Genomic DNA, 57,067 nt, shown 5'->3' on the forward strand with positions numbered 1-57,067 from the left:
GCAGCTATTTTATGGTTTATCCAGTCAAAAGTAAAATCCAATGGAGCGAATATTGCTCTGGGAGTAGTTTTATTAGGAGTTCCTTTTATGATGGGCTTTCAGAACTACAATGTACACGACAGAAGCAACAGGTATACAGCTTATGATTATGCCTACTCAGTATTAAAATCACTTCCTAAAAATGATATCTTATTTGTTTATGGAGATAATGATACTTACCCTGTGTGGGCTATCCAGGAAACGGAAAGATTCAGAGATGATGTAAAGGTGGTTAACTTTACCCTTGCTTCGACTCCATGGAATTTAGATCAGATTAAAAGAAAAACATATAACGCAGCAGGAATTCCTAGTGAGCTGACTCACGAAGATTACAGAGACGGTGTTAATGACCAGATCTATATGATGAAAAAAGAAGACTGGGAAGGAGTTTTCTCTATGCTGAAAGAACAAGGTGTTCCTGATACTCAATTTGGAGCCTTTAGAAAATATCTGACACAGGATTCACTGACATTGAAAGAAGCTATTGATTTTATCAAATTCAAATCTCCTGAAAAAGATGAGCTTTTAAAAATGTACTTCGGAGAAGAGAAGTATGAGAAATACAACATTCTTCCGGTAAATAAGTTCATTCTTCCTGTTAACAAAGAAAATGCTTTAAAAGCTGGAATCATCAACCAGGCAGACCTTCCGAATGTAGTAAACCAGATCATGATTACTTACAAAGGAAACACCCTTTATAAAAATAATCTGATCCTAATGGATATGCTGGCTAATTTCGACTGGAAACGTCCGGTTAACTTCTCATCAGGAGGAATTTACGACAGCGAAAATATCTTTTATCTTGACGAATACCTTCAGTTTGACGGATTCAGCTACAGACTGGTTCCTATCCACACCACCCAGAATGCAGACGGAGATATGGGTAGAGTAGATACCAATTCTTTATATAATGTAGTGAAAAACTTCAGATGGGGGAACTTTAAAGATCTGAACGCTCACTTTGATGAAACTGCCACTTCCAATATCATGAGCTACAGAATGTCAGCAAGCAGAGCAGCTTCAGCATTGGCATTAAGCGGACAGAAAGCTAAAGCCATAGAATTGCTGGATCTTGCATCAAAAGAAATTCCTGCTGAAAAATACAATGATCCGCGTTCATTAAGTGCTATGGTAACCGGATATATTATTGCAGGCCAGGAGAAAAAAGGACTTCAGCTGGCAGAAATTCTTAAAAAAGGTATTTTTGATGAATATGATTATTATTTGAGCCTTGCTCCGGCTGATCAGAGTTTTGCCAGAAGGCAGATGAGATCGAAGCCAATGGAATATTCTCTGGTAGTAAGTGCCGTTACAGACGCTTACAAGAAACTGGGTCAGAATGAAAAAGCCTATGCTTATCTTGTAAAATCCATAGAGCCGATTGATAAAAAGTTCAATGCTTTCATCAAGGATCTTCAGCAGATGGGTAAAGAAAAAGCAAGGAACGAATCTGAAAAAGTACAGAAGATTACTCCTTTCTACCAATACCTGTTTGATGTGATGGAACCTTACGATTCTACTTATTCCAAAGAGAAAGAGGATCAGATTACCACAGCAATTATCAAAGCAACACAATAATAGCTCACAAAAACGGAACTTCGGTTCCGTTTTTTTGTTATTGGGTTTCATCAATTTTAAGATTATATTTGTGGAACTAAAAATGCGTGATGGCAAAAAATAAAAATAACAGGCTCCCAATCTATGCTGTAATTTTTACGGTAACTTTTAAACTTCTCTTTTTACTGACCCATTATATCCAGGAAGATGCATTTATTACCTGGAGAGTAGCTCAGAATCTGCTGGATTATGGAGTGATAGGATTCAATGGTGAGACCAAAATTTCGGCTTCTACCACCCATCTTTATGTTTTTGTATCTTATTTTTTTAACCTTATTTTCGGGAAAGAACATTTTGTTGAACCACTACTGATTTTTAATTCCATTCTTTTTACAATAGGAACATTGTTTCTTGCCCATCTTACCCTTAAAAATCCGTGGCATAAAGCTGTTTTTATATTTTTAGTAGGCATATTGCCGCCCTCAATCAAGATTTCCATACTGGGAATGGAATACGGAATTCTTTTCTTCCTTGAAATGGCCCTGCTGTATTACGGTTTCAGCAAAGGCAAAAAGTGGGCGCTTATTCTTCTGCCTGTTTTGATTATGTTTACAAGGATCGATACCATTATTTTCCTGGGAATTGTATTTCTTGTCGATGCTTTTTGGAACAGAAAAATCAGATGGAATTATGTTTTCGGAGGAATTCTGGGTCTTATATGGACGCTTTCCTTCAACTGGCTCTATTTCGGAGAATTGGTCAATAATACCATCGTTGCTAAAAAGCTTCTTTACGAACACCATTTTACCTTTGCTCAAAATCTCAAATATTTCTTTATAAGCTTCGGAAATTTCTGGGGAATGCTGAAACTTCCCGGAAACTTCAATCCGGTGACAATCATTATCCTTATTTTTGAGTTGCTGTGTTTTATTTATCTTATAAGACAGAGAGATAAGAGAAATTATTTTTTATGGATGATCTTTATTTTCGGATGGGCAAAACAGATTATTTTTATCTCTCAAAAAAGCTTATTTGATTGGTATTACTGGGTTCCACAGCTTTTACTTTTCGTTCCGGTCCTTATTTTTGTTTTGGAGCAGAAAGAGAAAAGGAATGTGTGGCTGTCTCTTCTTGTGGTGTTTTATATTCTTCCAATGACTCTTTTCCAGACCATACATTCTATTGCGACAGGGAACGGGGAGTGGAATTACCGCAGAAAGATCGGATTGTTTCTTAATACTTACGAAAAAGACAAAAATCAATGGATACTTCTCGAACCCGCTGGTTACGTACCCTATTTTTCAGGGTTAAAAGCGATTGATGAAGTAGGATTGGTTGACAAACAGATCCAAACCGAAATAAAGAAAGATAAGCCTCATTACTGGATCAATACTGTGAAAAACAGAAAACCGAAATACCTTCTTTCCTATAAAAACCTCTTTGAAGGAGACGATACAGAATACTATCAGACTCATTACCAGCTTCTGAAAGAATTCAGAATAAAAGACCACCTGAAAAGTGACAGTAAAATCTTAGAAAAAATCTACCATTTTAAGCCTTCAGGAACAGATTATAATTTATATGTCAGGATAAAATAATTTTTTATTAATTAAAAAGGTTTTAATAATGTTTAGTAGTATTGATTATAAAATTAGAAGAATAAACGAAAGTGATTTAGAAGAAATCGCAAATCTTTATATGCTTTTTTGGAATGATAGAATGAATCTTCCTAAGATGAAACAGAAATTGGCCGAGCTCTCGAAAAACTCAAATTACATTTTTCTTTGTGCCGAAAAAGAGGGAGAAGTAATTGGAACCATACAGGGAATTATTTGCGAAGAACTTTATGGAGAATGTGTACCATTTTTAGTGATGGAAAATTTTATAGTTCACGAAGATTATAGGGCAAGAGGAGTTGGGCGAAACTTATTGAACGAGCTTGAGAAAATTGGAAAAGAAAATAATTGTTCGCAAATAATTTTTATAACAGAAACTGATAGAGAGGAAACCGTAAAATTTTATGAAAAAGTCGGATTTAACTCTGAATCACATAAAGGATTTAAAAAATCGCTAAAATAATAATTGAAGACTATGAAATACTGTGCTTTTCTCCGCGGCGTAAACGTAAAAGGAACCAATATGAAAATGGCCGATGTGTGCCAGGTTTTTAAAGAAGCAGGAATGCAGGACGTAAGCTCAGTACTGGCTTCAGGAAATATTGTTTTTTCTTCTGATAAAAATGCCGGTGAACTCAGGATAATTTTAGAGAAGGCGATGTCTGATCATTTTTCTTATGAAGCATTTTTATTTATTAAGTCTCAGGAAGAAACTCAGGTCTTCTGGGACAGCATTCCCTTTGAAAAAAATAATGATCTGCATATATATGCTTTTGTAGGAAATCCCGGAGTGGAAAATGTCCTGATGACAGAATTTGAAGCTGCTTCCAAAGCTGAAAACGAAAAAGCATTGATTATCAAAGACATATTTTACTGGCAGGTTCCAAAAGGAAATACACTGGATTCCTCTTTTGGAAAGGTTTTAGGTAAAAAGAGTCTTAAAGATCAGTTCACCAGCCGGAATATCAATACTTTTGAGAAGATTTTGAAGAAAATGAATTAAAAAAACAGGTTTCATTATAGTAAAACCTGCTTTTCAATATTTACAATCTATTTTGGACTATTTTCCCTGTTCCAGAAGCTCAAGGGATTCATTATTTTTTGTTTCAAATTGAAAATTCCGGAAATCTTTATCTTTTGGTGTTTCCAGTCTGAAGCTTTCTAGGGGTGCTATTTCTGTTTTCAAATTTTCACCTTCAAAATCCAGCACATGTCCACCATTTTTTTTGTCTGATGAAATAAAATGGAAGTGAAACCCTTTGATATTGATTCCGTTTAAATATTCAGGAAGATAAAAACCAACCAGCGTACCTTCAGTATTTGAAAAATCAAAGGTCTTTTGCCTGTCAGCAATAGAAGTGAGGATAGGAAAGGGTTCTTTTTCCACGGGAGGAAAAGCCCTGGTCTTCATATGAGTAAACTTTCTTGTTATTTTAATGGCAAACATTGTATTTGTACCTGGCAGAACTTCACTTATTTCCTGAAGAGCTTTCTGATAATTTACTTTATTTTTAAGGGTGAAAATATGATCCGGCTGGAAGAACGTTACAAAAGCCAGAGATGACTTAAACTGATCATCAGGGGTAACGGTTTGCCCGGTAGCCTTTGTCTGGTATACTTGTCCGTCCAGTATGGTAAGCTCTCCGTCCAGCATATCAGGTGCTCCCAGACCGAAGTCACCTTTTAACTTTAAATTCCTGAGCGAAAGAGTTCCCTTATAAAGCCCGCCTATAAATGCATCAGCAATTCCATGTTGATAGAGTTCGTTGTATTTCATTGGATGATCCGTTGTGGTATTTTTAAGTGAAGAATTACTATTATCCGTCTGTTGGGCATTGAAGTGACTACTTGCTGCCCATAAAATGAAATAAAAGATATTTTTCATTTTATCGCTGTCCTGCTATTGCCAAACCTCCGTCTACCAGGATACTTTCGCCCATCACAAAAGAGGCTGCAGGGCTGCTTAGCCATACAACCAGCTCCGCTACTTCTTCAGGAGCGGCAAAACGTCCTACCGGAGCATGCTTTTTAAACGGTTCTATGGCTTCTTCAGCATTTTCTCCCGGAAAAAATCTGTCAAACATTGGAGTACGGATATATCCCGGCTGAATATTATTGATACGGATGCCTTCGGATGCTGTTTCAACGGTCAGGGCCTTTGTAAGCCCGTCTACTGCAGCTTTACTTGCTGAATAAACTGACGATCCGTAAGATGCTCCTCTGGCCAGCCACGAAGAGGTGTTGACAATTGCTCCGCCGGTTCCCTGCTTTTTAAACTGTTCAATTTCGTATTTACAGGACAGCCAGATACCTTTGGTATTGATATTCATGACCCTGTCAAATTCTTCCTCAGAGGTATTGTCAATACTTGAAAACTGTCCTTCAATGCCTGCATTATTGAATGCGATATCCAGTTTTCCGAAATGCCTCATGGTTTCATTGATCAGATGCTGAACCTGATCACTTTTTGAGACATCAGTCTGTACAAAATGTACTGTCTGATCTATAGTACGCAGTGTTTCCAAAGCATCATTTCCCTGTTGCTCCCTGCGGCCGGCAATAACCACCTGTGCGCCGTTTGTTAAAAATGATTTTGCAGCGGCAAGCCCGATACCTGTCGTACCTCCCGTAATGAGTACTGTTTTTCCTTGAAAAGTAGGATGTGTCATAATTCGTTATTTAGAATGACACAAAGTTCGCCTGTACTGCTATAGAATAATTATGCAGAACAAATCAAAGATTATGATTTGGAAAGAATTCTTTTTCTGAACTGATTGGGAGAATCTCCGGTCTTTTTCTTGAAAGAAATAATGAAATTGGAAGAATGTTCGAATCCCAGGGAATAAGCAATCTCACTCACACTCCGGTTGCTGAACTGTAATAATGATTTTGCTTCTTTGATGATCCGTCCGTTAATCCATTCTGAGGTTGTTTTTCCTGTTGTTTCTTTGAGTGCTTTATTCAGGTGGTTGGTGTGTATATTCAGCTGTGTGGCAAATTCATTTGCATTTTTCAATAGTATAATATTATTCTGGCTAACCGGAAACTGATGCTCCAGCAGCTCTAAAAACAAAGTGCTGATGCGTTCGGCAGCGTTCGAATGCTGACCATACGTTTGAGGCGGCTGCATTTTCATTGCCTCATGCATAATGATTTGTATGTAATTTCTGAGAAGGCTGTACTTATTGTCATAATCCGAATGGACTTCTTTCAGCATATTTTCATAGAGGTTTTTCAACAGCCGTACACTGTTTTCATCCGGAAAAAAGACATGATCTCCGCCTGCTTTAAACAAAGGAGATTGAGATAAACTTTCATTTTTAAGTTCCTGGCTTACAAATTCCTCTGTAAAAAGGCAGAAATAGCCCGTCTGTACTGAAGATTCAGGTTCCCAGGAATAGGGAATCAGCGGATTGAGAAATACAATAGAAGGCCTGTCGATCCTGATGAACTTATCAGCATAGCTTAATATTCCCGTTCCTTCGCACATCATTGATATTTTATAAAAATCTCTGCGGTAAACAGGTTTTAAACTTTTGCTGCACTCAAAATCCTCTCTGCGGTAGACATTGCATTGAGCATACTGATCATGCTCTCTTCCGTGCAGATCATAAAATTCTTCCAAAGTTTCTCTCGCTTTCATAGTATAAAGTTATAAAATAATAAAATACAGCCGGTGATCAGGAATGGTTAAAGCCCTCAAATAATTTTCGATTATGAAACTTTATAAGTATTTTTACTGAACTTTTTAATTGAAATAAAAATGATCCAGTATTTAGATAATATCCAACACAAAGATTCAAAAAACTTTTTCCTTATTGCCGGCCCATGCATCATTGAAGGTGAAGACATGGCCCTTAGAATTGCAGAAAAAGTAATCAGCTTAACAGACAAATACAATATTCCATATATTTTCAAAGGAAGCTTTAAAAAAGCCAACAGAAGCCGTGTGGATTCTTTTACAACCATCGGTGAAGAAAAATCCCTTGAAATTCTTAAAAAAGTAGGAGAGACCTTTAATATTCCTACGACCACGGATATTCATGAAAATGAGCATGCAGCTTTAGCTGCGCAATATGTTGATGTGCTTCAGATTCCTGCTTTTTTGGTTCGTCAGACCGATCTTTTGGTCGCTGCAGCGGAAACCGGAAAATGCGTAACCCTGAAAAAAGGACAGTTCCTTTCTCCTGAATCCATGAAATTTGCCGTTCAGAAAATTACGGATTCCAATAACCAGAAAGTAGCTATTATTGAAAGAGGAAATTCTTTCGGATATACGGATCTTATTGTAGATTACAGAGGTATTCCTACGATGAGGGAATATGCACCGGTGATTTTAGACGTTACCCATTCATTACAGCAGCCTAACCAAAGCTCCGGCGTTACAGGTGGAAGACCTGATCTTATAGAAACCATAGCCAAAGCAGGAATTGCTGTAGGAGCAGACGGAATTTTCATCGAAACCCATCCTACACCGGAAACTGCTTTGTCCGACGGAGCCAACATGCTAAGATTGGATTTACTGGAAGATTTGTTGCAAAAATTAACAAGAGTTAGAGAATCAATTTTATAATTTATTAAAGCTTATTTAAATTCAAAAATTACTTTCCGGATGTAATATTGAAAAGAAAATCATAAAAATACTGTATTTTTATGATTTTAACTTTTTAGATTCGAAATGTTAAATAAAGTTTAAATAAGTTAAAATAAAATTTATATATTCACGTTTGAAATTTTAAAGCATTTCTTTTGAAAAAACTAGTTTTACCGTTGAGCCTTATGGTTCCCATGCTTATTTTCTCTCAAAACAGAAAAAGAGATACGGCAGATAAAGTAACCGATATTGAGGAAGTCGTTTTCCAGAAAAAAGTTGTCGGAAAAACGAACGACATTACCAATGTCAAAATTTCAGCAAAGGACGCTAAAGGAGCTGCTACCATAAGCGGAGGAATTGAAGGTCTTCTTAAAACACTTCCTTCCGTAAACTCCAATACCGAGCTGTCTTCACAATATATGGTACGTGGCGGAAACTATGACGAAAACCTTATCTACATTAACGATATTGAGATCTACAGACCTTTCCTGATCAGAAATTCACAGCAGGAAGGGATGAGTATTATTAATCCTGATATGGTTTCGACGGTCAACTTCTCTGCCGGAGGATTTGAACCGAAATATGGCGATAAAATGTCTTCTGCATTGAATATTTATTACCGCGAACCTGAAAAATTTGAACTTTCAGGAGAGGCCAGTTTAATCGGTGGAAGATTGACAGCAGGTTTAGCATCAAAAAATAAAAAGCTGACCGCTTTGTTTTCAGGTAGATACAGAAATACCAACCTTGTTCTGAATACCCTGAATGAGGATACAGATTTCAACCCGACTTACTGGGATTTCCAGTCGTACATCAATTATCATCTCAGCGATAAATTCTCCATGTCATTCATCGGGTATTATTCCAAGAATGATTATGAAATGGTTCCGAAGGCTAAGAGTGTAACTTTCGGGAGCCTTCAGCAGCCGATTACGGTCAATATTGGCTATGGCGGAAAGGAACAGGATATGTACAAAAACATGATGGGAACTTTCTCCCTGAACTTTAAGCCTTCAGATCAGTGGAAATTTACATTGGATAGTTTTGCCTACCAGAACAGGGAAAAAGAATATTATTCTATCGCTTCAAGCTATGAGATCCAGACTTTTGATCCCATAACAGGAGATCCGGTCCCTTCTTTTGATGGAGGAGGACAGATAGAGCATGCCAGAAACGACCTGTTTGTAAGAACTTACGGAACGCAGTTCAGAGCAAAATTTTCTCCCAATATCAATACGGACATAGAAGTAGGAGTTAAATATGAAAAAGAAAACCTGAGTGATAATACCAACGAATGGAAACTGGTAGACTCCTCAGGATACAGTATTCCGCGTCCTATTGACGATCCGAGAACCGGAGAATCAGGAGACCTGGAACTGTTCTATCAGATTGCCGGGAAAAATAAAATAGAACCTTCAAGACTTTCCGCATATGCCCAGTATTCCCAGAAATTCTACTGGGGAGCCAGTAAAGTATTTGTTAATGCAGGAGCCAGGGTTTCCAACTGGAGCTTTAATAAGGAAACGATTTTTTCGCCAAGATTCCAGTTTGCCATAAAGCCTGATTGGGATTCCGATATGCTCTTCAAGCTTTCGGGAGGAATCTATTACCAGGCGCCTTTCTATAAAGAAATCAAAGATCTTGACGGAAACTTTAATTCCAATATAAAATCTCAGCGGTCCATGCAGCTGATCCTTGGTCACGACTATGAATTCTATATGTACGACAGACCGTTTAAGCTGACTACGGAAGCCTATTACAAGAAAATGGATGATTTGATTCCTTACTATATGGATAACGTAAGAATCCGCTATTCAGGGCAAAATAATGCTTCAGGATATGCGTATGGAATTGATACCAGATTATTCGGGGAATTTGTTCCGGGGGTAGATTCATGGCTATCTGCAAGTTATGCCAGAGTCTATGAAAATATTGACGGGAGAGGAAATATTCCGAGACCTACCGACCAGAGATTCAGGTTTGCCATGTTCTATCAGGATTATATGCCGAAATTCCCTTCTATGCGTGTCAACCTTACTTTGGTATATGCCATGGGACTTCCGAACGGAGCGCCTGTTTTTACTGATCCTTATCAGTATCAGAGAACTTTACCTGCTTATAAAAGAGTGGATTTAGGGCTTTCAAAAGTGTTTATTGATTCCAAAGACAAGAAAAAACGTTACGGTTTCTGGGGTAATTTTGAGGAGTTAACCCTGGGAGTTCAGGTTTTCAATGCATTTAATATTAATAATACAGTGGCTAATCAGTGGATCACCGATTATAATTCAAGTGTAATGTACCCGGTTCCGGTACGTCTTACAGGACGTTTCTTCAATGTAAAACTTGAATTCAAACTTTAGAATAGAAATTAGTTGATAACTCAAAAATAAAATCTGCTCAATCTGCAAAATCAGTGAGAGAATAGAAAAAAAAGCTTCTGAAATTTTCAGAAGCTTTTATTTTGCTGAATTTTATAACAAGTATACAGAATTTTATAACACAGGTTTCAGGGATATTTTTAACTTTGTCCTATCAATGAAAAAGATTCTTGCCATATTATTCTCTGTTTTCTACTTCGGATTCTCTTCCGGAGCAGCTTTCAGTGTACATTTCTGTATGGAGGAATTTGTTTCCGTAAGTCAGAAAACCACTGATATATGTGGGAAATGTGGTGTTAAAGAAAAAAAAGGATGCTGTAAAACCGAGATTAAAGTTGTAAAAGTAGATGATTCCCAGAAATCGGATTTGCTTAAGATCGACTTTTCAAACCAGATTGCCCCAACATTTATACAGCACGAATTTTTCTTTATAGACAAGTCTTTTTCAGCTTCAAAATTTACCCAGATAAAAATCAACGGTCCGCCCGAATACAGGCCGGTTCCTATTTATATCAATCATTGTAATTTTAGAATTTAAAAACCGTCCGTTGTCTGGTGTAATCAGATGATTGCGCTTTTGCTGGCAACAGGTTTCCACGCATTATGCGTTTCTATTATTCTTTATTAAAAAATTAATTCTAAAATTTAAAACAATGAAAAAGTATATCATTACAGCAGCATTCTCTTTATTCTCTATTATTTCACTTTCTGCACAGTCTAAAAAAGATGCGCAGGTTTCAAAACTGTACCAGAATTATATTGCCATTAAAGCTGCTTTGGCTTCCGATGATGCAGATACAACTTCAAAAGCGGCAGCAGAATTCATTAAAACAGCCTCAACTATTGATTACAAATCCGTTTCGGAAGGAAATCTGAATATTTTAAGAAAAGATGCCACAGTAATTTCTGATGCAAGAGACATTACAGCGCAAAGAGAAACATTTTCCAACCTTTCCGAGAACATGATTGCTCTGACAAAAGAGTTTAAACTTTCGGAAAAGCCGGTTTATGTACAGTATTGCCCAATGGCAGATTCAAGCTGGTTAAGCGACGAAAAACAAATCCTGAATCCATACTACGGAAAATCTATGCTTTCTTGCGGAAGTGTAAAGTCTGAAATAAAATAATTATTGTATTTCATTTTAAAACAATGGATTGTATAGCTTAATCTATAATTTTATTTAAGCTGTACATCTTTTAAAAGTTCAGAGTATTATGAAAAAAATAATCATGTTTCTGATGCTTTTGTTTACTGTTTTTTCTTTCGCCCAAGCAACGAAAACTTATTATACCTGTCCAATGCATCCTGAGGTAGTTTCTTCAAAACCCGGAGACTGTCCCAAATGCAAAATGACTCTGGTAAAGAAAACTGTTGTGGTAAAACCGAAAGTCACGGCACAGCCACAGCCGAAAGCTGAACCTAAAACAGTACAGAAAGCAACAGAGGTTAAGCCTAAAATAAAGAAAACAAAAATTCAGACTAAAGTTAATCCAAGTCCCAAAGCAACAGAAGTTAAAAGAGATAAAGCTGAAATAAAATCTCCGAAAACAACTTTGCCTCAGGCACAGCCTGTTTACACTTGTCCCATGCATCCGGAAGTCACCTCTGGAAAACCCGGGAAATGCCCGAAATGTGGAATGGAACTGATAGAAAAGGAAAGCAAACAGTCCGTCCTGGCAGAAAAGCCGGAAACAGGTCATACTGCATTCAAAAGAAATTCTGAAAACGGGAAAGTTACTTTTGGAGGCAAAACTGTAAGGTATGATCTGTATGTAAAAGATACCATCGTTAATTTTACAGGAAAAAACCGCAGAGCCATTGCCATTAACGGGAAATTGCAGGCACCGACTTTATATTTTACGGAAGGGGATACTGCTGAGATTTATCTTCACAATATGCTTAAGGAGAATACAGGGCTTCACTGGCATGGTGTGATTCTTCCCAATGAACATGATGGCGTTCCTTACCTTACCACAAAACCTGTAACACCCGGAGAAACACATTTATATAAGTTCAGGGTATCCCAGAATGGGACTTATTGGTACCATTCCCACGAGGCTCTGCAGGAACAGATTGGGATGAATGGTATTTTGGTGTTCAACAAAAGAGAAGGTGAGCCCAAACCCGTTTATACGAAAGAAATCCCTGTATTACTGGGTGATTGGAGCGATGAAGACCCTATGCAGATCGCAAGAAGGCTTCATATGGCCAATACAGACTGGTATGCCATCAAAAAAAATGCAGTACAAAGTTACTGGGAGGCGATCAAATCCGGAAATTTCGGGACAAAAGCCCTGAATGAATGGAAAAGAATGGAAGCCATGGATGTAAGTGATGTTTACTATGACAAATTCCTGATCAACGGACTTCCAAGCTCTGATTATTCCAATCTGAAAGCGGGAGATAAGGTAAGGCTAAGAGTGGCCAACGGCGGTTCATCCACGTATTTTTGGCTGAATTACGGAGGCGGAAAAATAAAAGTGGTTGGAAATGACGGAAATGATGTAGTTCCGGTAGAAGTTGACCGTCTTATCATCGGAGTTTCCGAAACTTATGATATCGAGGTAACAATTCCCGAAAATAAAAGCTTTGAATTCCGTTCCACATCAGAAGACAGGGTAGGACATGCCTCATTATGGCTGGGTTCCGGTGAAAAAGTAGAAGCGCCAACCTTGCCTCGGCTTATGCTGTTTGAGGGAATGAAAATGATGAACGGAATGATGGAAATGAGCGGGAATATGAAGCCTATGAACATGACAATGGGGAACCAGATGATGGATATGAATGAAGTAATGTACCCCGAACTTCCTGAAAGCCAGAGAAAAATGACCATGAAGCATATGAATGAGATGATGGGAGTTAAAACCAAGGAAGAAGATCATTCAAAAATGACTTCGGGAGCTTCAACAACAGGGCATGAAAATCATGCAGGAATGGGTATGAAGGAAGAAAAGCCGATCAAAAGGCTATCGTACAATCTTTTAAAATCTCCTGAAAAGACCATTCTGCCCGGAGAAAATGTAAGAGAACTCAAATTTACCCTTGAAGGAAACATGAACCATTATCTGTGGACACTGGACAATAAAACAGTAACTGAAACAGATAAAATTCTTGTAAAGAAAGGGGAGATCCTGAGAATTACCATGTACAATAACTCAATGATGCGCCATCCGATGCACCTTCACGGTCATGATTTCAGGCTGATCAATTCAAAAGGAGAATACTCCCCGCTGAAAAATGTAGTGGATATCATGCCGATGGAAACCAACACAATTGAATTTGCTGCCAACCAGGACGGTGACTGGTTTTTTCACTGTCATATTTTATACCATATGATGGCCGGAATGGGAAGAATATTCAGCTATGAAAATTCAAAACCCAACCCGCAGCTGCCGGACAGGAAACTGGCCTGGAAAAACTTCCTGAAAGACAATCGAATGATCAGCTCAATGGCTATGCTGGATGTTGCCAGCAATAAGCTGCATGCTGAAACGATGACGATGTTCGGACCGAGATGGGCCAACCTGAACGAGTTTCATTCCAACTGGGATTTTGATCATTTTGAAGGAAATGTAAAAGTGGGAAGATTTCTGGGCAAATTCCAATGGGCGCTTCCATATGCCGGTTTCAGGATTCAGAAAAATCATGAGATCATGGAGCGCCAGATGACAGAAGATATGGGAATGAAATTCCGTGGTAAAAAGACCTGGTTCGGACAGCAGAAAGCTTCAAAAGATCAATATGCTTTCATGGTTGGGGTACAGTATCTTTTGCCGATGCTGATAACGGCTGATGCCAGTGTGGATCAGAATGGAAAAGTGCTCCTTGAGTTAAGCAGGGAAGATATTCCGATTTCCAGAAGAATAAGAGGAAATTTTAGCCTCAATTCTGACGGGGAATTTTCAACCGGTTTAAGGTATATTTTACAAAAATGGTTATCCGTTTCAGGAAATTATGATAATGAAATGGGCTGGGGAGCCGGACTTACTTTTACCTATTAATAAGAAGGTTGCCATTTTTTTGGCAACCTTTTATTTTATCCAGAATTCTATAAGCAGTACTATTTTAGAAAATATTTATAAAACTTCAACACTTTTTTTATTTTACGCTTAGTCTTTTGCCTGTTTGTAGCTTTAATAATTTGTTTCAGACATTGTTCCTGGGATATTCCCGATAACAGTGAGTACTCCTTACATATAATTTGCAGGATTTCCGGATCATTGGTTAATCGCGAAAAATTTTTGAACCTGTCAGGAATTTCGAATCTGTCGTGAAAATTCATTCTGTTTAAGTCTACCAGAAAAAAGCGGTATTCATTGTCGACTTTCTTTATTAAAAAATTACCGGGAGAGTTATCAATGAATTCAATTCCCTGTTCATGTAACTGATAGATTAATAAAGTATATCCTTTAACAATTTCCTGCCAGTCTTCAAAGGAACTTCTGTTGAGAAATACATCCTCCAATGTAAACCCGTCTTCCAGCTGCTCGCTTATATAGTAACTGTTTGTTAACCCAATGCAGTCGTGAAATTCCACATAAGCGATAGGCTTCGGAGTATAGAAATTTTTAGAGATCAATAAATTAGCATACTCGAAAGAGCGTTTTGCTTTGGATTTCCGGTAAAATTTGTAAACATGTCTGTTAATTATATTATGCTGTTTAAATGATTTAAAATTAAGTGTCATATTGTTGATAATGATCCACTTTACAATATTTCTGGTTCCGGGCCCTATTAAGTTCCCTTCATTTTGAAAATTCTTTATAATACGGAGCACATCAGCTGCGTAATGGGCGTAATCTGTTGCAACGATAAGGTTCATAGTAACATTTGGGCAGTATTAATATATTCAAATTTCATTAAGTTCATGCGGCTTTATATTGGCCTGTAGTCATCATTGAAGTGCTTTTTTTATCAGATCTGATATTTCATTTTTATTGAGCTGGTTGGTATTTACGCTAAAGCTTTTATCATTGTAAGGCTTGTACATATTTTCATTGGTGACGGAAAATAAACCTAGCGTTGGCGTTCCTGATGCGCTTGCTAAATGCATCACTCCGTTATCAGCAGCGATAAAAATGCAGGTATTGGCAATAAATCCGCCCATTTCCCGGATATCGGTGCTGTAGAAAGTAGGTATTTTAAAATTTAATTTGGAAATATTTTCTACGGGCAGAAGCTCTACAAAGTTATAGTCAGGAAATTCAGATTGCAGATGATCATAAAAAGAGCCCCACCAGTTTTCGGAATAACATTTATCACCTGTAGCATTGGTAAACAGACAGATTGTTTTGTTGTTGTTATTGAAGATTTGAAATAGCTTTTTTTTACCATCCTCTATTTCATCCTGATCTAATTTTATATTTAAATAGGGTATTTTGCTTGTGTTTTCTTCAAATCCCAATTGCGTCAGGAATTTCCTCAGATTATATATCACATTTTTCGCTGAGTGCTCATAATCAGGATGTTTTAGATGAAGTTCCTCATCCCATTCGCTGTAAAATTTATATTTGGCATTGGCCAGCTTGGTGGATAGCTTTCCTGATGACGAGCCGTTTGTAGAATTAATCACCAGATCGTATTTTTTCCAACGCAGAGTAAACCAGCCACCTATATATTTAAACAAATTCTTAAATGGTTTTTTGGGAAGCTGGATAATCTGATCAACATTCCCATAGTTTTTGAAAACAGTGGGAGAGATACCTCCTTTTACAAACAGATCAATCCTGGCATTCGGAAACGAATTGGTAACCTCCTGAACAATGGGTGTAAGCAATAAAAGGTTTCCTAGTCTGTGATTTGGACGGGAAATTAATATTCTTTTTATCGTTGTGTTTTGGGCATGTACGGTAGAAGAGCTTGATTTGCCTATATTTTTTGTAATGCTGTGCATGAATTTTCTTCTGACGGCATTAAGTTTTTTCGGTACTTTCATATAAGACCAGGATATTTTATTTTGTTTTTGTCAGGATTAACGATTTTAAATAAAAAATATCAAATAGATTTTAATATATCTTTATTATTGATTTTTTATTAAATCTATTTAAAATATAAATCTATATTAACTGATGTTCATGTTAAAGTGATTTATTATATCTAATTTATAGACTAAACGTAAAAAATCCATATTTCAGTGATTGATAACGACTATATTTGAATTTTAAATTGTCAATGAGTTTTATTTTAATAGTATTCAATTGTTTGTGATATTTATTTTCAGCTATATTATTTAATTTTACTATTTATAAGAATTTGATTAAAATTTTATCAAAATAATTGCATAAAATCCAGTGCTACTGAAACGGATGCTGTAAAAAAAGTTTTACAGGGTTTCATAGTTCTATCCTAAGTATATAAAATCAATTATGGAAGAAAATCAAAACTTTGGTACGGAAGGGCTCAATTCTATGGAGCTAATGGATCAACTCAAGATCAAAACGGAATCTTTGTACAAAGAATTTCAAAGTCTGAGCTCCGGAGTATCCATTATGGATGAAAAGCTAAAACGAACAGAATATTTCGTAGAGCAAAATCTGAAAGAGCTTAAGGAAAAAGTTGGAAATGTAAAGGTTGGAATTTCTCCGGAAGATCTTCGGCAGCTTGAAACGTACAAAGATTATTTCAACCATTACAAGCCTCTTTTATATGTTTCCCTATTTGTTATTTTATCCGGGTGGGGACTTGGAATTTTCAGTGCTCTTTCAGGAGTGAAATGGTATAAGGAGAGTGTCCGGACGAAACAGGAAATAAGAACTGATGTGCTGCAGGAAATAAAGACACAGGGAAATATGATCATAGATACTCAAACATTCCTTAACTATAGGGAGCAGAGCGAGGCATTAAAGGCCTGGCAGAAATCAAATCCTAAGGAAAGTGAATCATTCACCAACTATTTCAAACAATATCAGAAATTGAATAAAGAAAAAAAATAATATTTTTGAGAAAATTGCCAACAAAAAAGCTGTCCAAAAAATGGACAGCTTTTTTATGAAACTACTGAACCTGTTACTTCTTTCGTATCTAGCAATTTGGTGGTGAAATCCATTACTTTATATTTTTCAGCTCACTCAGTAATTGATCCTGTTTCTTAATGAAGCTTTCCAGGTTGTCCGTTTTCATCGGGTGAGCATTCTGGTATTTTTCAATTTCGGGAAGCGCTTTCCTGATTTTGAACGCAGTGTACAGATTGGTGATGTGATCATTGTTTGTATTCACTTTGTTGATCAGCTCTTTTACTTTGCTTATTTTCTGGTTGTAATTGTCGGAGCTTATTTTGATTTCTTTTTCAAGCTGTTGTTTTAAAAGGGAATCTTTAACATTGGTAGCCTGAAAATGAGCATCCTGATAAAAGGACTCAGATTTATAGAGTATGTCCTCATAGGTTGCAAGAACCTTTCTGTTTTCTTCGTTAAGATTGACAAGCTTTTCGTCCAGTTCTTTAAGGTTTTTATCCTTTTTGATAAGTTCAGAATAAATTTTATCAATCATATTTTCATTACGGCCGCTTTCAAAAGAGCCTTTTAAAGAGGAATCTGTATCATCGACCGCATTCTCAGCAACGGTGGCATTTCCGGATTCGTTTTGTTTACAGGAAAGTATTGATAGGGCTAACGCAGAAGCAAAAAGGATTTTTTTCATAATGTTTAGATTGGTTTTGTTGGATTAGTTGAAGATAGTCTAAAGATTGTTACAGCTTTATTTTAAGTTTCCTCTTTTAGAAGTTTGAGAATGATTGATTCCGGATTTGGGCAGGCAAAAAAAAAACGGAGCCTGAAACCAGACTCCGCCTACATTGTTTTGCAATAAATTTTATTTACCTAAATAAGATTTCAGAATCTTACTTCTGGTATTATGTTTCAATCTCTTGATCGCTTTTTCTTTGATCTGACGAACTCTCTCTCTGGTAAGATCGAAAGTTTCACCGATTTCTTCTAAAGTCATCGGGTGTTTTCCGTTCAGTCCGAAGTATAATCTCACCAAATCCGCCTCTCTTGGAGTCAAAGTATTCAATGCTCTTTCAATCTCAATCTGAAGAGATTCAAGCATCAGATCTTTATCCGGACTTGGAGATTCACCTGAACGCAATACATCATAAAGATTAGAATCTTCACCTTCTACTAAAGGCGCATCCATAGACAGGTGTCTTCCGGAGTTTTTCATAGATTCTTTAATATCTTCCTCGCTCATATCAAGAACTTCAGCCAGTTCTTCCGGGGAAGGTGGTCTTTCGTTTTCCTGTTCCAGGTGAGCGTATGCTTTATTGATTTTGTTGATGGAACCAATCTTGTTCAAAGGAAGCCTTACAATTCTTGACTGCTCAGCTAAAGCCTGTAAAATTGACTGACGGATCCACCATACCGCGTAAGAGATAAATTTGAAACCTCTAGTTTCATCGTACCTTTTTGCTGCTTTCATCAGTCCTAAGTTACCTTCATTGATCAAATCGGGTAAAGAAAGACCTTGATTTTGGTATTGCTTGGATACGGAAACTACGAAACGAAGGTTGGCTTTGATTAATTTCTCCAGTGCTGCTCTGTCGCCTGCACGTATTCTTTGTGCCAATTCTACTTCTTCGTCCGCAGTGATCAGTTCCACTTTACCAATTTCCTGCAAATACTTGTCTAATGAAGCAGTTTCCCTGTTGGTTACCTGCTTAGTGATTTTTAATTGTCTCATCTATTTTTATCCTCAAAAAAGAGTTACTATATATTATACGTATGAAGTGGTAAAAAGGTTACACCAGTTTTAATTATTTTTTAAATTTAGGGGAGAACCCCAAAAATCAGTATAAAGAAACAGATTAAAACTTACAGAGTAATTTTAAACATTAAACATTAAACATTAAAAATGAAACGTCAAACAAAAAGCGAAACCGAAGTCCCGCTTTATTATTTCCGACAGGCTATCAACTGATAACCGGCAACCATTAACTATTAAAACAAATCATTCAACAGTTTGGCCAGTCTCAGGCCTCCGTAAAGAAGCTGTCTTTCCAGCGTATCATTGAATTTATACTGATAATCGAAAGATAATTTTGAATCGTTTGGCGTCTGGGCATAGATTTTATTGGCAATCTTATGGGAATCGTACAGCCAGTCTTCAACAGTTCCGGCCTGGATCTGCTTTACTTCGTCTTTGGATTTAATGTCTAAAAGTGTTGCATATTCCGTGTAGCTGTATTTCTGTGAATCTACCAGTTTTCCATCCCATACAGAATGAAGGTTGGTTTTATCCCCGAAATAAGTGACATTGATTTTGTTTCCGCCAAGATCTTCTGCACGGCCTACATGCAGAGGCTGTGCAAGGTCTCCCATGATATGAATAAGGAAAATCAGTGCAATTTTTCTGTCCTTTTCAGAGGTTTTTTCATCTTTAATCTGGCTGGACAAAGTATTAACCTGGGTATAAAGACTAGGACCCGCCTGCATTTTCAGCTTCTGGTCAAATGCTTTAAAGTCTGCCTGTGGGTCTACATTTACATAATGCCATGATGAAGCTTCCTTCCAGACACCGGTAGTATCAGATTTGATGAAATCCGGCCAGTTTGCCCAGTAGGCAAGGCGTTCTTTCCCCATTATTTTTCTTATTTCCCTTCTTGCCTTACCAGACAGGTGATTTTCTGCAATTTCTGCAATAATGCGGTGTCCCGTCAATCCCCATGCATAAGAATAAAGTGAAGATGAAATGAATGCTAAAATCAGAATTTTAGAATAAATACTTTTCATTATAAATAACATTTTACAAGCTGCAAAGATACGGACCGGTTTCCGAACCTGTACCAATTATGATCAATTTCTTCCGCGGGATGTGTTAATAAAACTTAATCTAAATAAAGAAGCGACCGGAAAAAATTTTCAGATAGTACTTAAAATAAGTGAAAAAGTATCGTAATACTCTCCATATCAGATAATAAAATTCATTTGGTTTCAGGAATAAAACATCAGGGATGTAGCTGTTCACCGTATTTTTACGGAATTTGTCTCGGAATATTCCTTTTAATGTCAATAAATTAGTATTTTTAGAATAAAATTATAGCCAAATTATTTTTTCAAACTTATGAGATATATTATCTTTACAAGTCATAATCACAGCAAACACTATGTATGAGAATAATATTGTAGACATGCATTACAATAAACTGCAGACCGACTTCAAAGCTGAAGCCGTAGCGGTGAATCTTTTGAAATATCAGCGTGCGGTAAGCAATATATTTATAGAACGGATCGGCATCAATGACCGTGCTTATCTTAAGGACATCAAAAGTATTTCGAGCAGTTATTTGGGATTTGATGAGGAAGTATTCACTATAGAAACCTACAGAGAAGGAATCTACGATTACCTTCCCGAAGGGCTGTTTCATCCGCCGTCTCTTGGAGCTTCCAGAAAGAATGTAGATACGGTGGTCCGTGAGATCCGTAAGCAGAAAAGGATAGAGGAGGATGCAAGGAAATTTTTCCGTCCTTTTGAGCTGGAAGTATTTTTCACCGAAATCAGTTCCCTGCTTAAAGAATCTGAATTTGATATTTCAAGCGATACCGATACGCTTTTGGAGACTGTAAGCGAGCTCTGGCCTCTTATAAAAATGCTTGATAAGCAGAATGCTTATATTTTTATCTATATTTTGCCTTTTTTTCATCAGATCAGAGGTGATAAGAGATGGTTTGAAAGGTGTATGACAGCTTTTCTTCAGGTACCGGTAGAAGTTACTTTTGCCCCGAATATTATTGACAGGATAGAACGGAATGACGATTCCATGCTGTTGGGAAATTCAAAATTAGGCGTTACCTACATTCCCAGCGGAAAACATATGGATGGGCAGCGCAACTGGGTAGTGAACATAGGCCCGATTCCATATCAGGATATGAAAAAATACATTTCCGGAAGCCCTTTCAGAAAGGTGCTGCAGGCTTTATATGATTATTTTCTCCCGGTAACGGTAGACGTGGAAGAAAATTTTATTACGGAAAAAGAAGAATACTCGTTCAGCCTGGAGGACGATGAAAGAAATGCCAGCCGTCTCGGATACTCGACATTTCTCTAAAATAATTTATTATATTTACAACTACCAACAAAGTATAAATTTGAAAAGAAACTAATGGAAATTTCTTCAGTAAAAGGTATTTTTTTAAGGTATATTTTAATGCCTTTAATCGCAGTGATCATGATGTTTATTCTGGGGATTATCAGAAGAAACAAACCTGCTATAAAAATTAAAGTAATTATTATATACGTTCTTCTTTGCAGTTTATGTCTGGCTTTACCGGGGATCTTTGGTTTTTCAAAAAACCTTTTTAATCCTTACTGGTATCTTATTGCACAGGTGATTTATCTTATTTTTGGTATTATTCATGTGAATCTCCTGCACAGGTATTTCAGAAAGCATATTGATTCTGTGGGAATGAGCATCTTGTTCGAATCTATTCTTTCATTAACGTGTATTGCTTTTGGAGGATATTTATTTACCCTGATCTTTAACTGGATCAGCAAAGGGCAGGGATACGCGGTAATGGCTGCTACAAGCATGGTTATCTTCCTAGTTCCGATGGTTTTTTATTATTGCTATGTTCAGTTTATCAGCATTCCTTTTGATATTTACAAAACCTGGAGATATTCCCCGGACCAGAAGCTTCCGGATTTTGAAGGGGCAGATTTTGACAGATTGATGGTATTGAATGTAGAATTAAGCAAGAACCTTGAAGATGCCAACAGATTCAGGATCAAAGCCAAAACACTTCCGACCGGGGTTACCTTTGGAGACTGGTTTTACAGAGTAGTAGACGATTACAACCACAAAAACCCGAACTCTATCATTCACCTTTCGGATGTAGAAAAAGAACCTTATTACTGGATTTTTTACACCAAAAAATCGTTTTTCAGTTTTAGAAAGTATATTGATTTCGACCAGGATATCTCTTCAAACAATATTTCAGAAAATGAAGTGGTGATCTGCAAAAGAGTTATCCAGCATGAGGAAGAAGGAGTATTGAAAAAATCATAATCACAGAAAATTTAAAAAGTATTAACTATGATACAGCCTATTAAGCATTTCGCGATCAACTGGGTAGACGGGATGAAAGTTTCCCAAAGACACCTTAATGATCAGGATAATTTTTTAATTGACACAATCAGAGATTCCAGTTCACTGGGGATCACTACATATAATTACGGGCTTTTGCCTATTTCCAACGAGTTTACGGACAAAACAATCTTTGATGTTCATAATACCGCTACGAATGATGTACAGCTTGTCATCAAAAGATGCAGCGCCATTACCATGGCGGGTTACCGTATAGATTTAAGCGACAGGAGAGTCAGTGTAAAATCCCTGGCAAAATCTATGAACGAAGAACAGGCAGACGGTGAATACTATATCCTGATCTCTGTAAATCCTTTTGATAAAGTACCTTTTGGGGATATAGACCCTGAAGAAATCCCACCGCGCCATCCCAATACACAGCCTAACCACCATATTGAGCTTCTTCCGGTGACTTCCCTGAACAGCAGCTATTCCGGAGGAAACTATCTTATTATAGGGAAAGTGGATTTGAAAGCAAATATTGCCCAGGTGGATTCCAATTTTATTCCGCCGTGTACCTCTATCCAAAGCCATCCTGCTTTACTGGATTACTACAGCAGTTATGCAAAGTCTATTGGAAATCTGCAGCAGTATGCATTTAAAATCATTCAGAAAGCGTCCCATAAAAACCAGAATACGGCATTGGCACAAAACGTTAAGTTTTTGTGTACTACTATGGTAAATACATTCGGGGACATGTATTTCCAGTTCAGAAATATCATTCCATGGCAGCCGCCGGTATTTTTAATCGAGTCATTTGCCAAGCTGGCTCTTCATCTTTACAATTCCACTCAACTCCTGGTCCCTGCAGAGCTGGAAGAAATGCTGAATTATAGCCTGGAATGGAGTGAAATTGCTCCACACACTTTATTGAATCAGCTTTCTATTGTAGCGGAAACCAATTATGACCACCATAACTGTGGAGAACCGTTATTGTATATCCAACAAATGCTGCGTAGCTTAGAAATTATTTTCTCTAAACTAAGCGAGCTGGATTATATTGGTCAGAGAAAAGAAAACATTATTGTTAACGAGCAGGAAGTATCTTCCAATACCAATCCGAAAAGAGGTTGGAGCGTTTTAGATTAATAAAATTTAAAAAAGATATAATCCCGGATTTAAAATTTCGGGATTTTTTATGCATAAATATCAATTCCATATGTATAAAATAGACTTAGATACAATCAGAAAGGAGACAGACGGCTGTACGGATAAAATATTTTTAAACAGTGCAGGAGGATCATTAATACCAAAGATCGTTGCTGAAACAATGAAAGAACATATCGTGCTGGAACAACAGCATGGTGCTTATGAATCTGCTGGCAGGAAGTCGGAGCATCTCAATCAGTTTTACGCTGAAGCAGCTCAACTGATTAATACCCAACCGGATAACATTGCTTTTACAGTAAGTTCTACCGATGCTTATGCAAAGGCTTTATCCAGTATTGAATTCAGAGAGGGAGATGTAATCATTACTACCAATGATGATTATGTTTCGAATCAGATGGCTTTCTTTTCACTACAGAAAAAGAGAGGAGTGAAGCTGATCAGGGTAAAAAATCTTTCCGATCATGAATTGGATTTGGAAGATCTTGAAAATCTGATTAAAAAATATAATCCGAAACTTGTGGCAGTTACCCATATTCCAACCAATTCAGGACTGATCCAGAATGTGGAAGGAGTGGGGAAAATCTGCCGTCAATATGATGTTTTGTACCTTGTTGATGCCTGTCAGTCTGTGGGGCAGCTTGTTGTAGATGTTGAAAAAATAGGGTGTGATTTCCTTACTGCTACAGGCCGGAAATTTGTACGCGGGCCAAGGGGAACAGGTTTTTTATATGTTTCAGACAGGGTTTTGGAACAAAATATGGCGCCTGTGTTTCTGGATATGAATGGGGCACAGTGGACAGATTTTGATGATTACACTCTCCTTAAGACTGCAAAAAGGTTTGAGCTTTGGGAAACTTCCGTCAGTTCATTTTTAGGATTGACAGAGGCTTTGCATTATGCCAATGGAATCGGGTTGCAGAATATTGAGAATTATAATAAAAAACTGGCGGAAACCTTAAGAACCGGTCTGCAAAATAATGGTTTAAGGATACTGGACCAAGGAAAGAATTTGGGCAGTATTGTAACTTTTGTTGCTCAGGACGGAAGTATTGAAAATATTTACAGAATACTGAAAAAGAATGAGGTATATTTTTCAGTAAGTAATAAAAGTAATGCCTTGATTGACTTTAGTCTGAAAGGTCTGGACAGGGCTATCCGTTTGTCACCACATTATTTCAATACTCCTCAGGAAATTGAGAAGGTTGTAAAAATGCTGAAATATTAGGTTCTGGTGGCTTCGGGAGCCTCAGCCACCAGCTGTGATTCTGTTGCAGGAGCTATTTCTTTTCAGTTTTAAATAACACTTTATATTCCTGCTCAGGAAAATGATAACCATCTTCAGATTTTGTTCCTCTGTCTGTAACGTAAAAGTCGTATTCAGTGTCGGGTTTTAAATCAACGGTTTCAAGGGTCAGGATTGTTTTTGTGTTGTCTAAACCTGCAATTTTTTTTAATGGAAAATGTTCTTTGCCGAATTTTGAAAAATTAATAGAAACGTTTTCATTCATTGGCTTTGAAAATACAATTTGGATCTGTTTTATTTTCGGATCTACGTTTTGGCTGTTATTTTCAAATTCGATAATCCGGACAATTTTTGGCTGATTGTTTTTATAGGCAGATTTTAATTCCCTGATATTAGTGTTGTCTTCAAAGAATTTTGATTTTTCCAAGAATTGAAAAACAGCCTCTTCACTGTTAAAATCCAATTCGATGATGTCTTTAATTGCCTCCTTCTTATTTTTTGCATTGTCGTAGTATTTTTTAGAAATGACATACCCTGCAAAATAGCCTAAATCAGGATTTTTACTTGTATTGCTGTTGTAAAACCAATTTCCGAAGTTACGGCTGAACATTTCATTTTTAAATGCAGCTTTTACCGTATCGTAATTTTTAAACCCATAATCGATATATTGTGAAGAGAACTTTTTGTTCATCGTTAATTCTGCAATAAGATCACAGGAACCTTCTTTTATGGCTTTGGACAATACGTTAATTTCACCGTCTTTTTGAAAGGTATGAGCAAATTCGTGAATAGTGATGTGCTCTAGTTGTGAACTATTGATATACAAAAACATTTTCTGAAGGTTTTCATTATCAAATTCCGAAACTATGGTATTTTTATCGCCTACAATTTTTTCAATTCCCAAAAACAGATCTTCATTATGGGTGGTTCCTCCTGATTTTAAAGCTCCGATAGTATAATAAATATTCCCATTTGAATTATTGGGATAAAGCACTTTCAGCTTTTTCAGAGCTTTGTTAATTGAACTGATTTTTTTACTGTCAATCGAAGTGTTTTTACGAATGGAATTCCAGAATTGAGGATATTTTTCAATGACGTTCAGATAATCGTCTTCATTAAACTGTTTGATTTCCATAAAATCCTTTAGTCCTTCCGTTTTTTTATTCAGAAAATAGGCTTCCAGAATTTCTTTTTTATTGTTTTCCGCTTTCCGGATATGGTCATAAGCGGTCCAAAAATTATCGATATCAGAAGTAAATATTTTTTGAGCTTTTGTAGTGTTGAAAAATGCCAGAATAATTACTGTTGGCAGAATATTTCTCATCATTAGTTATTAGTGTATATCAGGATTTTAATTTATGTATTGCAGCCATACATCATATGACTGAGGCGTCCGGAGAATTTTTAGTTTACTTATTTTTTCACCAAAATAATTTCCGTAGCTTTTCTGCTGAGAACTTCTTTGGTATTTCCGATTTCGATGGTCATGGATTTGTCGAATTCTTCAATTTTAATGACTTTGATCTTGGTATTCAGAAGCAGGTTTCTTTCATTCAAGTAGCTTAAAAAGCCATCATCTGAGAGGGTAACCGAAGCAAAAGTAACCGTTTCTCCCACTAGGCAGGCACTCAGTTTTTGCAGGTCCTGTGCAATGATGTTTCCATCTTTATCCGGGATAGGTTCTCCGTGTGGATCAAATTTAGGATGATCAAGGATTTCATCCATTTTGTCGAAAAATATCTGGGAATGAACGTGTTCCAGCTGTTCTGCAATTTCATGAACATTTTCCCAGCCGAAATTCATCTTTTTTACCAGGAACATCTCTGTCAGCCTGTGCTTACGAACTACCAGAGCAGCTTCGCGTTTCCCGGTTTCTGTAACCACCAGAGGTTTGTAGGTTTCATAGACCACCCATTTCTTTTCAGCGAATTTCTTCATCATGTTATTGACACTCGGCATTTTTACGTTCAGAAATTTGCTGAGTTCATTGATCGTCACTTTCCCTTCATTGTCAACTAAATGAAACAAAGCCTTCAGATAATTTTCTTCTGTTAATGTTGTTCTCAAAATGTTAGATGATTTTCATTACAAATCTAACAAAATATTATGTAAAACGGGGTCTTGTTAGTTTAACTTTTTTTAATTTTACTCTATGAAATTTTCTTTTAAAAACGATTATTCCGAGGGATGCCACCCGAATATTCTACAAGCACTTTTAAGCACAAATTTTGAACAGCAGGCCGGATATGGTGAAGACGATTATTCTCTTGAAGCAAAGAAGCTGATCAAAGAAAAAATAAAAAGTCCGGATTCTGAAGTTTTTCTGGTTTCCGGAGGTACGCAGGCTAACCTTATTGTGATTTCAGCCATTTTAAGGCCTTATCAATGTGTGATATCCGCCACACCGGGCCACATTCTGAACAATGAAACAGGAGCTATTGAAGCTACCGGGCATAAAGTTTTAAGCATTGAAACGGCAGACGGTAAGCTTAGGCCGGAAGATATTGTCCCGGTACTGGAAAACCACAGCAATATTCCGCATCAGGTAATGCCGAAGCTGGTGTATATATCAAATTCTACGGAGTTGGGTACGGTTTACCTGGCCAAAGAACTGGAAGAGCTTTCCAATTTCTGTCGTGAGAAAGGATTGTACCTGTTTATGGACGGAGCCAGATTAGGACATGGATTAACCTCCGAAATCAGTGATCTTACACTGGAAAAAGTAGCAGAGCTAACGGATGTTTTTTACCTGGGCGGAACGAAGAACGGAGCATTGATAGGAGAGGCCATTGTCATCAATAACGAGGATTTGCAGCAGGATTTTGCCTTTAATATCAAACAAAAAGGGGCATTACTGGCAAAAGGCCGTCTTTTGGGTATTCAGTTTATGGAGCTGATGAGGGATGACCTGTATTTTGACCTGGCAAAACATGCCAATATCCAGGCTATGAAGATTAAAAATGCCATGAAAGAAAGGGGAGTACAGTTTCTGGCTGATACTTATACCAACCAGATATTTCCTATTATATCCAACGAGCTTATTAAAATTCTATCTGAAAATTTTGAATTTTTTGTCTGGAAAAAGATTGATGAAAAATCATCAGCTATCCGTCTCATTACTTCCTGGAATACAGGGGATGAGCCGGTACAACGGTTTATAGAGATTATCGGGAGAGAACTTTAACAGAAAGTAATAAAAAAGGTGGCTGAGAATTTCGAAGCCACCTTTAAATTATTTTAAAGCCTTTGAAACTACTTTGCAGTCGGCAGGCTCCAGTTTTTGTCCGTCTTTATAGCTGATCTTTTTCTCATCAGCATATTTGGACTGTCCGTCTTCTTCCTTATGTTCCCCGATTCCTTCGGTCAAAATATTATCTTTCTGAATGAAATAAATATCTCTTTTACTTTTCGTTCCTTCGGATTGGAATTCATAGGTCAGTTTAAGGGTATCGCCGGATTTAAAACCTGTAAGATCTCCTTTAGAACTGTCTTTTTCACTGTTTTTATAAGCTAATTTTCCGGTAATGGTTCCCAGATTGTCATCAATAGATGCAAAAACGCTGTCTTTTCCGGTAACGCCCAGGTAGCAGAATGATTTTGGACCCAAAGTATCTACCACAGGCTCTGCTGCAGCTATTGTGTCGCTTTCTGTTTTCGGAGCCGGGGTTTCCGTTTTTTTATTACAGTTCATAAGAAAAACGGATAGCGAGCCCAGTAAGATTAATTTTTTCATACCCAAAGTTGTTAGATTAAATTCAAATTTCTGTGTACTAAATTAACAATAGTATTTCAATATGAAAGAATATGGAATATAAATAATCCGTTATATAAAAATATTGAAAAATTTTAATCCATTAGGGTTTTGATGAGTATTGCTTTTTTATCTCTCGCAGATGGGGTAGATTGAGCAGATGTTTGGGCTTAATTTTGGTGCTTTTTAACCGTTCATGTGAAAGAATTTATAGTGATTAAATGCTCAACTCAAAACCCGTACCTCGGAACCCGAACCATATTAACTGCTTAAACTTTCAGCATTCCCCGGAATCCTCTGGCCGCATAATAAGAATCTGCACCGTTATGATAGGTGAAAACCGTGTTGTAGCGGCGGTCGCAGAATAGGGCACCGCCCAGCTCTCTAATGTTTTCAGGTGTTTTGATCCAGCTTGACGTTTTCAGGTCAAATTTACCAAGTTCTTGAAGGTAGCGGTATTGTTCTTCCGATACTATTTCAATACCCATTTCGGCGGCCTTGTCAATAGCGTTGCTTTCAGGTTTATTGGCTTTCCGGGATTCCCAGGCCTGATAATCGTAGCAAAGGCTTCTGCGTTTCGGGCTTTCCGGGGAGCAGTCGACAAAGATATATTCGTCTGTTTTTTTATCATAGTTTACCACATCCGGTTCGCCTTCGGTTTCTTCCATTTCATTCAGTGACCATAGTTTTTCCGGATTGGCTTCCAGTTTCGCCTGAATCTTTTTCCAGTCTAAGCCTTTATGGCGGTTCATATTTTTCTCGAAACGGGTTTTTAAAACTTTTAAAAGTTCTGTACTTTGTTCTGCTGAAAGTTTCCTTTTGCTCATATCAGTTATTTTTAGGTGTTTCTGTCTTTTAAAGTTAAAGTTTCTGCAACTATTAATGGCTGTTAACAGAAATTTTCCTGTCAGCAGGCCTGAAATACCATGAAATTATTACCAGAACCAATAATAGAAGGGCCGGAAAGGTTCTTCCAAAAGTGTCGCCAATGATAAGGTGAGATATTAATGCGCCGGACATGACAAAGAAAAATCCTGCATAGGCCCATTCTTTCAGTAATGGAAATTTTGGAATAAGAACTGCTACAACGCCAAGGATTTTCCATACTCCGATAATGGTCATCAGGTAAGCAGGGTAGCCTAAATTGGTGAAATTGGCGAGTTCGTCCTTATTTTTCATGAGCTGTACAATGGCTGTAGATACCATTCCGAGGGCCATCCATAAGGTGAAGATCCAGTAAATAATCCTGTTTCTTTTCTGTGATTTGTTTTGTGTTTCCATATTGTATCGTTTTTAGTTGTTAGTCGTTTAATCCTTTTCCTTCAAAAATCTGCGGAATGCATTTATCGATGCGGGCTTCCCGCGTTTTAGACTGTTTGGCAGATGAAAAATGGAGCAGGTAAGCTCTTTGCCTTCCGGGAGTGAGTGCTTCAAAAGCTTCTTTTAATACCGGATCGTGATCGAGCCTGGTTTGAAATTCTTCAACCATTTCAAATTCTTTTGTTTTCTTCATTTCAACCTTAGCTCCTGATTCCTCAATTTCAACGGCTTCAAACATATAAGACCGGAGAATGTCTTCCAGATCATTAATTTGCTGTATATCTGTAAAGCGGACCTGCCTCGCTGCCTGTACGTTTTTGGACTGCTGAATGAGGATATGATCCGGGTCTTTCATCAGAGCACCTTTAAAGAACAGAAGGGCACAATATTCTTTAAAACCGTGGATCAGGAAAATGTTTTTTCCTTCGTAGGTATAGCAAGGGCATCCCCATTTCAGGTCTTCTGTAAGCTCTGTACTCAGGGCAATTGCTCTTAGTTTTTCAAATGCTGCCTGCCATTGGCCGGGTTCGTTGAAGAAGAAATCTGTTTTTGGATTCATGGTGGTGATTGTTTGGTTATCGTGATGCGTGGTGCGGGATTCGGGTTTGAGAGTATTAGAGTATTAGAGTATTAGAGTGGGAGAGTTGCGGGATAAATTAGATTTATGACCAAATTACCTACTACCTGCAACCTGTAATCTGCTACCTTTTACTACCTAATAGCTCCTGTAAACGGTTATGCGCCATATTGATTCCCTGTGCGAATGGCATTTTCAGGTGCTGGTCTCTGAAGTCTACCGATTTGTAAATGGTCTGGATGGTAATTTTGCTGGTGCTGTCCGTAAGCTTTTCAAATTCCAGAAACTCGATCTGAACGGGGAAAGGTGTGTTTTCCATCTGGAAGGTCCGTATAATTTTCTCATCCTGAACAATGTCATGAATGGTTCCATTGGCACTGAAAACCACATCACCCTGCGGGTTTAAGGTTTCGAAACGGTAACTTCCGTGTTGTTTGTTTTCAAATTTTGTTACCTTGGTTCCCATCCATTGTTCGAAAAGTTCAGCTTCTGTGTAAGCCTTGAAAAGCAAATCTACCGGAAGATCAAATTCCCGGGTGATGAATATTTCCTGTTTGCCGTCTTCGGCGTGAATTTTTGTTTTGAGTTCCATGTTTTGGTGTTTTAGAGTGTTAGAGTGGGAGAGTTTGAGGGTTTGATGCGTGATGCGTGTTACGCGTTTCGGGGTAAGAGGTTCGGGTTATTTTGTGGGTGAGGATTTTGAGATTTTAAACTGCCATTCATTGAGCATCCCTGAACCCCACCACGAATCTCGATAACCCGTATCCCGGATCACGAATTTTTGTTCTGATAGGCTTTCATTACACTTTCCAGCTTATTGAATTTTTCGTCCCACATTTGGCGGAAAGGTTCTATAAAATCGGCTATTTCTTTCATTTTATTGGGATTGAGGTGGTAAATAATTTCACGGCCGTTTTGTTCAGATCTCAGCAGTTCGCATTCTGTGAGGATCTGAAGATGTTTGGAAACGGTAGGTCTTGCGGTATCGAAATTGGAAGCAATAGCCCCGGCGGTCATGGATTGTGCGGCCACCAGCATCAGGATCGATCTTCTGGTAGGGTCTGCTATAGCCTGAAATACATCTCTTCTTAAATTCATTGTGTAGTTATTTGACTACAAATTTAAATGAAGTTATTTGACTACGCAAATTTTTTTTAAGGTTTTTAAATGAATAACAATAAAAGTGATTTTTATTGCTTCTTAGTAAGTTGATTTAAAATCTCTTCCAATTCCAAAACTCTTTCTCGTTTCTTTTGCATTATATGTACGTATAGAATAATCTGCCCCTCTCTTCCAACATTATGCTGCAAATTATCAAAAGAAGTTAAAAGTTCGGAATAACTCTCATAATAAGAAAGCCATTGTTGTTGATTTTTTTCTAAAATACTTTTTTGAGGGTCATGGAGTTTTTCAATAAGTGAACTATAGATATTTTCCAATTCATTTTCCCATAATTCATTATGTTGTTTAATGTTTTCAATGAATTCTATGTTAGTGTTCCATTCTTTAGCCTCAAATGATTTATCAATCCAATGTTCGATTTGTTGATCTTCACTAGGGAAAATATATCCTCTTTTGATGATTTTGCTGCTTAGAGATTTTAGAATTTCTGGACCTATTTCTATAATCCAGCTTCCAGTTCTTACATCATATTCCACTCCGTGTGATGCTTGATTTAATGTATACAATATCTCTTTTAATACACGGCTCTCTTGAATAGAAAGTATATTTTTTTCTGATAATATTGTAATAATTTTAGAAATTGAAAAATTATTTGCTCCAATATTATATTTGTGTGCTATTTCTCGTAGCTTTTTTTCAATTTCAATCCTTAGGCTTATTAGAGCAAGGCTTTGATTTGTATTAGCAATTTCTATAAATTCATAATTTTCAGAAAGAATATTGCTGTTCTTTTCTTTATTTATTAAACCAACTTTTTCAGCTTCTTTTTCAATTTTTTCAAGATCATGAAATTCTAACTTTAGACCTCCAGGTAGTTCAACAGATTTAAATAATGGTTCCAGCCATGGGATAATAATTAAACAAAATAATATAACTGTAATCAAATCAATTTTGATAGTTGGAAATATTAAATGCCCTAGAAACAAAATAATAGCACACGCAGAAATTATTCCTTTAATATTTATTTTAGATTTCATTGGAAGGCATTATTATGTTTTTTATTATTTCTCAATCAACCTTTCCAGCTTCTCAATCATTTCCTTCTGCTGCTCCAGCATACGCTCATAAAGCTCAACCATTTTATCAATAGGATTAAACGTAGGCTGATAACTGTATAAGGAATTACCTGTAGCATTATCATTGTTATTGACAGTATTAGAAATAATATTCACCGCCTGCTCCTCATCAAAATTCTCAATCGCCTCAGTCGGAACTTTCAGGATTTTGGCAACCTGGGCCAGAATATCTGTTTCTACGGTTTCTTTTTGTTCAAGAAGGGAAATTTTCTTCTGGTTCCAGTCGTCACCCAGTTCCAGGGCAAGGGCTTCCTGTTTGATGCCCAGCATTTCGCGGAAACGTTTGATGTTTCGGCCCTGATGTATTTTTTTATTTTGCATATCTGTGTAAGTCATAATAACAAATATAAAGTTTTAGGAGAGAAAAATAAAGCTCAGAATAAAATAAATTATATCCTGAAATATCCTCAGTTTCGCATAAAATATCCTTTCAGAAACTGGTTTATACCGGCTGGTATCCTTTGGTTTGCAGAAAAAACAACAAATAATGAAAAAGAAGATCAGTTCTCCCAACAAATATAAGATTTTCCGCAGCCGGAATCTTAAGGTTTTCCGTAAATCCTTCGCACGGGCATACTACCATGAAGTTTTCTTTCCGGAAATCAGGATTGCCGGGAAATGGGTTCAGGATTGTGGTTTTGAGGCAGGGGACAGGGTAGCGGTGATTGTGTCCAAAAACCAGATTATTTTGAAAAAAGCGTAATTTTTTGGGTTGTTCTAGTTTACCAAAAACATTTTCTTCCATTTGGCAACGGTGTTCCGGCTTAGTTTGAAATGATTGGCCAATTGGATATTATTAAGCTTGTTTTTCTTCTGATACTCCAATATTTTCAGGATATCAGATCTGTGGTAAGAGCGATGCTTCTGATTAAAATTTTCGGTTTGTATGTCGGATGTTCCAAATATTATTGTGTTCAGTTTAATAATATTCAAAAACGATAGGTTTTCCATATTAAGTAATGCTTCACATTCTTTTCTTTTATGTGGAAATTTCTTGGTTAAAATATCAGAATAAATATTTTTATAATTAGGATGATTTTTCATGGATGTATGTCTTATTGTAAGATTGAGGATATGATATTTTACGGAATTAAATTTCTGTCTGTTCTGTATGTTTTATTAACCATTTGTAAAGTGTTGTTTTCGGAATTCCATATTTTTTTATTACATCTGTTTTAGTCATTTCTCCTGTACTGATCTGTTCCAGTATAAAATCAATAATTTCTTTGGTGTAGATATTTTTCCGGAACTGTGGAAGACTTGTTTTTCCTGCCTTGTATTTGGCAGTCGGAGGGGCATACAGAATGAGATGCTGGGAGTAAATTCGAAAGAAATCATATTCCAGCAGTTTGCACCATTTCAGCAGGGTTTCTGTATCAAGAATCTTTTGCTGGCACATTTGTTTGATCTCTTCTTCAGTACATTTCAAAAAATTACATATGCGTTGTGAATCTATCTCGCTTTCTTTCATTTTTTGTTCAATCATCTGTCCGATATGAATGCTTTTGAAATTCATTTTTGTGTTTTTAGATATTTTAGATTTACTTTCTTCTTAGTAATAAAACAGCTGTCAAGTTAGTTTGCAGTTTTGTGCTTTAAAGTAAAAGATGCCCCCACTGATTCTTTCCCATCATTTGTGCATTTTTAAGAGTAAAATGGGGGCATGCTGTTAATTATAATTAATCATTTAATTCGACATTCTTTGTGCTGTCATAAAGACCCGTCGGATGTTATTCGTAGCATTAGTATCGTTTAAGTTGTCTACAGATACATAAACTATTATTCGGTACCAAATTCCGTCTACAAGCAAATCTACTGTTTCGATCTCCTGGGAATCATCACTGGAGCTGGTAGCTAATACAGGAATTGAAGTACTGTTCATATTGTCTCCCCAGTTAAGATAAATTCCGTTATCAGTCTCCATATAACCTCCGGGAGCCAATAAAACATTCGAACGACGGTAGCGGTCTACACTCGATAATGCTGCATACCACACTTTAATATTGGAAGTAGAGATATTCACCAAACGAGGGTTGTAAGTAACTGCACCGGAATTGGCATTAGAACTATTGGTAAAGTTAAGATCCAATCTTACCTTTTGCCCTAAAATAGCATCATATGTACCGCCAATATAGGTGCTCAGTAATCCTACATAAGTTGCTGGTAATGTATAGGTAAAGAACTGATATTCTCCGGGAGCAAGTACTTTTCCCAGACCCACTGTAGCACTACAGCTTTGTCCTCCGATTGAAAGATTGAATGTTGTGGTATTCGGACTGGATACGGTTGGAGTCCCGGAGATTGTATAGTTTAAAGTACCGGATCCCTGCGCAAAATTGCCCTGCGGAAGTGTCGCGGTAAGTCCGTTTACAGGTCCTATAGTCTGCGCAGCATATATTCCCGCATTTCCTCCTGTATAAGGGATCGACATTGTTCCCTGATAAGGAACACCTGCAGTATAAGAAATCGGAAACAGAGTAGCATTTGCACAGTTCAAAGCGCCTATCGTACCCGGCTGTAAGGAACGTCCGTCTAAAGGTCTCCACTGGGTTCCGTCCCAATATACATATCCCGCGAAGGTAAAAGCAGCTTGGGTCCCAAGATTATATACCAATAAGCCAACTGCAGGATTCGGGATTGTAGCCGCATCGTTATATGCTGTTAAAGCTACTCTCGGACCTAAAAATCCTTTTTTACCTGTTGCGGCAAGCTGGCTGACATTCAGCTCCAGTAAAGCGGATGCGTCGGGAGCCGCACCGATACCTGTAGATCCTGATGCAGTTACAATAAAGTCATCAGCCATTTGTGTTGCTGTAGGAGCGCCTGTGGCTGCATTGTTTTTAGCGCCATCTATATTAAATATTCCTTGTGGATTTTGGGTATTAATGCCTACCTGAGACCAAGCTAAGGAAGAAATTGTCAAGGCTATTGCAGTGGTGTATATATTTTTTTTCATTTGTTTTTAATTTAAAATGGATTGAATAGCAGAATGCTATATTTTGTTGTAATTATTTTTGAACAGGCATGTTTGCCCGTAGCTTCTTTAACCAGAATTGTAGAACATATTTTTTAAAGGCGGAGGCCTGATGCTGAAGATTACTATATGGTAATAGGATACCATATTTGCATTGTACTTTGATAAGGTATCTTTTGAAGAAACAAAAGAATCAAGGCTGAAACGATTCGTGTCAATCAGCTGTTTATGATGATCATTATGTGTTGTTGAACAAATGCAGGCTTTATTATCTGAAGCTAAAAGAAACTGATTTTGGCCATTATTCCATGTAAAATAAAGGTTTATAGGTTTAACAGGCTCATTTTTACCTGGTTTAAGAGTTTTTTTATGCGATTTTTTAACAAAAACCTTTACTTTGTGATTATGAGTTTTATTTTCTGTTCCAATGAAAATATTCTGTGGATTATAGAGTGTGGTTTCTTCTGAAACAAACAGAATTTTGTCTGTTCTTGTTTCTCCGGACTTAATTGAAACAGGAGATGAATCTTTTGTAATACCATGCAACTGCTCTTCATTGAAAATATAATTTCCTTCTGATATAAAAATTAAAGCTGGCCCGTTTTTTTTATTACTTTTGCCACATTCGATTTGATTATGATTAAGTAAAGGATGCATACCATAAGCATACAGCGTCCCTGTGAGAACATACATTAAAATGCTTTTTGTTATGGTTGCAAAATTTTTCATCATTTGTATTTCGCAACAAAATTATACTCATAAATGCAGACTGGACCCCAAAAAGCTCTTAAGCATCAATGAAAAATCACTTTAAATTGAAGGTTGATAATTATCATTATTAATAAATTAAAAATATTATTAAACAAATGAAAATCAGTAATTTAAATGAGTTGTTAGTCATTTTTCATTGGTATTTAAGCTCAAATAACCCATAAGAAATGGATCATACGGTACTAAGAGAACAGGAGATCCTGAGGTTGAAAGAAGAGCTTTCCATAAGATATAATTATCTGATGGGGGGTATTTTATTATTGTTCACCTTCATATACTTTTTCATCGTAAAAGAAAAATTGTTCGGATATTATTGTCTGTCCGGGGCTATTGCTTTGCTAAGCCATGTATATTTATTAAATACTTTTTTTCCGTCACTTTCTCTGGAAAAAAGAGTGCGGGGTTATCTTATTGTTGCGCCCATTTATATTTATTTTATTATACTGTATTTCTGGAAATGTTCCATTTTTCAATTTTGCTGGCTGGTTCCTGTGCCGCTGGGTGCGTACATTTTTCTTGGTAAAAAAGAAGGTTCTTTTTTTTCAGTTTATACCTTGTTTATTGCAGTTGTAGCCATTTTTACCGGTGATATTGTACCAATTCATACTCGGATAAAGTCTTATGAAAATATTTTCAGGTATAATGACCTGCTTTCGTTCGGGTTTAATATTGTTATTGTTTATTTGCTCATTTATTATAAGGATAAAATAAGGGAGCAGGAACTTCTTTCGATTATAGAAAAAAGGAAACGGATCACGCTTCCAATTACAGTAGATGAAAAAGAAATGCCCTTTGCAAAACCACTATTTGAAAAAATTGAAAATGAGATCGTTGCCAACAAACATTTTACGAATCCGGAGTTTAATATTTCAATGTTATCTACCATTCTGAAAGTGAGTAATAACTATATTTCAAAATCAATCAGGCTACAGGGATATTCTAATTTCAGTACTTACATCAACTCTTATAGGATTGATTATGTAAAAAGCCTGATTTCAAAAAGCAATCTGGAAAAAGTAACCCTTATGTACATTTATACCGAAGCTGGATTTACTAATCAATCTACCTTCAATAAAGCTTTTAAACAATTTGTAGGCATGACTCCAAGTGAGTATATTCAAATACAAAACACTGAAAATAAGTAAACTGTTCTCATGAGGCATTCAAAAATTTAAATTAAAAAATTATTAATGACCTTAATATAAGGAGCAGGATTATCCAGCGTACAGAAAATGATACGGATTATATGGGTCAACAGCAGTAAAAAATAACAGCTCAGTTTTCTTTATACGCATATTTATACGGAAAGAAATATTATACGGGATTCTCAGCGTTTAGAAAATTGATGCTAAAATATAATTTTTGCCTGAAATTTTTCTACATTAAGATCTATGCTTCAATTTAACATAATATATGGAAGTGAAATTATAGTTCAACCAAGAGTGCGAAACAGATGAAATAAGTCCAAGCAAAACTTTTGGAAAAAGTAGTAAACCTTAAAGTTCAGTATCTCTATAAGAAGCAGGAAGTTTATGGAACTGATGATTTTTATGAATCCGATTTATAAATCCTTACAGTCAGGAAATTTCTGCCAAAAACCTGTGAACAGAATTTTTCTGATTATACAAGGTTTGTTTACATCGTTTAAAAAAATCAAAAAAGATATTTGAGAGCTAGCGACATATAACAAAACAAAAGTTCGGAAAACTGAAAAAGGCCCTGAATAGATCATAGATATGAAGAAAAGTTTGTAGAACGTATGAAGGAAATGCATTTTGGAAATATAGAGAATAAGCAGCTGTTTCGGTTGTAAGCTAGACATTATTATTTATCCTATAATTTATATTATGTTAAATTGAATATGTCTTCCAATTGTCAACATTCGTTAAATGCTTAATTTATATAAAGCTACACCCGTAATATTTCAAAGCCTTTTTATTGCCAGTTTTCCCACTCTAATTACTTTTTGCCCAAAACTTCCACCACTGTGATTTAGTTTTGGTTTCTGGAACAGAAATATTGGATTTCAAATCCTGAGAATCCTGTTTTACATTATCATCCGCTTTCTCAAAATGATCCATCTTAAAAGTGACGGGTGTAGAAATTGAGTCTTCTTCTGTACTGAAAATGAGTTCATATTTAGTAATCCCGCTGTCTTTTATTATCTGTTGGGCAATTTCATTTTCTGGAAGGGTTTCTTTTAACTGGAATACACATTCTGTCTTTTTATTTCTTGAAAATCCTTTGAAATTTTCTTTAATAAAATCGAGAACATATGGTGTATGTTTTTCGTGCATGGCTAAATACACTAAAAAAGACAATGCACTTCCTCCATCAATCTGATCATCACTATAAACTTTACTTGATGTATAATGCAGGTTTTCATTAGTGAATAATTTACCTATTGCTATGCATAGCTGAGAAGGCAATGGCAATGGCTCTTCATTGGTTGATAAAAAATTTTGACAATAAATAAAGATATCTGTCACCTGATTTAGGTCTTCATTTTTAAATCTTTCCCGTAATTTGTTTAGAATCTCTTTTGTGTTCGACCTGTCTGATTTTTCAATTATTTCAGCAGTTTTTAAAATTTCATCGTATAACTCTTTATTAATGTTTTTATTCGCATTCTCGTGTTGCTGCAATACTATTTTTTGAAATTCTTCTAAATGATTAATCTCATTGTCTTTCATGGTTCACTTTGTTTCTAAATTACTATTGTTTTCTAAGAGTTTTTATTTCTGCATATCAAATCCAAGTTGTTTTCTATATTCAAAAGTTAATCTGTAATTTTCTTCAATAGGAACTTCTTTTTTTGATACTTTATTTATATTCTTACCTTGCTCCGTCCATAAATAAGGAAAAAAGCTGAATACCTGGTCACTTTTGAGTTTTGCTACATCATTTTTCCAATTTTTCCATCTGTAATCTTTGTAAAATTCATCAAGATTATTGTTAAAGCAGAAATTCAGAAAGTCACTGTAAGTAAGGTCAAGAGGTTCATATTCCAGATTATCAGGTGCTAAATAATAAACTTTTCCTAAATCGCTACCGAGTCCACCTCCGTTAAGAATAAAAATACCTCCTATTGCATCGTCAGCAATTAAAAGATATGGAGTTGGCTGCCCATAATCATCAAATGTTTTTCCTCTGTTCCATTCTGGAAGTGACCTGCTTAACTTGCTACTACCTGAGCCAAGAATTCTTATCCATCCATGATCAACCAAAAGTCCGCCTGTCATGTATACAATGGCTCCCATTGGAGAATGGGTTGTCACTTGAGTTTTATATAAGGCATCCTTTGCTTTAATGGTGTCAACAGGTAAGATTTCTATTTTATTTTTAGCAGAGTTTATCCATCCTTTTACAATAGCCCAGCCTGGATCTTTATTATCTATTAATTCATCAATAGAGCGCATTTTTGTTTGTCCATAAGTTGTTAATGAGAATAAAGATAATATGATTATTGCCAAAACTTTTGTCATATCGGATCGTTTTTTTGAGTTTTATTTTTCATCAGAATTCAAAGCTCATCACCATTTAATGGTTCTGTTAATTCCCCAGGTTTCTACTTTCACTCCTTTTTCACATTTAGAAAAAAAAGCCAAAAATAAAATAATGATTACTATTATTGTGAAAATGCGTAGTCTTTTTTTTTCATAAAATAATTCCAATTATTTTTTGGAGACTTAAGATAATTAATTTTTCCAATTTTCTTTGCTCCAGATTGAAAAATTTAGCTATTTTAATACCAATGTAAAATTATTTATTCAAAAAATGTTTTTACAATCCTGACAAGCATTATTCCATGAACAAAAAAATAGATCATAGCCAGAATGCAAACCAACCTTCCACCCTACTCAAATTGTCTTTAAAACACAGCCAAAATAAATGTCTTCATGGTTATTGAATTTCTAATTGCTGAAGAATGATTGGGAGTACCTCTTCTTCAAATATAACAGCTGTTTTTTTCTTATTCAGAAAAGGACTGATCTGATAGGACTTACCATAGGGATTCTTTTTACTGGTAACCGCATAATAAGCCTTCCTGTTTAGTGTATTGGAAATAACAGCTGCTTCATTTTTCTGCACAATATTGCTTTTATAAATTTTCCCTATACAAAATACAATCTGAGCGTCTTTCCCAGGAGGAATAATAATCTGCTGCTGTACAACAGCAATTTTGTGAATCATAACAGGTACTCCTACACAAAGCCCCATAGCCAATGGCATTTGCCAGAAATCACCGGACCATACAAACAGGAAGATTCCCAGGATTAAAAATAACAATGCAGAAATAAGGGCAAGGGTGCTAGTTTTGTTATAAATCCGGTGTGGGGTAAGAACCAGATCGTTGCCCATCCGGTGCATCATGCGCTCTTTCATCTTAATTCCATTATTTTTTCTGTTTCCAGCAGCAGCTGTTCCATCTGTTTACTGTTCATAAAGTTTTGCCCTAAAAGAATATATTTTGGTTTACCATTTTTTTCAGTTAAAGCCGATGCGGATGAGATCAGCACCAGAACATAAATACTGTTGTTTATACTGAAATTCTGAATATCTGCAAATGCAATAGTCTGCTTTCCTGATAATAAGCTTGATTTTTGGATCAAAATCTTACTGTTCATATCTATATGCAAACTATTGAACATTCTATTGATAAACCCCAGTCCGAATGCAATGGTAATTACGGTTACGGCATATCCTTCAATGCCGGGCCATTTGATAAGAAATAATATCCCTATGGCAAACAGAATGGATGCCATCACAAGATACTGCAGTTTAAGGCCTGCCCTTTTGTATACTCTAGAACTTATTTCCTGATAATATTTATATTCATTCATCACTACTTATGTGTTGTATTATTTATCTGTTTCTGTTATATAATGACATACCTGTTATCAATAAAATGGCTGCAACAATGATCAGCGGCCATATGCCATAAGTAAACATCCATGAGGTTTTACCGGCCGGCCCTAGTTTCGTAATGAAAGCCAGAAGAGCACCTATAACGATAAAGAATATTCCGATTACTTTTTTCATTTTGATTTTTGTTCCTAATTGATAAAAGAAAATTTGTCTTCAAACATTTTCCCTATTAATGGTAATGGCTTCTTCACTTCATTAGCAGCATTGATGATACCGATGATCAGCAGGGCAATAAATACAAATCCTATAAGGCTTAAAAGAGATAAAGCAGGTACAATACTTATCAGAACACCTAATACGATATTAAACAGGACAGCTACAATAAGAAGTCCGAGTGATTGTTTCAGATGATATTTCAAAAGACTGTCTGCATTTTCTTTGCCCCCGAAATAAGCAATCAACCATCCGATAAGGGTAATGTAGGATACAATTGAAAGAGTTTTGTTGTTCATAATGTTAATGGATTTTAAAGTTAATATTCCGTAAAAATTGATAGAACAAAAATGCTTTCATCTCTTCCCTAATCCTATTATTTTGCAACTACAAAACTCTTACAATAGTGAAACACAGATACTACAAAGTGTCTACACGAAATCGTAACAAAATAGTTATCAGTGATTTAAAGAGTCAAGATGTCTTTAAATAATTTTTATTGTTTTTTCTTATGACTACAGATTTCTGTACATTTGAATATGAAAAAAATCCCTCTATTTCTCTTTTTCATCTTTTTTTCTATCTGTATAAAGGCACAACAAAACTATACCGATAGCTTACGCCAGATATTAGCATCCAATCCGGAACCTGAGCGGGCAATTGCTGTTCAGCAGCAATTGGCAGACTGGTACCGGGCTTCTGAACTCTATCCTGAAGCGATACAGATGGCCGAGCTTAGCCTGAAAAACAGCAAAAAAATCTCATCCGACAATCTAGGTACAGTAAAAGCCTATTGGATACTGTCAAACATTTATACCAATACAGAAAACTTTGACCGGTCCAAGGAATATATTGATAAAGCCTATTCTTCTGCGAAGAAACAGAACAATACTTTGGCACTCGCCTATGCCCAGTATGCTTCTGCCGTACTCAGCAGTACTCTTTTTGACCAAAAAGGGACATTAAAGTCTCTCAATCTTGCTCTTTCCAATATTCCAGATCAGGATAAGGAATCATTACTTACAGCCCGCATCTACTATTTTCTTTATGGATTATATACCGAATGGAATGATGAACAAAAGTCTCTGGAATATATCCATAAAGCATTGTTATTTGCTCAAAAATCTTCCAATAAAAATATGCTAGCCAATGTTTATTCTGCCATATCGGTGGTGTACACTTTCCGGTACGAAAAAACAAAACAGAAAAAGTACCTGGACAGTATCATGCAGCCGCTGGATAAAACCATTAATATGTTCCGCCGCTACCCGGGGCAAATCATGAATAATACCTATGCCAGTGCCCTGATCAATAAAGCAAGTTATTACCTGAAATATTATGATTCCAACAAACCAGATATCCAACAAAAGATACGTAACACTATAAAAGATGCATTGCAGGCAACACCATCAAGTAACGATGAGCTGATTGCCAGCGGCTACGGGATGCTCAGCGAACTAAGCATGATGGAAAATGATTTGCCGGCTGCAGAACATTATCTTGCAACAGCGTATGAGCAGATGTCGAAAAAGAAAAAGCCTTATTATCATACCCTTATCAATGTTCTCGGTTCTTTGGTGAAGCTTAGTACAAAGAAGGGAGATTATGAAAAAGCGTTTATGTACCAGCAAAAAATAACAGATTACAGTAATCTTCTTTTTGACGAACAATCGGCTGCCATTACCAAAAGGCTTGAAGCACAGTTTGAATTCGGCAAAAAAGAAAGAGAAATAAAAGCACTACAGGAAAAAGCAGACGACCAGAAAAAAAAGAAATATCTTTTGATAGCCTTAATCGCTATTGGTGGAATTGGTGCTGTTTTTATGTTCCGTTCTTATTTATTTTAATCTTAAATATTCTTTAGCAAGAGAAAAACAGCTTACTGCCGAAAAAAATGAAGCTGCCCTGCAGATAAAATATGAAAAGGAAGAACAGGCCCGCCTGAAAGCAGAACAGGAACTTCTGACTCTTCAGCAGCAAAAACTGCAGAATGAAGTAATGGCCAACCAGCTTCACCTGCAGCATAAAAATGATGTATTGCTGCAGCTTAAGGAAAAGCTTTCCAATCAGGAATCCGTAAATATACAGCAGATCATACGGGAAGAAACACTTACAGATAACGATTTCGAAAAGGCAAAATTCCATATCCAGGAAATGCATCCTGAATTTTTCAACAATCTGAATAAGCAGGCAAAACAAAAGCTGACAACCTTAGACCTCAAATACTGCGCTTATCTTTATCTTGGAATGGATACCAAAATGATCGCCAATTTACTAAATGTAGAACCCAAAAGTGTACGAATGACCAAATACCGGCTCAAACAGAAATTTGATCTGAATGCAGAAACTGATCTTGTGAACTATATTAAGGAAATAGGATAAAATATATTTTGAATCATTTACCCTGTTCCGTTTTAAAGCTGAAGGAAGAGCAGTATTTATCGATCGGCATCATCATTCACTTTGCTTTATTTCAGTGCAAATAAAATAGTTCCGCTGATAATCAGTAAAGCCCCGAGTATGGTTTTTAAAGTCAGCGTTTCTTTGAAAAATAATACCGCCAGAATGATTGCTATGGCCACACTCAGTTTATCTACAGCGGCAACCTGTGACACATTTCCGATCTGTAAAGCTTTAAAATAAAATAACCACGACAGCCCTGTTGCTACTCCCGATAAAACAAGAAAAATAATATTAATTCTCGATAATGAGCCAATTTCCTTTGCTTCACCCTTTACAAATACAATGCTCCAGACAATTACAAGAATGACTATTGTTCTGATTCCCGTTGCGAGATTGGAATTGATATTAGACACTCCCATTTTCGCAAAAATAGCTGTAAATGCCGCAAATAAAGCCGAAAGTAATGCATAATAGAACCACATATCCTTATTTTTTGAGGTTACCTAAAAAGTTTTAACTAAGCCAATCCCTATACTTTTATCCTGATAAAAAGGCATTACCATAGTAGCTGTATTTTTGTTTTTACCACCCAGCATAGTATTGATTTTTGGGTACAGCCAATAAGCCAGTTCTGTTGAAAGAATACCAAATCCGGCTCCTGCCACCACATCTCCTACCCAATGCTTATCATTCAGCATTCTGTAGATTCCTGTAAATACAGCCAGAGAATATCCGGAGATTCCCAACAGGAAATTCGTGTCTTTATACTCCCTGAACATAAACTGCGCAGAGGCAAAAGCTATGGCTGTATGACCCGAAGGAAAAGACAGATTATTCGACTCGTCGGGCCTTTCCTCTTTTACAATATGCTTTAAAGGAATAGTAATGGCAGAGGTGATCAGCATGGATGTTCCGTAGATGATGGTTCTGTCTCTGAAATTATGTTTTCCCTCTACACCAATTGCATTCAGTCCGTATACCAAAGCTGTTGGTGCAAACTGTGTGTAGCTATCCAGCTTGATATGATCCGGTTTGTGTTCATTGATTTCATCCCTGGTAGAAAAATTCAATTTTTTTAAATCTTTTACGGTCAGGCTGGCAACTCCATAGCCAATGAATACAGTGGGAACGATTAATCTTTTATAATTAAAATTATTTTTCTCTGTGTTCAATACAATACTACTGTCCTGCTTCGGTTCCTGAACCTGAATGGTATCATTACTGCTTTGTGCAGAAAATTTTCCGCAAACTGAAGCTAAAACGAAAAGGCTAAGAATTGTTTTTTTATGGTATTTTGACATCATAATGTTAATTTGCTTTTTTATTTTTGACATTGGAGTAACTGAATATTAACATCTTTAAATTTGCTCAGGACTTTCTGCCCGTAATCTGTATAATATTGATGATGGATAAGAAAATTACAGTTTTTTGTCTGCCATTCTTCATCCGTATAAACCAGTCCCAGGTATATTTCGAATTCCCGGCGTATGGCTTTATCATATTTTGAATAATTGGCACGGGCTAAATGGTACATATCCGCATCGCACATTACTTTTTCCAGTAAAGAAGTTGGTTTTGGAGGATATTTTGTAGATTCAATGCACTTTAAAACAGCTTCAGTAAAATCTTTTTCACAACCGAAATTGTCAAGGAAAAGTTTTGCCAGTTTCTTGCTTTCATCCTCATGGCCTATGTAGGTATTTGCATATCCGCAGTCATGAAACCATGCTGAAACCTGTACGATATGCATTTCCTCTTCAGAAAGACCCGCCTGCAGACCAATTTCACATACGGCATCTACAACATCATAAGTATGCCCTATATTGTGAAAATAAAGGTCATCCGGAAGATTTTCCGAAAGAAAAAGGATCATATAATTTTTGACAGCCTCAACTAAATTATCCATGGTTATTATATTTTTAAAACTTATAGCTATACCCTAGTCTTACCACCTGAGTTTCATAATAATCATCATTCGTATATGAAAAACCATTTCCCTGAATTCTTTTCCTGATCACCATGGTATTCAGCAAATCAGTCGCATTCAGGAATAATTCTCCCTTACCGCTCTGGATGGATTTTTTTATACCCACATCCATTGAAAACCTTGAGCCTATTCTCCCCTGTGGAATAATATCCGGGGCCAGATATACCGCAGTGACTTGTGCATTCAGATCTTTAGCCAGCTTAAAAATATTATTCAGTTTTATGTTTCCTGAAATGGCTGTTTCCCGGCCTGCAGAAAAGACAGTTGGCTGCGGATAAAGATTTTCCACGGAAAATGCATTGATCTGGTTTCTATATATATTTCCATTGATATTGAAAGAATATATTTTTGAAACTTTCTGGTTCCAGATCATTTCCAACCCTGAATTATAACTTTTCCCTGCATTTTGGAATACGGCATAAATCAGTGTGCTTTCCGGAACAATACTGGAGATCCGGGTGATTGTTCCATTGGAAAAACGATGATACAGTGCCGAATACAGATATCCATTATCCCAGTTATATTTATGCCCCAGTTCAATAGAATTGGTAAACTGCGGTCTCAGTTGCGGATTTCCAACCTTTATAATTTCTGCATCATCATATTTCGGGAAGATCCTGATGTCTACCTCATTAGGGCGGTCTACCCTTCTGTTGTAAAATATGGACAGCTTGTTGTGATCGTTAAGTTTATAGGCCAGTCTCAGATTCGGAAAAGGCTGGGTATAATTATAACTGTCACTCTTGTAAGTAGGATGATTGGGGTTTACATCATATTGAACCCTCACGTATTCGAGTCTAACTCCAAGTTCGGCTTCCCATTTTTCATTTTCGAAAATATAATTTCCATACACAGCCGGGATTAATTCTTTATAAGTCGCCCAGCCGCCGGCATTGGCATCTAAAACAGAGTTGGTTCCGGGAATAAAATTCATATTGGTAGGAATACTTCTGTTTCTAAGTTTTATTCCTGTCTCGATGCGGCCATATTTTAAAGGCTTTACATAATCAACATTGAAATCATAAACCTGCTCGTCAGACAGCAGTTTGAAGGCATCTGTTCCGGTTGAATTAGGCAAATAATTATCGTAAAAATATTTTTCGTCTTCCCTGTGGAACGTATAATTAAACCCTACATTCAAAAGATGTCCTGCTTCTTTGAACTTATGCTGATAAGAAGCTGTTCCCATTACTGTAGTTTTCAGTTCATCTTCCAGAAACTGCCAGAGCCGGAGCCGCTGGGAAAAATCTCCGTTAAAAAACGGCTGATCACCACGGTCTATAATTTTTTCGCTTCCATATAATCCTGAAACTGTTAAGGTATTTTGGGCATCTATATTCCAGTCGATTCCGGCTTTTGTAGTCAGGTAATTCGTATTTCTGTTTCTTTTCAGCTGGGAATTTATGATGGTTCCGTCGTCATAGGTTCTGGTTACAAATTCATTTTTATTGAGCGTTTGTGTATATAAATCATCAGCCTGAAAGAAAACATTCACTTTATTTTTTCTGTAGTTCAAAGAAACTGACGGGTTAATTTTTGGTGTAATCGTATACTGAGGTCTAATTGTCGGAAGATTTTCCTTTCTTACCCAATAAGAACCTGTACCATAGGTAAAACCGATTTTTCCGTTCCAGCCGTTCTGTTTGTTTTTCTTCATGATAATATTAATGATTCCGGCATTTCCGTTGGCATCATATTTTGAAGAAGGATTGTTGATGATTTCAATCCTATCAATTGCTGAGGCCGGGATATTATCCAATCCTGACTGGCTTCCAAAACCTGTCAAAGCAGTTTGTTTCCCATCAATTAGAACCGTCACTTTATCATTGCCGCGAAGCTGTACTTTTCCATCCTGAACGGTAACACCAGGCAGATTCTGCATACTCTGCAAAACAGAACCTCCGCTTTGACTGATATTATCTGCAAGAGAATAGGTTTTCTTATCTAATGCATTGCTTAATTCATTTTTTTTTGAAGACGTTACAACCACTTCCTCAATTTTTGTTTCATCCCGGCTCAGAGCTGGTTCAAGTTCTATAGTCGGAATTTCCAAAAATTCAGAAAGGCTTCCAATAAAAAGAGCTTGATTATATGAATGGTATCCGGCAATAGAAATTTCAAGTTTGTAATTTCCGGGTTTTATATTGGCAACTGAAAACCTGCCCTCTTCATCGGTTATTGTTCCGGAAACAAATGCAGCCTCTTTTTCGGTTTTTACCACTATATTTACATACGGCAGGCCCGTTTTTATCATTTTGTCTTTAACAATACCGGAGATGGTTACACCTGTTACCTGTGCAAAAGACAAAACCGAAAGTGTCATTAAAAAAAATAAGAGCCTTAGCTTATCCATTGATGTAATTGTTTATTCTGCAATATTGAATAATAATTTTGAAGACATTTTGAATTTTACTGCATCAATACTTTTTCCTTTTTTTGTTTTTGATGCGAAATAACGATCATCAGAAGCAACAGGGCTAAAGAAACCAATGATGCATATAGAGTGCTTAAGCTTAATCCTCCTTTTAAAACAGGTTTGGTAAGAAAATCGCCGAAAGTGGCCCCGAATGGTCTCGTAAAAATAAAAGCAATCCAGAATAATACAACTTGATTGATATTTGTATAATAATGAAGAAGAACAACGACAAGTATAATAATACCAGTGATAACAGCTCCTGCCAAATAACTGTAACCAAGATTATCAGTCAGAAAATCCCCAAATGCTGTTCCTAGGCTATTGGAAAAAAGGATAGCACCCCAATAATAGATTTCTTTGGTTCTTTCAAAGACAGGATATATTTTGAGATTATGATATTTTTTATACCATAAAAAAAGATTTATCAAAAGCCCGCTTACCAATAATAAACTGCCGATTAGGTAGCCTGTTCCAAGAGTTCGGTCTATAAAATCAGAGATTTCTGTCCCTAATGTTGTTGTGCTCACAATGACCATCCAATAAATTATGGGAATATATTTTTTCACATTCAGTTGTATGGAAATAATAATGAGAAAAAATAAAAGAGTTACTCCTATTCCTACAGAGTAGCCCAGGTTAAGCGTCATGGAAATAAAGTCTCCCAGGGTTTCACCCAGAGTGGTTGCTGTTATTTTCATTAGCCAGAACAAGACTGTTATGCCTGCCACTTTATTGAGCATCTTCATATTTTTCGTACAAATTTCAAATGCAATTTTGTAGAAATTTAGAATTGATGTACAAGTAAAGAAAAGTAAAAACTGTTCAGAAAATAACCTATGACTGGGAAAAGAATGATAGTGATAAGAAAACTTAGAAAGTTACAGAAAAAGTATGCTGATTGTTTTCAAACTTGTAAGAAATCGTCCACTGATGAAACTTACAAATCTCATTAATAATTGCCAGTCCTAAACCGCTTCCACTGCTATCAGCAGACAATTTGGAAAACCTTTTAAATAATAAGCCATGGTCCAGCTTTTCTGTTCCTGAATTAGCGATTTCAAATGATGAATTTTCTAATTTAACTGAAATTGATCCGTTAGCCGGAGTATGGCGGATGGCATTCAGTATCAGATTGTTGATCAGGACTTCCGTTAAACTTCTGTTTCCGCATACTTTTATATCTGGCAGGATGTTTTTGCTGACCGCAATATTTTTCAGCTCAAAATGTTCCTGCAATATGCCCAGGCTTTGAAGCAATAACTCATCAAACTGAAAAACTTCAGTTTTATCAAACTGGCTGTTATCAATTTTAGCCAATAACAAAAGATTTTTATTGATTCTGGAGCTTCTTGTTAATGCCCGATGCATTTCCTCTGCAATCTGATACTGTTTTTCGGTTAGGTTTTCATTTTGGAGTAAAATATCCAGTTTGTTCTTCAGAATTGCCAAAGGAGTCTGCAATTCATGGGAGGCATTTTCAGTAAATTCTTTTTGAGTTTTAAATGCGGAAATGTTATGTTCAATCAGTTTGCTCAAAGATTGGTTCAGTTCTTCAAATTCTGTAATATCCGTTTTGCCAAATTCAATTTTGGTTTGTTTATTAAGGTTGAATGTCTTAAGCTGGTCCAGGGTGTTCCGGAATGGCAGCCAAATCGATGTTGAAAGCTTTTTATTTAAAAATAATAGTCCTACAAGAATGAGGATGAAGAAAAAAATGGTTATTAAAGCAATGGCACCCACAGTTTCCTGGGATTCTTCAATATTGGTTTCTATGGTAAAAAGAAAAGGTTTTTTGTTGATATAAACTACTTTTTTCATGCATCTGTACCGCTCTATTTCCGGTTTGGCGGCAAATATTTTTTGCTTATCAATCGTAAAAAAAGAGTCTCTTTTTAAATAATTAAACGGAACTTTTTCAATATTCGTTCCCGGCTGGATTTTGCTCCAAAGATTAATGCTTTTTTCTAATTCTGCATCAGAAAGCTTCAGGCTGTTGAATTCATAAGCCGTTTTTTCTGCTATTGTTATATTGTGATCATCCAGTTCTCCTTTCCAGATAGCATCCACTACAAAATAATATACCGGAATACTTATAACCAGGATAATCAGGACATAAATAATAAACGGCTTTGTTGTTTTGCTTAGTAACGGTTTCATAGGCTTTAATTGCTTTCCCATTTATATCCGGTTCCATATACTGTTTTAAGATAATGTTCGCATCCGGCATCGTACAGTTTTTTCTTCAGATTTTTTACATGGGCATATACAAAGTCATGATTATCCAGCATATCTGCAAAATCGCCGGAAAGATGCTCAGCCAGTGTACTTTTGGAGATTACTTTGTTTTTATTTCCAATAAAATAGATCAGCAGGTCAAATTCTTTTTTGGTAAGAATGATCGTTTTATTGTGAATGCTTACAGATTTAGCCAAAAGATCAATCTGCAATTCATTCTGCTTTATAATATTTGAATTGTTAAACTGTTTTCTGCGGATAACAGAATAAATTCTTGCCATCAGTTCGGAAAGATGAAACGGTTTGGTAAGATAGTCGTCTGCGCCCAGCTGTAAGCCTTTTATTTTATCATCCAAAGCATTTTTTGCAGAAATAATAATAACACCATCCTGTTTGTTCTGTTTTTTCAATTCTTCCAGAAGGGTAAGTCCGTTTCCGTCCGGAAGCATTATGTCGAGCAAGATACAGTCATAATTAAATGTCTCTATTTTATCCATCGCCTCACCGAATGTTCCTGCAAACTCACACAGATAGTTTTCTCCGGAAAGATATTCGGAGATACTTTTTGCCAGTTCTTTTTCGTCTTCAATGATGAGGATTTTCATGGTGCTAATTTATACATTCAATTTGGAAGAAATTTTGAATTATTGGATAAAATATATTTTACCATTCATTGATGATCTACTTGATATGTTAAAAAGTGTACAAGACTTGTCAGGCTTTGGTCTATAAAAAAACCGCTCTTTTCAGAGCGGTTCATTTCTAATTTTTATCCTTTTTTTAGCAGGTAGATCCGCATGAAAGCAACTGGATATGCACTACTCCGTTGATCACGCACTGTACATTGCACAATGTAGTGCCTACAAGCTGACCTGTAGCATTTACTGCGCCACCAACGGTATTGCCTACACCGGTTACGACACCTCCAACGATAGTGCCCACGCCGCCTACTGCTCCGGTAACTACTCCGCCCAGACCGCCGATAACACCACCGATGTTATCGAATATTCCGTTACCTGAAATTGTCTTCAACTCGTTTCTGTTCAATTTTTTTAAGTTTTTCATGATAATAAATTTTTTTTGTGATTATTACATCACTAATTTATGAATAATTATAATATGAAAGAAATATTATGATAAAAAATATTTATTAATTTACATTTAATTAACATAATGACTATTTAATGCATATATCATTATTTAAAAACTGAATTGTTTCCGTGATAAATAGCGCTACTGTAGTTTAAAACTCTGAAGAATTAAATTGATGAGAATTATTTCAGATAAAGGAGTATTCCATGTTGAAAAAGAACTGTAAACCAAGAAAATTACTTAAATGGCTTAATTTTAGATTAGAAATATTTAATTATTGTTATTAAATATGTAATGAGGATAACAATCAAAATTATGACTTATGGAAAGGTTTAAAAAAATAATTTTGAAGATTCTGAAATGGACAGGAATTTCAATAGCGTCAATTCTGTTTTTAATGTTTATTCTTCCCATTCTGTTTCCGGGAACTATTTCTCAGCAGGTAAAAATATTTGCCAACAAGCATCTTGCGGGAAAACTCGATTACAAGAAAACCCATCTTACTTTTTTCCGGCACTTCCCTTCCCTTACTGTTTCTGTGGATAACCTTGTTTTGCAGGGCTCAAAACCTTTCCAAAATGATACCTTACTTACAGCAAAAGAAGTGGCAGTAGGAATCAATCTGAAAAACCTGATCTTCAACCGTGAAGTAAAGATCGATGAAATTTATGTAACCGACGCCAATGCAAATGTTTTTGTAAACACGAAAGGAGAAGCCAATTATAACGTATATGTTTCAAAACCATCGGCAAAACCCAAAGACAGTACAGAAGCCGGAGCCTCTATAAAGCTGGATCTTATTAAATTCAAAAACTGGAATATCAGATACAACGACCATTCGGCCAGAGTTCTTGTTGATGCCAAAGGCCTGAATTATACCGGAAAAGGAGGTTTAAGTGAAGATATTTTCGACCTTCAAACCAATCTTGATATTGATAAAGTAGATTTCAGTCTGAACAGGATCTATTACGCGAAACAGAAAACCTTACATGCGGACCTGATCACAAGAATCAACACCAATGCCTTAACTTTTGTGCTGAAAAAAAATGAATTAAGAATCAACGAACTTCCTTTAAAATTCATAGGATTTATCAGTATTTTGAAAGACGGATACAATATGGATATCAAGGCGGCATCTGAAAAAACCACGATCCGGGAAATGATCTCCGTTCTGCCCCCGCAATACCTGGATTGGGCAAAAGATACCAAAATTGAAGGTAACAGTGATCTGTATTTTCACATTAAAGGCAGATTCAGTGAGCCGAAAAAAATCAAGCCGAGAGCCAAAGTCCGTCTTTTGGTTAAAAACGGCTTCGTATCCAACGGGAAGGCACCCGTTCCGATGAACAATCTTAATATGGATCTGAATATAGATCTTCCTTCGCTGGATGCCAATCAGCTGGGTGTAGATGTAAAGAAACTGAGTTTTGATCTTGGCCCGAATAATAATTTCAGGGCTTACATAAAAACCAAAGGCCTTAATGAAATGCAGGTCAATGCTGATATAAAAGGAGCTGTAGACCTTCAGACACTTGATCAGGCACTAGGCTTGAAAGATATTGATATTCGCGGGCTGATGGATACCAATATTAAAGCCAATGGCATATTCAGCCTGGATAAAAAATTATTTCCGAAAACGAATGGGTACCTTCATCTTAAAAATGGGCTGGTTAAAACAAAATATTATCCCAACCCTATTCAAAACATCAATTTGATCGCCAATATTGTAAATACTGATGGTACTTTCAGGAGTTTGGGCGTTAAACTGGATCCTTTCAGCTTCGATTTTGAAGGAAACCCTGTCTTTGTAAATGCCGACCTGCAGGATTTTGAAGATCTTTTGTATAAAGTCCGGGCAAAAGGTGTTTTAAACGTAGGAAGAATTTATAAAGTCTTTGCCAAAAAAGGATTCGATATCAGTGGATTGATTATGGCAGATCTTTCCCTAAACGGAAGACAGAGTTATGCCACTACCGGCCAGTATAGCAAGCTCGATAACAAAGGAACTCTGATTTTGAAAAACATCAAAGCCACCACAGAATACCTTCCGAAATCATTTTTCATCCGGGAAGGAAACTTCAGGTTTGAGAACGAAAAAATGTGGTTCAGAAAATTTTTGGCCACCTATGGAAAATCTGATTTTGCCTTAAATGGCTACCTCCTGAATACCATCAACTATTTTATTGAAAGAAAAGGAACTCTGCATGGAAAATTCGGGCTGAACTCCAATTATATCCTGATTGATGAATTCATGGCGCTAAAAAACGGCGATAATACAGATAAATCCATTGAAGTGGAATATGCAAAAGTAGAAAACCCGAAAAGCAGCGGTGTCGTCATTATTCCGAAAAACCTTGATGTTTCTCTGGAAGTCAATACAAAAAAAGTTGAATTCAAAGGATTAATGCTCAATCATCTTAAAGGAAATGCCTCCGTGAATACCGGCGAAGTTTATCTTAAAAACACTTCATTTGATATCATCGGAAGCCGTATGAATATAGATGCCCGCTATCAGGATGAATCTCCCCTGACGGCTAATTATGATGTATCCCTTAAAGTTCAGGATTTTGATGTACAGAGGGCATATAAAGAAATTGATATGGTCCGGGAAATGGTAACTGCAGCAAAGAATGTAAAAGGAATCGTTTCACTCAATTACAAGCTGAAAGGTGATTTTGATAAGAATATGAGCCCTATTTATCCGTCTCTGGAAGGTGGAGGAATTGTTAACCTCCGGGATGTGGAAGTAAAAAATTTAAAAATGCTTTCTGCCGTAGGCGATAATCTTGGGGCCAAAGCCTTTGATAATCCGGATATGAAAGGCGTAAATATTGAGACCCACATCAAGAATAACCTGATCCATGTAGATAAATTCACTTTTAAAGTCTCTGTTTTGAGACCTTCAATAAGCGGAACAACAAGCTTCAACGGATTGCTGGACTTAAGGGTAAGAGTCGGGCTGCCTCCGGGTGGGTGGATTGGTTTTCCTATTGTGGTCACCGGAACCCACGCCAAGCCGAAAATTAAAATCTTCAGTAAAACCGGTCAGGGAATCATCGATGCTTTATACAATAAAAAATCCAATAAAGTGATCCGTGAAGAAAGACGTGCTGAAAAGAAAACAAGGCGCCAGCAGCGAAAAGAAAAAGAAGCCCAGGAGCAGAAAGCCAAAAATGCAGAAAACCGCATCAATAAAGAGCTTAAAGAGAAGTAATTAGATAAAATGCCGGGTTTTATCTTATAAATCAGAGGTATTTTTTAATCAGAATTTGTATTTTTGTTGATATATTTTGTATCAATGTCAATTTTCTCAAATAATATTCGCTTTTTAAGAGATAAAAGAAGCCTCTCCCAGCAATCCGTAGCCAATGAGCTTGCTATTTCCCGTGTACGGTATTCCAAATACGAAAACGGAGTATCCGAGCCGCCTATCGGGCTGCTTGTAAAAATAGCCAAATACTTCCATGTAAGTATTGATCTGCTGGTTTCTGTAGATATCTGCAAATATCCGGTGGAAGATATGCTGAAGCTTCCGGATAACAGGATCGTACTGCCGGTAGCCGTAGATGACCTGGGAAATGATACGATAGAAATTATTCCGCAGAAAGCATCAATGGGATACCTGGAAGGATACAGTGACGTTGGGTATATAGAAAGCCTTCAGAGGATAGCACTGCCATTCCTCACTAACGGTAAATACAGGGCATTCCCGGCAGACGGAGATTCTATGCCGCCGTTTAGAGATGGTTCTTATATTGTAGGAAAATATGTAGAGGGAGTAGATGAGCTTAAACCAGGAAAAACTTACGTTTTCATCACTTTAAATGACGGAATTACCTATAAGCGTTTTAAAGAAAGAAAAGGAAACAGCATTTGTGTAAGTGCAGACAATTCATTCTACGAGCCGTACGATATTCCTTTCGAAGAAATTGTTGAGATCTGGCAGTATGCATCAGGGATTTTCCCTGAAGATTTTGAGCCCGGAGATTATGATAATTATAATTTTAAAGAAATGTTTCGGGAACTGAAACAGGATATCAAGCAGCTGGATAAAAAATTGTCCGTCCGCCGTAAATCTTAAAAATATAAAGCGTAAAGGTATGGACCAGCTAAGTTTATTTAATGCAGACGAATACTTCCGGTTTCCGGAAGAGCTGCTTGAATATACACCGCATTTCCTGCCTGCACACGAAGCTTCTGAGCTTGAAGGGTTCCTTCTTCGCACCGTTCCCTGGAAACAGAGAACCCAGAAAATGTATGATAAAACAGTTCTGACACCCCGGCTGACTGCATGGTACGGAGATGAAACCAAAACATACAGGCTGGGAGGAAACTCCTTCAATGTCAATCCGTGGCTGCCGGAATTGTTAGCTTTGAAGCAGCAGATAGAAAAATCATCCGGCTATCAGTTTAATTCCGTATTACTGAATTTATACCGTAACGGAAACGATTCCGTAGCCTGGCACCGTGATAAGGAAAGTGAACTGGGAAACCGCCCTGTAATTGCTTCAGTAAGCCTTGGACAGGTAAGGAATTTTGATTTCCGGAAAACAGATCAGCATCAGAACAGGTACAGCCTGCCGCTTCAGCATGGTTCATTGCTGATTATGAAAGGAGATTTGCAGGAACATTGGGAACACCGCATTGCCAAATCTGTCAAAACGATGAAACCACGGATCAACCTTACTTTCCGGATGGTTCATGAAATATAAGTGTTTTACTTTTCCAGTTGAATCCATACAGGAGCATGGTCACTGCTTTTCGTCCAGCCGCGGACATGCTTGTCAACTCCGCCCGATTGCAAACTAGAATGAAGATACGGACTTAAAAGAATATGATCCAGCCTTATCCCTGCATTCCGGTCATAGGCTTTATACAGGTAATCCCAGAACGTATAGATCGTTTCATCGGGATACAGGGTCCGTATAGAATCAAGCCAGCCTTTACTCAACAAATCTTTGTATGCTTTTCTGACTTCTGTCCTGAATAATGCATCATTTTCCCAACGTTCAGGCTTATAAACATCTTTTGCTTCAGGAATAATATTAAAATCCCCGATGAGAATCGCAGGGAGTTCCATTTTAATAAGCTGATTCGTCCGTTTTTTCAAACGTTTGATCCATTCCAGTTTATAATCAAACTTAGGTCCCGGATAAGGATTTCCGTTGGGGAGATAAAGACAGCATATAACCATCTGGCCAATAATAGCTTCCAGATACCGGCTCTGAACATCTTCAGGATCTCCGGGTAAACTTCGCTGAACTTCTGTAATTTCCAGACCTTTGGCAAGAATAGCTACTCCATTCCAGCTTTTCTGTCCATGCCATAGAGCTTCATATCCTGCCGCGTTGATTTCTTTTAAAGGGAAACGTTCCTGCGGAGCTTTTAACTCCTGAAGGCAGACGATATCCGGCTGTGCTTCTTCCAGCCATTGCAGCAAAACCGGTAACCGGCCGTTGATTCCGTTCACATTATATGTTGCTATTTTCATGTTGGGTTGATTTAAGACCTCTATTAATTTCACTAAGGCAATAACTATTCCATCATACTGACCATCAATATAGTATTGTGAAAATAAAAAGCATAT

At 36.6% G+C, this 57,067-nt stretch carries 57 protein-coding genes and 1 pseudogene; 22 read left to right on the plus strand and 36 right to left on the minus strand.

Annotation, left to right across the window (positions count from 1 at the left end):
• The 4 genes and pseudogenes from BUB03_RS10470 to BUB03_RS10485 form a co-directional block, all read left to right on the plus strand.
• Positions 1-1,617, plus strand: a pseudogene (locus tag BUB03_RS10470) (DUF2723 domain-containing protein); the annotation flags it as partial.
• An 89-nt stretch (positions 1,618-1,706) separates the two neighbouring features.
• Positions 1,707-3,194, plus strand: coding sequence for a glycosyltransferase family protein (locus tag BUB03_RS10475; protein ID WP_073062798.1), 1,488 nt, complete (start codon positions 1,707-1,709; stop codon positions 3,192-3,194).
• A 28-nt stretch (positions 3,195-3,222) separates the two neighbouring features.
• Positions 3,223-3,675: a GNAT family N-acetyltransferase gene (locus BUB03_RS10480; RefSeq protein WP_073062800.1), complete on the plus strand. Its 453-nt coding sequence runs from the start codon at positions 3,223-3,225 to the stop codon at positions 3,673-3,675.
• Positions 3,676-3,687: 12 nt separating this feature from the next.
• Entirely contained in the window at positions 3,688-4,215 is a 528-nt protein-coding gene (locus tag BUB03_RS10485; RefSeq protein ID WP_073062801.1) for a DUF1697 domain-containing protein, read from the plus strand.
• Positions 4,216-4,272: 57 nt separating this feature from the next.
• Here the strand turns inward: BUB03_RS10485 and budA are convergent, their stop codons facing one another.
• From budA to BUB03_RS10500, 3 genes are all read right to left on the minus strand, one after another.
• On the minus strand, positions 4,273-5,097 hold the full coding sequence (gene budA, locus BUB03_RS10490) for an acetolactate decarboxylase (protein WP_228417832.1): 825 nt from the start codon (positions 5,095-5,097) through the stop codon (positions 4,273-4,275).
• Between the two features lies 1 nt (position 5,098).
• Positions 5,099-5,881 carry an SDR family NAD(P)-dependent oxidoreductase gene (locus BUB03_RS10495; protein WP_073062803.1) on the minus strand — a complete coding sequence of 261 codons (783 nt, stop codon included), beginning with the start codon at positions 5,879-5,881 and terminating at the stop codon, positions 5,099-5,101.
• A gap of 71 nt (positions 5,882-5,952) precedes the next feature.
• Complete coding sequence (locus BUB03_RS10500; RefSeq protein ID WP_040994973.1) at positions 5,953-6,855, minus strand: helix-turn-helix domain-containing protein; 903 nt, start codon at positions 6,853-6,855, stop codon at positions 5,953-5,955.
• A 120-nt stretch (positions 6,856-6,975) separates the two neighbouring features.
• Here BUB03_RS10500 and kdsA point away from each other — a divergent pair, with 120 nt between their 5' ends.
• From kdsA to BUB03_RS10525, 5 genes are all read left to right on the plus strand, one after another.
• A complete protein-coding gene (kdsA, locus tag BUB03_RS10505) occupies positions 6,976-7,785 on the plus strand; it encodes a 3-deoxy-8-phosphooctulonate synthase (RefSeq protein ID WP_040994974.1) in 810 nt (269 codons plus the stop codon).
• 176 nt (positions 7,786-7,961) lie between these two features.
• On the plus strand, positions 7,962-10,166 hold the full coding sequence (locus BUB03_RS10510; protein WP_040994976.1) for a TonB-dependent receptor plug domain-containing protein: 2,205 nt from the start codon (positions 7,962-7,964) through the stop codon (positions 10,164-10,166).
• 175 nt (positions 10,167-10,341) lie between these two features.
• Entirely contained in the window at positions 10,342-10,722 is a 381-nt protein-coding gene (locus tag BUB03_RS10515; RefSeq protein ID WP_040994978.1) for an HYC_CC_PP family protein, read from the plus strand.
• Positions 10,723-10,837: 115 nt separating this feature from the next.
• Positions 10,838-11,311, plus strand: a complete 474-nt coding sequence (locus tag BUB03_RS10520) for a DUF3347 domain-containing protein (RefSeq protein ID WP_040994979.1) — start codon at positions 10,838-10,840, stop codon at positions 11,309-11,311.
• An 88-nt stretch (positions 11,312-11,399) separates the two neighbouring features.
• Positions 11,400-14,186: a multicopper oxidase domain-containing protein gene (locus tag BUB03_RS10525; protein WP_228417833.1), complete on the plus strand. Its 2,787-nt coding sequence runs from the start codon at positions 11,400-11,402 to the stop codon at positions 14,184-14,186.
• A 59-nt stretch (positions 14,187-14,245) separates the two neighbouring features.
• On the opposite strand, the gene BUB03_RS10530 is transcribed toward BUB03_RS10525, so the two are convergent.
• Positions 14,246-15,007, minus strand: a complete 762-nt coding sequence (locus BUB03_RS10530; RefSeq protein WP_040994983.1) for a lipopolysaccharide kinase InaA family protein — start codon at positions 15,005-15,007, stop codon at positions 14,246-14,248.
• 72 nt (positions 15,008-15,079) lie between these two features.
• Positions 15,080-16,120 (minus strand): glycosyltransferase family 9 protein, encoded by a 1,041-nt coding sequence (locus BUB03_RS10535; RefSeq protein WP_073062804.1) that lies wholly within the window; start codon positions 16,118-16,120, stop codon positions 15,080-15,082.
• A 430-nt stretch (positions 16,121-16,550) separates the two neighbouring features.
• Between BUB03_RS10535 and BUB03_RS10540 the strand changes: the two genes are divergently transcribed.
• Positions 16,551-17,117 carry a hypothetical protein gene (locus BUB03_RS10540; protein WP_073062806.1) on the plus strand — a complete coding sequence of 189 codons (567 nt, stop codon included), beginning with the start codon at positions 16,551-16,553 and terminating at the stop codon, positions 17,115-17,117.
• A 112-nt stretch (positions 17,118-17,229) separates the two neighbouring features.
• Here the strand turns inward: BUB03_RS10540 and BUB03_RS10545 are convergent, their stop codons facing one another.
• The 3 genes from BUB03_RS10545 to BUB03_RS10555 all read right to left on the minus strand — a co-directional run bounded on the left by BUB03_RS10545 (position 17,230) and on the right by BUB03_RS10555 (position 19,910).
• Entirely contained in the window at positions 17,230-17,823 is a 594-nt protein-coding gene (locus BUB03_RS10545; RefSeq protein WP_073062807.1) for a hypothetical protein, read from the minus strand.
• 171 nt (positions 17,824-17,994) lie between these two features.
• Positions 17,995-18,861, minus strand: a complete 867-nt coding sequence (locus tag BUB03_RS10550) for a sigma-70 family RNA polymerase sigma factor (RefSeq protein ID WP_002979276.1) — start codon at positions 18,859-18,861, stop codon at positions 17,995-17,997.
• 257 nt (positions 18,862-19,118) lie between these two features.
• Positions 19,119-19,910: a S1/P1 nuclease gene (locus BUB03_RS10555; RefSeq protein ID WP_040995004.1), complete on the minus strand. Its 792-nt coding sequence runs from the start codon at positions 19,908-19,910 to the stop codon at positions 19,119-19,121.
• Between the two features lie 374 nt (positions 19,911-20,284).
• On the opposite strand from BUB03_RS10555, the gene BUB03_RS10560 reads away from it, so the two are divergent.
• From BUB03_RS10560 to BUB03_RS10575, 4 genes are all read left to right on the plus strand, one after another.
• Entirely contained in the window at positions 20,285-21,226 is a 942-nt protein-coding gene (locus BUB03_RS10560; protein WP_073062814.1) for a type VI secretion system baseplate subunit TssG, read from the plus strand.
• 54 nt (positions 21,227-21,280) lie between these two features.
• Positions 21,281-22,183, plus strand: coding sequence for a TssN family type VI secretion system protein (locus BUB03_RS10565; protein ID WP_040995006.1), 903 nt, complete (start codon positions 21,281-21,283; stop codon positions 22,181-22,183).
• Between the two features lie 27 nt (positions 22,184-22,210).
• Positions 22,211-23,350 (plus strand): hypothetical protein, encoded by a 1,140-nt coding sequence (locus BUB03_RS10570; protein WP_040995007.1) that lies wholly within the window; start codon positions 22,211-22,213, stop codon positions 23,348-23,350.
• A 70-nt stretch (positions 23,351-23,420) separates the two neighbouring features.
• Positions 23,421-24,596 carry an aminotransferase class V-fold PLP-dependent enzyme gene (locus BUB03_RS10575; protein ID WP_073062821.1) on the plus strand — a complete coding sequence of 392 codons (1,176 nt, stop codon included), beginning with the start codon at positions 23,421-23,423 and terminating at the stop codon, positions 24,594-24,596.
• A gap of 52 nt (positions 24,597-24,648) precedes the next feature.
• Here BUB03_RS10575 and BUB03_RS10580 read toward each other — a convergent pair whose 3' ends face one another.
• Complete coding sequence (locus BUB03_RS10580) at positions 24,649-25,941, minus strand: DUF2268 domain-containing putative Zn-dependent protease (protein ID WP_073062824.1); 1,293 nt, start codon at positions 25,939-25,941, stop codon at positions 24,649-24,651.
• A gap of 86 nt (positions 25,942-26,027) precedes the next feature.
• The gene (locus tag BUB03_RS10585) at positions 26,028-26,681 is read right to left on the minus strand and encodes a metal-dependent transcriptional regulator (RefSeq protein ID WP_040995012.1); all 654 of its coding nucleotides are present in this window, start codon (positions 26,679-26,681) and stop codon (positions 26,028-26,030) included.
• Positions 26,682-26,766: 85 nt separating this feature from the next.
• Here BUB03_RS10585 and BUB03_RS10590 point away from each other — a divergent pair, with 85 nt between their 5' ends.
• Positions 26,767-27,798, plus strand: coding sequence for a threonine aldolase family protein (locus BUB03_RS10590; RefSeq protein ID WP_073062826.1), 1,032 nt, complete (start codon positions 26,767-26,769; stop codon positions 27,796-27,798).
• A 48-nt stretch (positions 27,799-27,846) separates the two neighbouring features.
• Here the strand turns inward: BUB03_RS10590 and BUB03_RS10595 are convergent, their stop codons facing one another.
• From BUB03_RS10595 to BUB03_RS10630, 8 genes are all read right to left on the minus strand, one after another.
• A complete protein-coding gene (locus tag BUB03_RS10595; RefSeq protein WP_040995016.1) occupies positions 27,847-28,347 on the minus strand; it encodes a hypothetical protein in 501 nt (166 codons plus the stop codon).
• A gap of 287 nt (positions 28,348-28,634) precedes the next feature.
• Positions 28,635-29,192: a DUF4256 domain-containing protein gene (locus BUB03_RS10600; protein WP_073062827.1), complete on the minus strand. Its 558-nt coding sequence runs from the start codon at positions 29,190-29,192 to the stop codon at positions 28,635-28,637.
• 52 nt (positions 29,193-29,244) lie between these two features.
• On the minus strand, positions 29,245-29,646 hold the full coding sequence (locus BUB03_RS10605) for a DoxX family protein (RefSeq protein WP_073062829.1): 402 nt from the start codon (positions 29,644-29,646) through the stop codon (positions 29,245-29,247).
• A gap of 19 nt (positions 29,647-29,665) precedes the next feature.
• A complete protein-coding gene (locus tag BUB03_RS10610) occupies positions 29,666-30,244 on the minus strand; it encodes a YdeI/OmpD-associated family protein (RefSeq protein WP_073062831.1) in 579 nt (192 codons plus the stop codon).
• Between the two features lie 142 nt (positions 30,245-30,386).
• Positions 30,387-30,854 (minus strand): SRPBCC domain-containing protein, encoded by a 468-nt coding sequence (locus BUB03_RS10615; protein ID WP_073062833.1) that lies wholly within the window; start codon positions 30,852-30,854, stop codon positions 30,387-30,389.
• Between the two features lie 179 nt (positions 30,855-31,033).
• Positions 31,034-31,360 carry an ArsR/SmtB family transcription factor gene (locus BUB03_RS10620; protein WP_040995027.1) on the minus strand — a complete coding sequence of 109 codons (327 nt, stop codon included), beginning with the start codon at positions 31,358-31,360 and terminating at the stop codon, positions 31,034-31,036.
• A 92-nt stretch (positions 31,361-31,452) separates the two neighbouring features.
• Entirely contained in the window at positions 31,453-32,421 is a 969-nt protein-coding gene (locus tag BUB03_RS10625) for a lysozyme inhibitor LprI family protein (protein WP_073062837.1), read from the minus strand.
• Positions 32,422-32,445: 24 nt separating this feature from the next.
• On the minus strand, positions 32,446-32,856 hold the full coding sequence (locus tag BUB03_RS10630; RefSeq protein WP_073062838.1) for a helix-turn-helix transcriptional regulator: 411 nt from the start codon (positions 32,854-32,856) through the stop codon (positions 32,446-32,448).
• Positions 32,857-33,007: 151 nt separating this feature from the next.
• Here BUB03_RS10630 and BUB03_RS10640 point away from each other — a divergent pair, with 151 nt between their 5' ends.
• A complete protein-coding gene (locus BUB03_RS10640) occupies positions 33,008-33,223 on the plus strand; it encodes a SymE family type I addiction module toxin (RefSeq protein ID WP_073062842.1) in 216 nt (71 codons plus the stop codon).
• Between the two features lie 387 nt (positions 33,224-33,610).
• On the opposite strand, the gene BUB03_RS10650 is transcribed toward BUB03_RS10640, so the two are convergent.
• From BUB03_RS10650 to BUB03_RS10660, 3 genes are all read right to left on the minus strand, one after another.
• A complete protein-coding gene (locus BUB03_RS10650) occupies positions 33,611-34,036 on the minus strand; it encodes a transposase (protein WP_073062846.1) in 426 nt (141 codons plus the stop codon).
• A gap of 171 nt (positions 34,037-34,207) precedes the next feature.
• Entirely contained in the window at positions 34,208-35,476 is a 1,269-nt protein-coding gene (locus tag BUB03_RS10655; protein ID WP_073062848.1) for a hypothetical protein, read from the minus strand.
• An 87-nt stretch (positions 35,477-35,563) separates the two neighbouring features.
• Positions 35,564-36,223 carry a hypothetical protein gene (locus tag BUB03_RS10660; protein ID WP_073062850.1) on the minus strand — a complete coding sequence of 220 codons (660 nt, stop codon included), beginning with the start codon at positions 36,221-36,223 and terminating at the stop codon, positions 35,564-35,566.
• Between the two features lie 209 nt (positions 36,224-36,432).
• Here BUB03_RS10660 and BUB03_RS10665 point away from each other — a divergent pair, with 209 nt between their 5' ends.
• Positions 36,433-37,410, plus strand: coding sequence for a helix-turn-helix domain-containing protein (locus BUB03_RS10665; RefSeq protein ID WP_073062852.1), 978 nt, complete (start codon positions 36,433-36,435; stop codon positions 37,408-37,410).
• Positions 37,411-38,220: 810 nt separating this feature from the next.
• Here BUB03_RS10665 and BUB03_RS10670 read toward each other — a convergent pair.
• The 6 genes from BUB03_RS10670 to BUB03_RS10695 form a co-directional block, all read right to left on the minus strand.
• Positions 38,221-38,958 carry a hypothetical protein gene (locus BUB03_RS10670; protein WP_073062854.1) on the minus strand — a complete coding sequence of 246 codons (738 nt, stop codon included), beginning with the start codon at positions 38,956-38,958 and terminating at the stop codon, positions 38,221-38,223.
• 42 nt (positions 38,959-39,000) lie between these two features.
• Positions 39,001-39,750, minus strand: a complete 750-nt coding sequence (locus BUB03_RS10675) for a DUF2625 domain-containing protein (protein ID WP_228417835.1) — start codon at positions 39,748-39,750, stop codon at positions 39,001-39,003.
• A gap of 418 nt (positions 39,751-40,168) precedes the next feature.
• Positions 40,169-40,651, minus strand: coding sequence for a hypothetical protein (locus BUB03_RS10685; RefSeq protein WP_073062859.1), 483 nt, complete (start codon positions 40,649-40,651; stop codon positions 40,169-40,171).
• Positions 40,648-41,109, minus strand: coding sequence for a hypothetical protein (locus BUB03_RS10690; protein ID WP_073062861.1), 462 nt, complete (start codon positions 41,107-41,109; stop codon positions 40,648-40,650). The genes BUB03_RS10685 and BUB03_RS10690 overlap by 4 nt, the downstream gene beginning before the upstream one ends.
• Before the next feature lie 22 nt (positions 41,110-41,131).
• Positions 41,132-41,308, minus strand: coding sequence for a hypothetical protein (locus tag BUB03_RS21875; RefSeq protein WP_175547499.1), 177 nt, complete (start codon positions 41,306-41,308; stop codon positions 41,132-41,134).
• 14 nt (positions 41,309-41,322) lie between these two features.
• Complete coding sequence (locus BUB03_RS10695; RefSeq protein ID WP_040995051.1) at positions 41,323-41,646, minus strand: import component protein; 324 nt, start codon at positions 41,644-41,646, stop codon at positions 41,323-41,325.
• Between the two features lie 240 nt (positions 41,647-41,886).
• Between BUB03_RS10695 and BUB03_RS10700 the strand changes: the two genes are divergently transcribed.
• Together BUB03_RS10700 and BUB03_RS21565 are read left to right on the plus strand one after the other, a co-directional pair.
• Entirely contained in the window at positions 41,887-43,194 is a 1,308-nt protein-coding gene (locus tag BUB03_RS10700) for a tetratricopeptide repeat protein (protein ID WP_083538901.1), read from the plus strand.
• A complete protein-coding gene (locus tag BUB03_RS21565; RefSeq protein WP_139258817.1) occupies positions 43,151-43,729 on the plus strand; it encodes a helix-turn-helix transcriptional regulator in 579 nt (192 codons plus the stop codon). The genes BUB03_RS10700 and BUB03_RS21565 overlap by 44 nt, the downstream gene beginning before the upstream one ends.
• Positions 43,730-43,815: 86 nt before the next feature.
• On the opposite strand, the gene BUB03_RS10705 is transcribed toward BUB03_RS21565, so the two are convergent.
• From BUB03_RS10705 to BUB03_RS21880, 8 genes are all read right to left on the minus strand, one after another.
• Positions 43,816-44,232 carry an EamA family transporter gene (locus BUB03_RS10705; RefSeq protein ID WP_073062864.1) on the minus strand — a complete coding sequence of 139 codons (417 nt, stop codon included), beginning with the start codon at positions 44,230-44,232 and terminating at the stop codon, positions 43,816-43,818.
• A 21-nt stretch (positions 44,233-44,253) separates the two neighbouring features.
• Positions 44,254-45,054, minus strand: a complete 801-nt coding sequence (locus BUB03_RS10710; protein ID WP_228417837.1) for a phosphatase PAP2 family protein — start codon at positions 45,052-45,054, stop codon at positions 44,254-44,256.
• Between the two features lie 17 nt (positions 45,055-45,071).
• Entirely contained in the window at positions 45,072-45,656 is a 585-nt protein-coding gene (locus BUB03_RS10715) for an HD domain-containing protein (protein WP_073062867.1), read from the minus strand.
• 13 nt (positions 45,657-45,669) lie between these two features.
• Positions 45,670-48,090, minus strand: coding sequence for a TonB-dependent receptor (locus BUB03_RS10720; RefSeq protein ID WP_073062870.1), 2,421 nt, complete (start codon positions 48,088-48,090; stop codon positions 45,670-45,672).
• Between the two features lie 56 nt (positions 48,091-48,146).
• Positions 48,147-48,899 (minus strand): COG4705 family protein, encoded by a 753-nt coding sequence (locus BUB03_RS10725; protein WP_040995060.1) that lies wholly within the window; start codon positions 48,897-48,899, stop codon positions 48,147-48,149.
• A 124-nt stretch (positions 48,900-49,023) separates the two neighbouring features.
• Positions 49,024-50,331 carry a sensor histidine kinase gene (locus tag BUB03_RS10730; RefSeq protein ID WP_228417839.1) on the minus strand — a complete coding sequence of 436 codons (1,308 nt, stop codon included), beginning with the start codon at positions 50,329-50,331 and terminating at the stop codon, positions 49,024-49,026.
• Positions 50,316-50,993, minus strand: coding sequence for a response regulator transcription factor (locus BUB03_RS10735; protein WP_040995062.1), 678 nt, complete (start codon positions 50,991-50,993; stop codon positions 50,316-50,318). The genes BUB03_RS10730 and BUB03_RS10735 overlap by 16 nt, the downstream gene beginning before the upstream one ends.
• 175 nt (positions 50,994-51,168) lie before the next feature.
• Positions 51,169-51,453: a bacteriocin-like protein gene (locus BUB03_RS21880; RefSeq protein ID WP_040995064.1), complete on the minus strand. Its 285-nt coding sequence runs from the start codon at positions 51,451-51,453 to the stop codon at positions 51,169-51,171.
• Between the two features lie 349 nt (positions 51,454-51,802).
• Between BUB03_RS21880 and BUB03_RS10745 the strand changes: the two genes are divergently transcribed.
• From BUB03_RS10745 to BUB03_RS10755, 3 genes are all read left to right on the plus strand, one after another.
• Positions 51,803-54,694 carry an AsmA-like C-terminal region-containing protein gene (locus tag BUB03_RS10745; RefSeq protein WP_073062872.1) on the plus strand — a complete coding sequence of 964 codons (2,892 nt, stop codon included), beginning with the start codon at positions 51,803-51,805 and terminating at the stop codon, positions 54,692-54,694.
• Between the two features lie 84 nt (positions 54,695-54,778).
• Positions 54,779-55,561 (plus strand): XRE family transcriptional regulator, encoded by a 783-nt coding sequence (locus BUB03_RS10750; protein WP_073062874.1) that lies wholly within the window; start codon positions 54,779-54,781, stop codon positions 55,559-55,561.
• A gap of 19 nt (positions 55,562-55,580) precedes the next feature.
• Complete coding sequence (locus BUB03_RS10755) at positions 55,581-56,192, plus strand: alpha-ketoglutarate-dependent dioxygenase AlkB family protein (protein WP_073062876.1); 612 nt, start codon at positions 55,581-55,583, stop codon at positions 56,190-56,192.
• 5 nt (positions 56,193-56,197) lie between these two features.
• Here BUB03_RS10755 and xth read toward each other — a convergent pair whose 3' ends face one another.
• The gene (gene xth / locus BUB03_RS10760; RefSeq protein ID WP_073062879.1) at positions 56,198-56,971 is read right to left on the minus strand and encodes an exodeoxyribonuclease III; all 774 of its coding nucleotides are present in this window, start codon (positions 56,969-56,971) and stop codon (positions 56,198-56,200) included.
• Positions 56,972-57,067: the final 96 nt, after the last annotated feature.

Origin of the sequence: Chryseobacterium oranimense, from assembly GCF_900129755.1 — a bacterium.
In the GTDB taxonomy this organism is placed as follows: Bacteria; Bacteroidota; Bacteroidia; order Flavobacteriales; family Weeksellaceae; genus Chryseobacterium; species Chryseobacterium oranimense.

Bases quoted from the DNA above. Each gene is read 5' to 3' on its own strand.
- BUB03_RS10475 (WP_073062798.1), top strand. From the start codon at position 1,707: ATGGCAAAAAATAAAAATAACAGGCTCCCAATCTATGCTGTAATTTTT.
- BUB03_RS10480 (WP_073062800.1), top strand. From the start codon at position 3,223: ATGTTTAGTAGTATTGATTATAAAATTAGAAGAATAAACGAAAGTGAT.
- BUB03_RS10485 (WP_073062801.1), top strand. From the start codon at position 3,688: ATGAAATACTGTGCTTTTCTCCGCGGCGTAAACGTAAAAGGAACCAAT.
- budA (WP_228417832.1), bottom strand. From the start codon at position 5,097: ATGAAAAATATCTTTTATTTCATTTTATGGGCAGCAAGTAGTCACTTC.
- BUB03_RS10495 (WP_073062803.1), bottom strand. From the start codon at position 5,881: ATGACACATCCTACTTTTCAAGGAAAAACAGTACTCATTACGGGAGGT.
- BUB03_RS10500 (WP_040994973.1), bottom strand. From the start codon at position 6,855: ATGAAAGCGAGAGAAACTTTGGAAGAATTTTATGATCTGCACGGAAGA.
- kdsA (WP_040994974.1), top strand. From the start codon at position 6,976: ATGATCCAGTATTTAGATAATATCCAACACAAAGATTCAAAAAACTTT.
- BUB03_RS10515 (WP_040994978.1), top strand. From the start codon at position 10,342: ATGAAAAAGATTCTTGCCATATTATTCTCTGTTTTCTACTTCGGATTC.
- BUB03_RS10520 (WP_040994979.1), top strand. From the start codon at position 10,838: ATGAAAAAGTATATCATTACAGCAGCATTCTCTTTATTCTCTATTATT.
- BUB03_RS10525 (WP_228417833.1), top strand. From the start codon at position 11,400: ATGAAAAAAATAATCATGTTTCTGATGCTTTTGTTTACTGTTTTTTCT.
- BUB03_RS10530 (WP_040994983.1), bottom strand. From the start codon at position 15,007: ATGAACCTTATCGTTGCAACAGATTACGCCCATTACGCAGCTGATGTG.
- BUB03_RS10535 (WP_073062804.1), bottom strand. From the start codon at position 16,120: ATGAAAGTACCGAAAAAACTTAATGCCGTCAGAAGAAAATTCATGCAC.
- BUB03_RS10540 (WP_073062806.1), top strand. From the start codon at position 16,551: ATGGAAGAAAATCAAAACTTTGGTACGGAAGGGCTCAATTCTATGGAG.
- BUB03_RS10545 (WP_073062807.1), bottom strand. From the start codon at position 17,823: ATGAAAAAAATCCTTTTTGCTTCTGCGTTAGCCCTATCAATACTTTCC.
- BUB03_RS10550 (WP_002979276.1), bottom strand. From the start codon at position 18,861: ATGAGACAATTAAAAATCACTAAGCAGGTAACCAACAGGGAAACTGCT.
- BUB03_RS10555 (WP_040995004.1), bottom strand. From the start codon at position 19,910: ATGAAAAGTATTTATTCTAAAATTCTGATTTTAGCATTCATTTCATCT.
- BUB03_RS10560 (WP_073062814.1), top strand. From the start codon at position 20,285: ATGTATGAGAATAATATTGTAGACATGCATTACAATAAACTGCAGACC.
- BUB03_RS10565 (WP_040995006.1), top strand. From the start codon at position 21,281: ATGGAAATTTCTTCAGTAAAAGGTATTTTTTTAAGGTATATTTTAATG.
- BUB03_RS10570 (WP_040995007.1), top strand. From the start codon at position 22,211: ATGATACAGCCTATTAAGCATTTCGCGATCAACTGGGTAGACGGGATG.
- BUB03_RS10575 (WP_073062821.1), top strand. From the start codon at position 23,421: ATGTATAAAATAGACTTAGATACAATCAGAAAGGAGACAGACGGCTGT.
- BUB03_RS10580 (WP_073062824.1), bottom strand. From the start codon at position 25,941: ATGATGAGAAATATTCTGCCAACAGTAATTATTCTGGCATTTTTCAAC.
- BUB03_RS10590 (WP_073062826.1), top strand. From the start codon at position 26,767: ATGAAATTTTCTTTTAAAAACGATTATTCCGAGGGATGCCACCCGAAT.
- BUB03_RS10595 (WP_040995016.1), bottom strand. From the start codon at position 28,347: ATGAAAAAATTAATCTTACTGGGCTCGCTATCCGTTTTTCTTATGAAC.
- BUB03_RS10600 (WP_073062827.1), bottom strand. From the start codon at position 29,192: ATGAGCAAAAGGAAACTTTCAGCAGAACAAAGTACAGAACTTTTAAAA.
- BUB03_RS10605 (WP_073062829.1), bottom strand. From the start codon at position 29,646: ATGGAAACACAAAACAAATCACAGAAAAGAAACAGGATTATTTACTGG.
- BUB03_RS10610 (WP_073062831.1), bottom strand. From the start codon at position 30,244: ATGAATCCAAAAACAGATTTCTTCTTCAACGAACCCGGCCAATGGCAG.
- BUB03_RS10615 (WP_073062833.1), bottom strand. From the start codon at position 30,854: ATGGAACTCAAAACAAAAATTCACGCCGAAGACGGCAAACAGGAAATA.
- BUB03_RS10620 (WP_040995027.1), bottom strand. From the start codon at position 31,360: ATGAATTTAAGAAGAGATGTATTTCAGGCTATAGCAGACCCTACCAGA.
- BUB03_RS10625 (WP_073062837.1), bottom strand. From the start codon at position 32,421: ATGAAATCTAAAATAAATATTAAAGGAATAATTTCTGCGTGTGCTATT.
- BUB03_RS10630 (WP_073062838.1), bottom strand. From the start codon at position 32,856: ATGACTTACACAGATATGCAAAATAAAAAAATACATCAGGGCCGAAAC.
- BUB03_RS10640 (WP_073062842.1), top strand. From the start codon at position 33,008: ATGAAAAAGAAGATCAGTTCTCCCAACAAATATAAGATTTTCCGCAGC.
- BUB03_RS10650 (WP_073062846.1), bottom strand. From the start codon at position 34,036: ATGAATTTCAAAAGCATTCATATCGGACAGATGATTGAACAAAAAATG.
- BUB03_RS10655 (WP_073062848.1), bottom strand. From the start codon at position 35,476: ATGAAAAAAAATATATACACCACTGCAATAGCCTTGACAATTTCTTCC.
- BUB03_RS10660 (WP_073062850.1), bottom strand. From the start codon at position 36,223: ATGAAAAATTTTGCAACCATAACAAAAAGCATTTTAATGTATGTTCTC.
- BUB03_RS10665 (WP_073062852.1), top strand. From the start codon at position 36,433: ATGGATCATACGGTACTAAGAGAACAGGAGATCCTGAGGTTGAAAGAA.
- BUB03_RS10670 (WP_073062854.1), bottom strand. From the start codon at position 38,958: ATGAAAGACAATGAGATTAATCATTTAGAAGAATTTCAAAAAATAGTA.
- BUB03_RS10675 (WP_228417835.1), bottom strand. From the start codon at position 39,750: ATGACAAAAGTTTTGGCAATAATCATATTATCTTTATTCTCATTAACA.
- BUB03_RS10685 (WP_073062859.1), bottom strand. From the start codon at position 40,651: ATGAAAGAGCGCATGATGCACCGGATGGGCAACGATCTGGTTCTTACC.
- BUB03_RS10690 (WP_073062861.1), bottom strand. From the start codon at position 41,109: ATGAATGAATATAAATATTATCAGGAAATAAGTTCTAGAGTATACAAA.
- BUB03_RS21875 (WP_175547499.1), bottom strand. From the start codon at position 41,308: ATGAAAAAAGTAATCGGAATATTCTTTATCGTTATAGGTGCTCTTCTG.
- BUB03_RS10695 (WP_040995051.1), bottom strand. From the start codon at position 41,646: ATGAACAACAAAACTCTTTCAATTGTATCCTACATTACCCTTATCGGA.
- BUB03_RS10700 (WP_083538901.1), top strand. From the start codon at position 41,887: ATGAAAAAAATCCCTCTATTTCTCTTTTTCATCTTTTTTTCTATCTGT.
- BUB03_RS10705 (WP_073062864.1), bottom strand. From the start codon at position 44,232: ATGTGGTTCTATTATGCATTACTTTCGGCTTTATTTGCGGCATTTACA.
- BUB03_RS10710 (WP_228417837.1), bottom strand. From the start codon at position 45,054: ATGATGTCAAAATACCATAAAAAAACAATTCTTAGCCTTTTCGTTTTA.
- BUB03_RS10715 (WP_073062867.1), bottom strand. From the start codon at position 45,656: ATGGATAATTTAGTTGAGGCTGTCAAAAATTATATGATCCTTTTTCTT.
- BUB03_RS10720 (WP_073062870.1), bottom strand. From the start codon at position 48,090: ATGGATAAGCTAAGGCTCTTATTTTTTTTAATGACACTTTCGGTTTTG.
- BUB03_RS10725 (WP_040995060.1), bottom strand. From the start codon at position 48,899: ATGAAGATGCTCAATAAAGTGGCAGGCATAACAGTCTTGTTCTGGCTA.
- BUB03_RS10730 (WP_228417839.1), bottom strand. From the start codon at position 50,331: ATGGGAAAGCAATTAAAGCCTATGAAACCGTTACTAAGCAAAACAACA.
- BUB03_RS10735 (WP_040995062.1), bottom strand. From the start codon at position 50,993: ATGAAAATCCTCATCATTGAAGACGAAAAAGAACTGGCAAAAAGTATC.
- BUB03_RS21880 (WP_040995064.1), bottom strand. From the start codon at position 51,453: ATGAAAAACTTAAAAAAATTGAACAGAAACGAGTTGAAGACAATTTCA.
- BUB03_RS10745 (WP_073062872.1), top strand. From the start codon at position 51,803: ATGGAAAGGTTTAAAAAAATAATTTTGAAGATTCTGAAATGGACAGGA.
- BUB03_RS10750 (WP_073062874.1), top strand. From the start codon at position 54,779: ATGTCAATTTTCTCAAATAATATTCGCTTTTTAAGAGATAAAAGAAGC.
- BUB03_RS10755 (WP_073062876.1), top strand. From the start codon at position 55,581: ATGGACCAGCTAAGTTTATTTAATGCAGACGAATACTTCCGGTTTCCG.
- xth (WP_073062879.1), bottom strand. From the start codon at position 56,971: ATGAAAATAGCAACATATAATGTGAACGGAATCAACGGCCGGTTACCG.